Origin of the sequence: Megasphaera micronuciformis F0359, assembly GCF_000165735.1 — a bacterium.
In the GTDB taxonomy this organism is placed as follows: domain Bacteria; phylum Bacillota; class Negativicutes; order Veillonellales; family Megasphaeraceae; genus Megasphaera; species Megasphaera micronuciformis.
In genome coordinates this window covers 611191-668861 of the sequence record NZ_GL538208.1, presented here as the reverse complement: position 1 = coordinate 668861, position 57671 = coordinate 611191, and the positions used below count along the sequence as shown (strand labels likewise).

Annotated in this window: 57 protein-coding genes, 4 tRNA genes and 3 riboswitches (1 of these 64 running past the window's edge); of the genes, 58 read left to right on the top strand and 3 right to left on the bottom strand. The window is 45.2% G+C overall.

Going from position 1 to position 57671, the window contains the following annotated elements:
• Positions 1-916, top strand: partial view of an RNA polymerase sigma factor RpoD gene (gene rpoD, locus HMPREF9429_RS06905; RefSeq protein WP_006942627.1) — the 3' portion only. It extends 398 nt beyond the left edge of the window; only the last 916 of its 1314 coding nucleotides appear in the window; its start codon lies off the left edge, out of view; the stop codon is at positions 914-916.
• Positions 917-974: 58 nt separating this feature from the next.
• On the opposite strand, the gene HMPREF9429_RS06900 is transcribed toward rpoD, so the two are convergent.
• A complete protein-coding gene (locus HMPREF9429_RS06900) occupies positions 975-1628 on the bottom strand; it encodes a methionine ABC transporter permease (protein WP_006942626.1) in 654 nt (217 codons plus the stop codon).
• Complete coding sequence (locus tag HMPREF9429_RS06895) at positions 1609-2652, bottom strand: methionine ABC transporter ATP-binding protein (RefSeq protein ID WP_006942625.1); 1044 nt, start codon at positions 2650-2652, stop codon at positions 1609-1611. The genes HMPREF9429_RS06900 and HMPREF9429_RS06895 overlap by 20 nt, the downstream gene beginning before the upstream one ends.
• 82 nt (positions 2653-2734) lie before the next feature.
• A riboswitch (SAM riboswitch) is annotated at positions 2735-2830 on the bottom strand.
• Between the two features lie 170 nt (positions 2831-3000).
• Here HMPREF9429_RS06895 and hpf point away from each other — a divergent pair.
• From hpf to HMPREF9429_RS06640, 51 genes are all read left to right on the top strand, one after another.
• Entirely contained in the window at positions 3001-3525 is a 525-nt protein-coding gene (hpf, locus tag HMPREF9429_RS06890; RefSeq protein WP_040774068.1) for a ribosome hibernation-promoting factor, HPF/YfiA family, read from the top strand.
• Positions 3526-3862: 337 nt separating this feature from the next.
• The gene (locus HMPREF9429_RS06885; protein ID WP_006942623.1) at positions 3863-4753 is read left to right on the top strand and encodes a phosphate ABC transporter substrate-binding protein; all 891 of its coding nucleotides are present in this window, start codon (positions 3863-3865) and stop codon (positions 4751-4753) included.
• A 54-nt stretch (positions 4754-4807) separates the two neighbouring features.
• A complete protein-coding gene (gene pstC / locus HMPREF9429_RS06880) occupies positions 4808-5680 on the top strand; it encodes a phosphate ABC transporter permease subunit PstC (RefSeq protein ID WP_006942622.1) in 873 nt (290 codons plus the stop codon).
• The gene (locus HMPREF9429_RS06875; protein ID WP_006942621.1) at positions 5674-6489 is read left to right on the top strand and encodes an ABC transporter permease subunit; all 816 of its coding nucleotides are present in this window, start codon (positions 5674-5676) and stop codon (positions 6487-6489) included. The genes pstC and HMPREF9429_RS06875 overlap by 7 nt, the downstream gene beginning before the upstream one ends.
• Entirely contained in the window at positions 6489-7232 is a 744-nt protein-coding gene (locus HMPREF9429_RS06870) for a phosphate ABC transporter ATP-binding protein (RefSeq protein ID WP_006942620.1), read from the top strand. Before HMPREF9429_RS06875 ends, HMPREF9429_RS06870 begins: the two co-directional genes overlap by 1 nt.
• 97 nt (positions 7233-7329) lie before the next feature.
• Positions 7330-7917, top strand: coding sequence for a sulfurtransferase-like selenium metabolism protein YedF (yedF, locus tag HMPREF9429_RS06865; protein WP_006942619.1), 588 nt, complete (start codon positions 7330-7332; stop codon positions 7915-7917).
• Positions 7917-8180, top strand: a complete 264-nt coding sequence (locus tag HMPREF9429_RS06860; RefSeq protein WP_006942618.1) for a DUF3343 domain-containing protein — start codon at positions 7917-7919, stop codon at positions 8178-8180. Before yedF ends, HMPREF9429_RS06860 begins: the two co-directional genes overlap by 1 nt.
• 44 nt (positions 8181-8224) lie before the next feature.
• Positions 8225-9619, top strand: a complete 1395-nt coding sequence (selA, locus tag HMPREF9429_RS06855; protein ID WP_198005686.1) for an L-seryl-tRNA(Sec) selenium transferase — start codon at positions 8225-8227, stop codon at positions 9617-9619.
• 20 nt (positions 9620-9639) lie between these two features.
• The gene (locus HMPREF9429_RS06850) at positions 9640-10692 is read left to right on the top strand and encodes a permease (RefSeq protein WP_006942616.1); all 1053 of its coding nucleotides are present in this window, start codon (positions 9640-9642) and stop codon (positions 10690-10692) included.
• Between the two features lie 88 nt (positions 10693-10780).
• Positions 10781-12055 carry a double-cubane-cluster-containing anaerobic reductase gene (locus HMPREF9429_RS06845; RefSeq protein WP_006942615.1) on the top strand — a complete coding sequence of 425 codons (1275 nt, stop codon included), beginning with the start codon at positions 10781-10783 and terminating at the stop codon, positions 12053-12055.
• Between the two features lies 1 nt (position 12056).
• Positions 12057-12317: a DUF3343 domain-containing protein gene (locus HMPREF9429_RS06840; RefSeq protein WP_006942614.1), complete on the top strand. Its 261-nt coding sequence runs from the start codon at positions 12057-12059 to the stop codon at positions 12315-12317.
• 148 nt (positions 12318-12465) lie between these two features.
• Positions 12466-14190, top strand: a complete 1725-nt coding sequence (locus HMPREF9429_RS06835; protein WP_006942613.1) for a proline--tRNA ligase — start codon at positions 12466-12468, stop codon at positions 14188-14190.
• A gap of 494 nt (positions 14191-14684) precedes the next feature.
• Positions 14685-15950, top strand: coding sequence for a proline reductase-associated electron transfer protein PrdC (gene prdC, locus HMPREF9429_RS06830; protein WP_407080991.1), 1266 nt, complete (start codon positions 14685-14687; stop codon positions 15948-15950).
• Positions 15951-15972: 22 nt separating this feature from the next.
• The gene (prdA, locus tag HMPREF9429_RS06825; protein ID WP_006942611.1) at positions 15973-17883 is read left to right on the top strand and encodes a D-proline reductase (dithiol) proprotein PrdA; all 1911 of its coding nucleotides are present in this window, start codon (positions 15973-15975) and stop codon (positions 17881-17883) included.
• A gap of 17 nt (positions 17884-17900) precedes the next feature.
• The gene (locus HMPREF9429_RS06820; RefSeq protein WP_006942610.1) at positions 17901-18197 is read left to right on the top strand and encodes a CBO2463/CBO2479 domain-containing protein; all 297 of its coding nucleotides are present in this window, start codon (positions 17901-17903) and stop codon (positions 18195-18197) included.
• A gap of 17 nt (positions 18198-18214) precedes the next feature.
• Positions 18215-18940, top strand: a complete 726-nt coding sequence (gene prdB / locus HMPREF9429_RS09395; RefSeq protein WP_083801179.1) for a D-proline reductase (dithiol) protein PrdB — start codon at positions 18215-18217, stop codon at positions 18938-18940.
• A gap of 43 nt (positions 18941-18983) precedes the next feature.
• On the top strand, positions 18984-19721 hold the full coding sequence (gene prdD, locus HMPREF9429_RS06805; protein WP_006942608.1) for a proline reductase cluster protein PrdD: 738 nt from the start codon (positions 18984-18986) through the stop codon (positions 19719-19721).
• Between the two features lie 20 nt (positions 19722-19741).
• Positions 19742-20215, top strand: coding sequence for a glycine/sarcosine/betaine reductase component B subunit (locus HMPREF9429_RS06800; protein ID WP_006942607.1), 474 nt, complete (start codon positions 19742-19744; stop codon positions 20213-20215).
• 19 nt (positions 20216-20234) lie between these two features.
• Positions 20235-21254, top strand: coding sequence for a proline racemase family protein (locus HMPREF9429_RS06795; protein WP_040774062.1), 1020 nt, complete (start codon positions 20235-20237; stop codon positions 21252-21254).
• A 15-nt stretch (positions 21255-21269) separates the two neighbouring features.
• Complete coding sequence (locus HMPREF9429_RS06790; RefSeq protein WP_006942605.1) at positions 21270-22154, top strand: sulfite exporter TauE/SafE family protein; 885 nt, start codon at positions 21270-21272, stop codon at positions 22152-22154.
• 140 nt (positions 22155-22294) lie between these two features.
• Positions 22295-24208 carry a selenocysteine-specific translation elongation factor gene (gene selB, locus HMPREF9429_RS06785; protein ID WP_040774058.1) on the top strand — a complete coding sequence of 638 codons (1914 nt, stop codon included), beginning with the start codon at positions 22295-22297 and terminating at the stop codon, positions 24206-24208.
• Positions 24209-24438: 230 nt separating this feature from the next.
• Positions 24439-25842, top strand: a complete 1404-nt coding sequence (locus HMPREF9429_RS06780) for an APC family permease (RefSeq protein WP_006942603.1) — start codon at positions 24439-24441, stop codon at positions 25840-25842.
• Between the two features lie 45 nt (positions 25843-25887).
• Positions 25888-26967 carry a M24 family metallopeptidase gene (locus HMPREF9429_RS06775; protein ID WP_006942602.1) on the top strand — a complete coding sequence of 360 codons (1080 nt, stop codon included), beginning with the start codon at positions 25888-25890 and terminating at the stop codon, positions 26965-26967.
• Positions 26968-27201: 234 nt separating this feature from the next.
• Positions 27202-28605 (top strand): APC family permease, encoded by a 1404-nt coding sequence (locus HMPREF9429_RS06770; protein ID WP_040774056.1) that lies wholly within the window; start codon positions 27202-27204, stop codon positions 28603-28605.
• An 81-nt stretch (positions 28606-28686) separates the two neighbouring features.
• A complete protein-coding gene (locus HMPREF9429_RS06765) occupies positions 28687-29766 on the top strand; it encodes a M24 family metallopeptidase (RefSeq protein ID WP_006942600.1) in 1080 nt (359 codons plus the stop codon).
• A gap of 58 nt (positions 29767-29824) precedes the next feature.
• Positions 29825-30802 carry an ornithine cyclodeaminase gene (locus HMPREF9429_RS06760; protein WP_006942599.1) on the top strand — a complete coding sequence of 326 codons (978 nt, stop codon included), beginning with the start codon at positions 29825-29827 and terminating at the stop codon, positions 30800-30802.
• 60 nt (positions 30803-30862) lie between these two features.
• A tRNA-Sec gene (locus HMPREF9429_RS09190) sits at positions 30863-30959 on the top strand.
• Between the two features lie 152 nt (positions 30960-31111).
• The gene (gene mfd / locus HMPREF9429_RS06755; RefSeq protein WP_006942598.1) at positions 31112-34390 is read left to right on the top strand and encodes a transcription-repair coupling factor; all 3279 of its coding nucleotides are present in this window, start codon (positions 31112-31114) and stop codon (positions 34388-34390) included.
• Positions 34383-35942: a putative polysaccharide biosynthesis protein gene (locus HMPREF9429_RS06750; protein WP_006942597.1), complete on the top strand. Its 1560-nt coding sequence runs from the start codon at positions 34383-34385 to the stop codon at positions 35940-35942. Before mfd ends, HMPREF9429_RS06750 begins: the two co-directional genes overlap by 8 nt.
• 15 nt (positions 35943-35957) lie before the next feature.
• Positions 35958-37451 carry a bifunctional methyltransferase/pyrophosphohydrolase YabN gene (gene yabN, locus HMPREF9429_RS09390; protein WP_040774054.1) on the top strand — a complete coding sequence of 498 codons (1494 nt, stop codon included), beginning with the start codon at positions 35958-35960 and terminating at the stop codon, positions 37449-37451.
• A gap of 35 nt (positions 37452-37486) precedes the next feature.
• Positions 37487-37765, top strand: coding sequence for an HU family DNA-binding protein (locus tag HMPREF9429_RS06740; protein WP_006942595.1), 279 nt, complete (start codon positions 37487-37489; stop codon positions 37763-37765).
• A gap of 126 nt (positions 37766-37891) precedes the next feature.
• On the top strand, positions 37892-39046 hold the full coding sequence (locus HMPREF9429_RS06735) for an MGDG synthase family glycosyltransferase (RefSeq protein WP_006942594.1): 1155 nt from the start codon (positions 37892-37894) through the stop codon (positions 39044-39046).
• A 51-nt stretch (positions 39047-39097) separates the two neighbouring features.
• The gene (locus HMPREF9429_RS06730) at positions 39098-40375 is read left to right on the top strand and encodes a divergent polysaccharide deacetylase family protein (RefSeq protein ID WP_006942593.1); all 1278 of its coding nucleotides are present in this window, start codon (positions 39098-39100) and stop codon (positions 40373-40375) included.
• A 14-nt stretch (positions 40376-40389) separates the two neighbouring features.
• Positions 40390-41133 carry an SDR family NAD(P)-dependent oxidoreductase gene (locus tag HMPREF9429_RS06725; RefSeq protein ID WP_006942588.1) on the top strand — a complete coding sequence of 248 codons (744 nt, stop codon included), beginning with the start codon at positions 40390-40392 and terminating at the stop codon, positions 41131-41133.
• Between the two features lie 59 nt (positions 41134-41192).
• Positions 41193-42077, top strand: coding sequence for a hypothetical protein (locus HMPREF9429_RS06720; RefSeq protein WP_006942586.1), 885 nt, complete (start codon positions 41193-41195; stop codon positions 42075-42077).
• A 10-nt stretch (positions 42078-42087) separates the two neighbouring features.
• The gene (locus tag HMPREF9429_RS06715) at positions 42088-42429 is read left to right on the top strand and encodes a YkvA family protein (RefSeq protein ID WP_006942584.1); all 342 of its coding nucleotides are present in this window, start codon (positions 42088-42090) and stop codon (positions 42427-42429) included.
• Positions 42430-42557: 128 nt separating this feature from the next.
• Positions 42558-43001: an acyl-CoA thioesterase gene (locus HMPREF9429_RS06710; RefSeq protein ID WP_006942582.1), complete on the top strand. Its 444-nt coding sequence runs from the start codon at positions 42558-42560 to the stop codon at positions 42999-43001.
• Positions 42985-43797 (top strand): glutamate racemase, encoded by an 813-nt coding sequence (gene murI, locus HMPREF9429_RS06705; protein ID WP_006942579.1) that lies wholly within the window; start codon positions 42985-42987, stop codon positions 43795-43797. The genes HMPREF9429_RS06710 and murI overlap by 17 nt, the downstream gene beginning before the upstream one ends.
• A gap of 32 nt (positions 43798-43829) precedes the next feature.
• A complete protein-coding gene (locus tag HMPREF9429_RS06700) occupies positions 43830-44372 on the top strand; it encodes a hypothetical protein (RefSeq protein WP_040774051.1) in 543 nt (180 codons plus the stop codon).
• Positions 44373-44384: 12 nt separating this feature from the next.
• Positions 44385-45056, top strand: coding sequence for a coenzyme F420-0:L-glutamate ligase (locus HMPREF9429_RS06695; RefSeq protein ID WP_006942575.1), 672 nt, complete (start codon positions 44385-44387; stop codon positions 45054-45056).
• A gap of 3 nt (positions 45057-45059) precedes the next feature.
• Entirely contained in the window at positions 45060-45662 is a 603-nt protein-coding gene (locus tag HMPREF9429_RS06690; protein ID WP_006942573.1) for an XTP/dITP diphosphatase, read from the top strand.
• A complete protein-coding gene (locus tag HMPREF9429_RS06685; RefSeq protein WP_006942571.1) occupies positions 45659-46141 on the top strand; it encodes a metallophosphoesterase in 483 nt (160 codons plus the stop codon). Before HMPREF9429_RS06690 ends, HMPREF9429_RS06685 begins: the two co-directional genes overlap by 4 nt.
• A 51-nt stretch (positions 46142-46192) precedes the next feature.
• A complete protein-coding gene (speD, locus tag HMPREF9429_RS06680) occupies positions 46193-46966 on the top strand; it encodes an adenosylmethionine decarboxylase (protein ID WP_006942569.1) in 774 nt (257 codons plus the stop codon).
• 43 nt (positions 46967-47009) lie between these two features.
• Positions 47010-47086 (top strand) — tRNA-Pro (locus HMPREF9429_RS06675).
• Positions 47087-47096: 10 nt separating this feature from the next.
• Positions 47097-47170, top strand: a tRNA-Gly gene (locus HMPREF9429_RS06670).
• Positions 47171-47300: 130 nt separating this feature from the next.
• Entirely contained in the window at positions 47301-47564 is a 264-nt protein-coding gene (locus HMPREF9429_RS06665; protein WP_040774048.1) for a SemiSWEET family transporter, read from the top strand.
• Between the two features lie 152 nt (positions 47565-47716).
• Positions 47717-48355, top strand: a complete 639-nt coding sequence (locus HMPREF9429_RS06660; RefSeq protein ID WP_006942563.1) for a PepSY domain-containing protein — start codon at positions 47717-47719, stop codon at positions 48353-48355.
• Positions 48356-48445: 90 nt separating this feature from the next.
• Positions 48446-48522, top strand: a tRNA-Arg gene (locus HMPREF9429_RS06655).
• Positions 48523-48601: 79 nt separating this feature from the next.
• A riboswitch (TPP riboswitch) is annotated at positions 48602-48708 on the top strand.
• Between the two features lie 74 nt (positions 48709-48782).
• Positions 48783-50087, top strand: coding sequence for a phosphomethylpyrimidine synthase ThiC (thiC, locus tag HMPREF9429_RS06650; RefSeq protein WP_040774046.1), 1305 nt, complete (start codon positions 48783-48785; stop codon positions 50085-50087).
• A gap of 223 nt (positions 50088-50310) precedes the next feature.
• Positions 50311-50604, top strand: a complete 294-nt coding sequence (locus HMPREF9429_RS06645; RefSeq protein WP_040774044.1) for a DUF2325 domain-containing protein — start codon at positions 50311-50313, stop codon at positions 50602-50604.
• Between the two features lie 94 nt (positions 50605-50698).
• A complete protein-coding gene (locus tag HMPREF9429_RS06640) occupies positions 50699-50977 on the top strand; it encodes a GNAT family N-acetyltransferase (RefSeq protein ID WP_006942559.1) in 279 nt (92 codons plus the stop codon).
• Positions 50978-51013: 36 nt separating this feature from the next.
• Here HMPREF9429_RS06640 and HMPREF9429_RS06635 read toward each other — a convergent pair whose 3' ends face one another.
• Positions 51014-52738: an Rqc2 family fibronectin-binding protein gene (locus HMPREF9429_RS06635; protein ID WP_006942558.1), complete on the bottom strand. Its 1725-nt coding sequence runs from the start codon at positions 52736-52738 to the stop codon at positions 51014-51016.
• A gap of 162 nt (positions 52739-52900) precedes the next feature.
• Between HMPREF9429_RS06635 and HMPREF9429_RS06630 the strand changes: the two genes are divergently transcribed.
• From HMPREF9429_RS06630 to metK, 6 genes are all read left to right on the top strand, one after another.
• Positions 52901-53785 carry a YicC/YloC family endoribonuclease gene (locus tag HMPREF9429_RS06630; protein WP_040774042.1) on the top strand — a complete coding sequence of 295 codons (885 nt, stop codon included), beginning with the start codon at positions 52901-52903 and terminating at the stop codon, positions 53783-53785.
• 11 nt (positions 53786-53796) lie between these two features.
• Positions 53797-54096: a DUF370 domain-containing protein gene (locus HMPREF9429_RS06625; protein ID WP_040774041.1), complete on the top strand. Its 300-nt coding sequence runs from the start codon at positions 53797-53799 to the stop codon at positions 54094-54096.
• Positions 54086-54706, top strand: a complete 621-nt coding sequence (gene gmk / locus HMPREF9429_RS06620; RefSeq protein WP_006942555.1) for a guanylate kinase — start codon at positions 54086-54088, stop codon at positions 54704-54706. The genes HMPREF9429_RS06625 and gmk overlap by 11 nt, the downstream gene beginning before the upstream one ends.
• Before the next feature lie 12 nt (positions 54707-54718).
• Positions 54719-54928: a DNA-directed RNA polymerase subunit omega gene (rpoZ, locus tag HMPREF9429_RS06615; protein WP_006942554.1), complete on the top strand. Its 210-nt coding sequence runs from the start codon at positions 54719-54721 to the stop codon at positions 54926-54928.
• Positions 54929-54945: 17 nt separating this feature from the next.
• Positions 54946-56154 (top strand): bifunctional phosphopantothenoylcysteine decarboxylase/phosphopantothenate--cysteine ligase CoaBC, encoded by a 1209-nt coding sequence (gene coaBC, locus HMPREF9429_RS06610; protein WP_006942553.1) that lies wholly within the window; start codon positions 54946-54948, stop codon positions 56152-56154.
• Between the two features lie 128 nt (positions 56155-56282).
• A riboswitch (SAM riboswitch) is annotated at positions 56283-56385 on the top strand.
• A gap of 57 nt (positions 56386-56442) precedes the next feature.
• Positions 56443-57642: a methionine adenosyltransferase gene (metK, locus tag HMPREF9429_RS06605; RefSeq protein WP_006942552.1), complete on the top strand. Its 1200-nt coding sequence runs from the start codon at positions 56443-56445 to the stop codon at positions 57640-57642.
• Positions 57643-57671 lie beyond the last annotated feature (29 nt).

The window sequence follows — 57671 nt, the reverse complement described above, 5'->3', positions numbered from 1 at the left end:
TGATGATTCGGAAAACGAAACGGTAAATGTAAATTTGTCCGTACCTGAAGGCGTCAATATCGATGATCCCGTACGCATGTATTTGAAGGAAATCGGCCGAGTTCCCCTGCTGTCGGCAGAAGAAGAAATTACGTTGGCCAAGAGAATTGAGGCCGGCAGTGCCGAAGGGGCCACCCCTGAAGAAGTAAGTGCCGGAAATATTGCCAAGAAGAAGCTGACAGACGCCAACCTGCGCCTTGTTGTCAGCATTGCCAAAAGATATGTAGGCCGCGGTATGCTGTTTTTGGATTTAATTCAAGAAGGTAACCTGGGACTGTTAAAAGCCGTTGAAAAATTCGATTATAGTAAGGGCTACAAGTTCAGCACTTATGCTACGTGGTGGATTCGCCAGGCCATTACGCGTGCCATTGCCGACCAAGCACGTACCATCCGCATTCCCGTACATATGGTGGAAACGATTAATAAACTTATACGCATTTCGCGCCAGTTGTTACAGGATAAGGGCAGAGAACCGTTGCCGGAAGAAATTGCGGAAAAAATGGGCGTACCGGTTGAACGTGTCAGAGAAATCATGAAAATCGCTCAAGAACCGGTATCGTTGGAAACACCTATCGGTGAAGAAGAAGACTCGCATTTGGGCGACTTCATTGAAGACCAGGAAGCCATAGCTCCTGATGATGCGGCTTCCTTTATTTTACTGAAAGAACAGATAGAAGATGTATTCTCGTGCCTTACTGATAGAGAACGAAAGGTTCTTTACTTACGTTTCGGCTTGAAAGACGGCAGACCGAGAACCCTTGAAGAAGTAGGACAACATTTTAACGTTACGCGTGAACGTATTCGCCAAATTGAGGGCAAGGCGCTCAGTAAATTGCGTAACTGGGGCAAGCGCGAAAAAATTAAAGACTTTTTATAAGATATAAAAATAAGAGGCCGTGTAGACACGAGCCTCTTATTTGTGTTTATATCAAAACTTAGCGTTTATTTGTTTTACGGGAAAGGAAATCGCCGAAGGCCTGAATAGCGTTGACTCCTATGATTAAGATGACAATAGTTGCCAGCATGACGTCCGTACGGAATCGCTGGTAGCCGTAACGAATGGCAATGTCCCCCAAACCGCCGCCGCCGACGGCACCGGCCATGGCGGAAGAACCGATAAGGCTGACGATAAGAACTGTAATGTTGTTGATAATAGTGGGCAAAGCTTCGGGTAACAAGACTTTGCGAATAATTTGAAAGGGAGTAGCGCCCATGGATTGAGCCGCCTCAATGAGACCGTAGTCGATGTCGCGTACGGATGTTTCGACCAAACGGCTGAGGAAGGGAATGGCGACAATTGTTAAGGGAACGCAAGCCGCCAAGGTGCCGATGGAGGTGCCTGCTACCAGCTTGGTAAAGGGAATGATGGCAACCATGAGAATGATAAAGGGCACGGAGCGAATGATGTTGACGATTGTGCCGAAGACGCGGTTAATCGGTGCATTCTCAAGAATATGTCCCTTGTCAGTCGTAACCAAAAGGATACCCAAGGGGATACCGATGACAGTAGCAATGATTCCTGAGACGGCAACCATGAATATTGTTTCTTCTACGCCTTGTAATAAGAGTTTAACGATTTCCGGGGACATAGCCGAGGACCTCACTTTCTACGGGTAAGCTTTTAATATAATCAAGGGCCTTCACTTGACTTTCCAAGGAGCCGATAATAGTAAAAATCAGGTAACCGAAGGGAATGTTTTGAATATAATCGATATTTCCGTATAAGATACTGATATCCGCATCGGAATGACGAATTACATTGGCAATGAGGGGATCGTTAGTAACTTGCCCCTTAAAGCGAACACGAATGAGCATATTGCGCCCTTCTTCGGGTTGATTCGTTACGCCCAGGCGTGTAATGCCTTGGGGGACTTCCGTGTTAATAACGGACTTAACGAATTCCTGCATTGTTTCCGATTGGGGATCCGTGAAAATATCGACGACAGAACCGCACTCTTTAATATATCCGCCTTCAATAACGGCAACACGGTCACAAATATCTTTAACAACCGCCATTTCATGAGTGATGAGGATAATCGTGATTTTTAAGCGTTTGTTAATATCTTTTAAAAGCTCTAAAATAGAGGTCGTCGTTTGCGGATCCAAGGCGGAAGTGGCTTCGTCACATAAGAGAATTTTAGGATCGCTGGCCAAAGCCCTGGCGATACCCACTCGTTGTTTTTGTCCGCCCGAAAGCTGGGAAGGATAGTTGAACTTTCTGTCACTTAAACCGACGAGTTCTAAAAGTCCCTCCACCTTATTAGCGATAATGTCCTTCGGGGTGCCTGTCAATTCCAGGGGGAAGGCGATATTGTCGAAAACGGTACGTGACGAAAGAAGATTAAAGTGTTGGAAAATCATACCGATAGACTTTCTTTCCTGGCGCAACTGGCTGTCGGAAAGGGACGTCATATCGCGGTCATCAATAATAATATGGCCGCTTGTCGGTCTTTCAAGCATGTTAATGCAACGCACGAGGGTCGATTTACCGGCACCGCTTTTGCCGATAATACCGAAGATTTCTCCGGCCTTAATATTCAGGTCGATGCCTCTTAAAGCATTAACCTTCGTTTTAGTACCGTATACTTTGGTAACATTTTTTAAGGTTATCATGAAGGTCGCTCCTTTACGGGGATATAGCTAAATAAAGATAATAAAAAAGCCGTCAACAGGTGACGGCGGTACATACATACGGCACTCATCTGTCGGGAATCCGCTGGACTTGGCACCTTCCCTTGCGGGGGTTGCCGCAGCATCATAGGGCCAGTCCCTCTGCTGCTCTGGATGAACGGCTATTTAATTACGGATTTGATAGTAGCATGAATTCTGCAACGTTGTCAACGAAAGATTGACAAAAATAAAATATTAACATTAAGGAAAAAGAAGGATTTCGGAAACTTATGTCGAATATATAATATAAGAAGACAAAGAAACGGGTCTTCAGAAAGGATGGGATGTATTATGGCAACAAGTGTACGCGGTAAGAACCTTGAAATAACGGCGGCATTAAAGGATTATGTGCTGAAACACGAAAAGAAAATTATGAAATATTTCGATACTGATGTGGCCTTACAGGCCATGCTTTCCGTCGAAAAAGAAAGAAAGATTGCGGAACTTACCTTGAGGGTAGACGGAGTCGTTCTTCGTGTTGTAGAAACGGGTGAAGATATGTATGCAGCCATTGATATCGTATTTGATAAGATGGTGCGTCAGATTCACAAATATAAGACAAAGCTTGCCAGACGTATTAAGGACGGGTCCTTTAAACCGACTCTTGTCACGGAATCTCCCGAATCGGATGAAGCTTTTGAAATTGTAAGAACGAAAACCTTTACTCCCCAGCCTATGGATGTGGAAGAAGCTATTTTACAGATGAACTTGGTAGGACACGATTTCTTCGTGTTTTTAAATGCCGATACGGATAAAATAAGCGTTGTTTACAAGAGAAAACACGGGAAGTACGGATTAATCGAGCCGGAAGCTTAAAGATATGCTTAGAAAAGTGTAAAGTAATATCAAATCCCCCTTGTCAAAGTCAGTATGACAAGGGGGATTTTTAATAAAAAAGCCTATAAAATCACGGTTATTTATAAAATATACTAATTAATAGTTTGGCATATTTTTATCTTATTAATACTCAATTGACCGGCATATATGCATGCAGTAAGATAATATCTGTTAAGTATAATACGCATATAGTTGTTTAGAAATTTCTTTGTTTTGCAATACGGGAAAAACTTATAGAAGTTGTCCGGAAGACCTGTTATAAAGAAGGGATACTGTTTCCATGCGTATTCTACAATAATTACAAAGGAGTTGTCATATGTTTACACGTAGATTTTTAGCAGTATTAGCCCTGGGGGCAAGTCTTGTTTTTACGGCAGCCTGCGGTAACGGCGGCAATACGGCGAAGGAAAAGACGGATATCACCTTTTTCGGATCGTCAACCTTGGCGCCGGTTGTCACTAAAGCGGGTACGGCTTTTACGGAACAGTACGGTAAATGGAACAAAGTGAACTCGTCTTTGCCTGACGCGGATATTGTAATTAACGTTACGTCCGGCGGTTCCGGTGCAGGCATTAAAGCGTTGCTTGACGGTACGGCCGACTTTGGCTTAGTGGCCAGAGAAGTAAAGAGTAGCGAAAAGGAAAAAATTAAAAACTATCAGGAATACAAGGTGGGTATCGATGCATTGACTATTGCCGTCAACCCGAATAACCCTATTGCTAAAATTAAGGATAATTTGACGAGTGATCAAATTAAAAAGATTTTCTCCGGTGAATATAAGACTTGGAATGAAGTGGACCCGTCCCTGCCGGCAACGGAAATTGTTGTTGTAACGAGAGATTTGGGCGGCGGTGCTCATGAAGTATTCCAGGAAAAAATCATGGGGGATACGAAGGTTACGGATAAGGCCATCCAGGCACCGTCCATGGGGGCTCTCGTAGCTAAGATTATTGAAAATGAAAATGCCGTAGGCTACGCTTCTTACGGGGTAGCTAAGCAAAATGAAGGAAAAATTTTTGCTTTAAAAGTTGACGGCGTCGCAGCTACACCGGAAACGATTGTTGACGGCTCGTACAAGATTCAGCGTCCTTTACTTATCGTCGGTAGCGGTGAACTTACAAAGGTTCAAAAAGCCTTTATGGACTACTTGCGTTCCGATGCGGGACAAAAGCTGATTGAAGCTATGGGATTTATTCCCGTAAAATAGGTTGAAAAAGATAACGGACGACTTTCGTCCGTTATCTCTCTTACGGGGGAGTGTATGAAAAAGAGTGAAAGATTCATTCAATACGGTGTGACGGCAGGGGCCTGGTTCGTTATCGGACTGTTTGTCTTTTTATTCTTCTTTATATGTCATGAAGGATTGCCTGTAGGCGAAGAAACCGATTGGTTAACCTTCCTGTTCTCACAAAACTGGAATCCCTTGGGAAATCCGCCTGAGTTGGGGATTTTTCCCATGATCTGCGGCAGCCTGTACGTATCCTTATTGGCCGTTTTGTTGGCAGTCCCCGTAGGCACGGGATGTGCCCTGTTTCTTTCTTTTTTTGTATCTGCCCGTATACGAGACATACTCTTGGCTTTTATTGATATGTTGGCGGGAGTTCCTTCCGTTATTTTCGGCTTTATCGGCTTAACCGTTGTGGTGAATCGAATCGGCAGGATTTTTGAGTTGGCATCCGGTGAGTCTATACTGGCTGCCGCCCTTGTCCTGTCGGTTATGTTGTTACCTTTTGTCGTATCTACTTGTGTCGAGTCCATCGGTGAGGTACGACGCGTATACGAAGGTACATCACTGGCATTGGGAGCCGATATGATGTATTTTATACGCCGGATTGTCTTACCTTATATGCGAAATGCCGTTATCGGTGCCTGGATATTATCCTTTGCACGAGCGGCGGGAGAAACGATGGCCGTCATGATGGTTATGGGAAATGCGGTTATCATGCCTGAATTTTTGGGTAAGGGCGAATCCGTACCGTCACTGATTGCCTTGGAAATGGGCAGTGCCGAGTACGGAAGTCTGCATTACAGTGCCTTATATGCCGCCGGCGCCGTACTCTTGTTTTTACTTCTTCTGTCCGGTCTTTTATTAAGAGTTGTACGACATAAGAAGAGGAGTTCTTGGGGATGTTAAAAAAGTTACTTTCCTTCTATATTTGGATATGCGGATTACTGACCGTAGGAGTGACCTTTTTCGTCTTTTTCTACATCTTGGTTAAGGGCGAAGCGTACTTAAGTCCGTCCTTTATTCTTGATTTTCCTTCAGGCACACCGTTAGGAACGGCAGGCGGTATTTTTCCGGCTATTGTGGGCTCCCTGTTGTCCGGTGCGGTAGCGGCCGTTTGTGCATCCTTAGGTGCGACACTCTTGACCGTGTGGGCCGTATTCATTTGCAAGAATAGACGATTATATGAGATTTTTCGCTTTTGTACCGAGTGTGCTTCCGGTATACCGTCCGTCTTGTTAGGTCTTTTCGGGTACAGTATTTTTCTTATTCATTTAGATATACATAAGAGCGTATTGACGGCGGGTATGACGTTGGGAATCATGATTATTCCTTTTATTACCGTACGTTTGGAAAAAATGTTCCGTGAATATCCTGTGGACCGTATCGCGGCTGCCAGAGCTTTGGGTATAGGGGATATGCATATTGTGGCTACCTTGGTTATAGGCACGAGAAAACAGGAGTTCTTTTCAGCCGTAGCCTTGGCTACGGCCTATGCCATGGGAGCGGCGGCACCGGTCATGTTTACGGGAGCCGTCTTGTTTACAAGAAGGCTCCCGGGACTTACGGATCCCTTTATGTCCCTGCCTTATCATTTGTATTTATTGGTAAGTGAGGGATACTCCGTGTCCTTGGCATACGGAACGGCATTCGTTCTTATAGTAATGCTTTTGATTGTTAATTGTATTTGCAGATTTGCATTAAAGCGGGGAAAATAATGAAGGCTCATATTCGTATAGAAGGCTTACGGGTAGGGACAAAGCATAAGGATATTTTAAAAGATATCGACTTAATCGTACCCGAGCGGGCCGTAACGGCTATTATCGGTATGTCCGGATGCGGAAAATCCACGTTGTTGCATAGCCTGAATCAAACCTTGGGTGACGGCGTACAGATTCATGGCGGCAAGATTTTTTTAGACGACAGGGATATATCCGGCATGGATGTGGGTGAGCTTCGGAAAAAAGTAGGGCTCATAGGGCAGCAGCCGACAGTCTTTCCTTTTTCTCTTATGAATAATATGCTTTATGCATTGAATTATCATCGTAAGGGGACAACGTTACAGCGGCGGGAAACAGCCGTTGAAGCTTTAAAAGCGGCGGGGCTGTATGATGAAGTCAAAGATATGTTGGACTCACCGGCCGGGTCTTTGTCGGGAGGCCAGCAGCAACGTTTATGCATAGCTCGTGCCTTGGCTTTGGATCCTCAGGCTTTATTACTTGATGAACCTTGCTCGGCTTTGGATATCAAAAGTACCTTGCGTATTGAAGAGACACTGAAAAAACTGAAAGACCGCTGTGCCGTTTTAATAGTGACGCACAATCTGTCACAGGCGAAGCGATTGGCCGACTATGTTGTCTATATGGAAAAGGGGCAAATCATAGAGCGACGTACCACTGAGGATTTGTTTTCTCATCCCGAACGAGAAGAAACAAAAACCTATTTGAGTTATATTCAATAGAAGTGTGCGAAGGGGAGCGTACCTTTTCGCACCGTTATTTAAAGGAAACCGACACAATGCAAAAGGTGTTCCTTGTTTATGTAAAGGGGGATTTAAAATGGTAAAAGTAAATGCAGTCGGAATGGCATGCCCGTTACCCGTGATTGAAACACGTAAGGCTTTAAGAACGGAAGATGTAGTAGAAACGACGGTAGATAACAAAATCGCTACGGAAAACTTGCGCAAAATGGCGGCGGAACTCGGCTATGCTTATGAATTAAAAGAAGAAAGTGCCGATCGTTTTGTCGTAACCGTTACCAAGACTGAAGGCGAACAAGCGGTTCAAGTACCTGCAGCGGATAAGGATACGGATGAATATATTGTCGTCATCGATTCGCCTACTATGGGTAAGGGCGATGAACAGTTGGGTAAGAATCTGATGAAAGGATTCATTTATTCTTTGACGGAACAAGATGTGCTGCCGCGCCGCATTATTTTCTATAACGGCGGGGTACCTCTTATTACTAAAGACTCGGAAGTATTGGAAGATTTGCAAAAGATGGCGGCTGCCGGAACGGAAATCTTCGGCTGCGGTGCCTGCCTCAACTTCTACGGCCTGACCGAGAAGGTCGCCGTAGGAGAAGTTACGAATATGTATGCCATTGTTGAGATGATGCGTAAGGCTTATCGCATCATTAAACCGTAATGACTACGGAACGTTATGGCGTAGCCCTGCTGAAAAACACGCGCGATGCCATGGTCATAGAAGAAAGGGCTAAAAAAGAGGGCTTGGCAGTACGCATTATACCGACACCTTCTAAAATATATGCCAGTTGCGGCTTTTCATTAAAGTATGAATTGAATGAAGAAGGAGCTTTAAAAACGCTTTTGGAAGAAGAACAGCTTTCCTGTGACGGTTTTTACCATGCTGAAAAAGAAGGCTTGTCCGTTACATACTGTGAAGTATAAAATAAAACGGTACACTCTATTATAGTAGAAAGTTGGTGCCCATAGTGAAAGAAAAACGGAATGTATTGGCCTCTCTTCCGAAGGTAGACGTATTTTTGAGCCGCTCCGACATGTCGGCTTTAGCCGATTCGTATTCACCGCTTCTTGTAAAAGACGCTTTGCAAAAGGTGTTGGCCACAATAAGAGAGGATGTTTTAAATAAAAAGATAACGGATGTGCCTGCCGATGAAGAAGTAGCCGCTCTCGTATCGAAGCAGATCAAAGATCGAGAGGCCTTTCGCCTGCGCCGCGTCATCAACGCGACAGGTACGGTGTTGCATACGAATTTGGGACGTTCCGTTTTGAGTGAATCCGTATGCCTGCATGTGGCGGCCGTAGCCGGATACTATTCAAACTTGGAGTATGATATTGCTCAAGGCCAAAGAGGTTCCCGCTATGCCCATTTGACGGATATGCTCAGAGAACTTACGGGTGCGGAAGACGTTCTTGTCGTTAATAATAACGCGGCAGCCGTTATGTTGGCCTTAAATACGCTGATACAGGGAAAAGAAGTGGTTATTTCCCGTGGAGAGTTGGTCGAAATCGGCGGTAAGTTCCGTATTCCTCAGGTTATTGAGCATAGCGGCGGTCATATTTGTGAGGTCGGGACGACCAATAAGACCCACTTGTCCGATTATGCCGGGGCTATCGGAGAGGAAACGGGAGCTCTCATGAAGGTGCACACCAGTAATTACCATATAGTGGGATTTACGGAAAGCGTGCCTATGGAAGATATGTCCAAGTTGGCACATGATCACGGGTTACCGTTAATTAACGACTTGGGTAGCGGCCTTTTAATCGACATGACTCGTTTCGGCTTGCCTTATGAGCCTACCGTAAAGGAAGCGATTGCCAAGGGGTGTGATATTGTAACCTTCAGCGGTGATAAGCTCTTGGGCGGTCCTCAGGCGGGAATTATTGTAGGTAAAAAAGAATATATTGAAGCGATGAAAAAGAATCAACTTTTACGTGCTTTGCGCGTCGATAAGATGACTATTGCCGCTTTGGAAGCGACTTTTCGTTCTTACTTGGATGAAGAACGTGCCATTCGGGATATTCCCGTCTTGCAAATGTTGGCTCTGACCAAGGACGAAGCACAGGAAAAGTGCGGTCGTTTTATTCGTGTTCTTGAAGAAGAAAATCTTCCCGTTCGATGGAAGGTAGAAGAAGTGACGGACATGGTCGGTGGCGGTTCTTATCCCGAGTACAATATGCCCGGTTATGCCGTAGCCTTGGACATCGACGGGATAACGGCGGCAGGGGCGGAAAAACGTCTGCGTGAAGCGGATATTCCCGTTATTGTGCGAGTCCAGCATGATAGGATTTTAATCAGCGTACGAACCGTTCAGGAAGATGAATTTATTATTATTTGTCGTACCTTGGCAAGTGCTTGCAAGTAGGACGATGGGGGGATTTTTACATGGAAGACAATGTGAGTAAGAGACATAAAGTTTTATTTCCTTTAATTTTTGCTATTGTGGCCGTAGTCGGGCTCTTTTATGTCAAATGGGATCCGTACTATGCCAAGGCTTTCGTAGCGGCAGCCAAGGGAAGTATCGGCTCATCCATTATTACGGGAACGTCGGCACAGGCACCGGAGCCGTCTGTACAAGCGGCTCTCGATTATGCGTCGGCTTATTTTACAGCCGTTTGGAAGGCTGTTGTCTTGGGCCTTCTTGTCGGTTCGTTAGTGCAAGTGCTTATACCGCGTAAGTGGGTAACCCGGTTTATGGGAGCCAATGATTTTGCATCGAGCCTGCGTAGCGGTGCGGCCGCACTTCCGGGGATGATGTGCACCTGCTGTGCCGCTCCCGTTACGGAAGGTCTGCGTGCTCGTTCGGCATCGGTTCGTTCCGCCGTTACTTTCTTTTTGGCCAACCCGGTTCTCAATCCGGCGACTATTGTGTTCATGGGCTTTGTCCTTTCGTGGGAATATGCGGCTTTTAGAATTGTAGCCGGAATTATTACCGTTTTCTGTGTTTCCTGGTTGGCCGGTAAGGCAGCCGGTGAAGAGGCGGTAGTGTCGGAAAAAGACCTGGCTTTAAAAGATAAAGAAGATGCAATGGAAAGCTTCATGCTCCGTTGGATGAAAAGCTTGTGGAAATTGATTCTTCACACCATACCGGCTTATTTAATTGTCGTCTTAGCCTTGGGTTTTGCTCGTGCATGGTTGTTCCCTACAGTAGGCAGTGAATGGGGCAATGATATTTTCGTAATTATAGGCTTGGCCCTGGCCGGTACTTTGTTCGTCATCCCTACGGCAGCGGAAATTCCGGTTGTACAAACCTTACTGGCAGCCGGTTTATCGACCGGTCCGGCCGTAACCTTAATGATGACATTGCCGGCTGTAAGCCTGCCGTCTCTACTTATCGTCAAGAAAGCATTTCCTACAAAGGCTTTGTTTACGATTTTCTTCGGTGTCGTCATTATCGGCATCATTTGCGGTCTTATAGCACCGTATGTTTTAGGATAAGATCATAAGGAATTTACAGTCTGTCGAGGCGCACGCCTCGACATGGCTGTTTATTTTTGCATAAAATCATAAGAAGCGGAGGTATTTAATGATGGCAGACAGACATGAAATGTGGAAAGAGTTGGGAATGGACCTGGAGGCTCACGATACACTGTGTTCCGTATTACCTCAGGCATTCGGGGATATTTACTTGTCCCAAAAGAACAGACCGGAAGGCATGGCTTTCTGGGATATGGTTGTTTCGGATATTCACGGTATTCGTCCGGCCGAATTGATTGAAGCGCAAAAACAGGGTCGTAAGGTTTTCGGCACCTTCTGCCTTTATGTACCTGACGAAATTATCGTAGCGGCTGACGGCATTGTTACAGGTCTTTGCGGCGGATCGCAGTTCTGGGTTCCTGCGGGGGAACAGGTTTTACCGAAGAGTATGTGTTCTTTGATCAAGGCTTCTGTAGGGGCTAGAATCGGACGCACCTGTCCGTTCTTCCGCATTGCCGATATGTACGTAGGCGAAACGACTTGTGACGGTAAAAAGAAAGCGTACGAAATCCTCGGTCGCGACGTACCCATGCATGTTATGGATATGCCGCAAATGAAACGACCCAAAGATATTGAAAAATGGGCCGGAGAAATTAAGGATTTCAAGGCTGTTGTAGAAGAATTTACGGGTAATGAGGTAACACCTGAGAAACTACATGCTGCGACGGTTCTTCTCAATAAGAGACGCAAGGCTTTGGAAAGAGTCTTTGCCTGTCGTAAGGCTGACCCGGCCCCCATTAGCGGTAAAGATGCCTTGCTGATGATGCAAATTGCCTTCTTCGACGATCCGCAGCGGTGTGCGGATATGGCCAATGCTTTGGCCGATGAACTGGAAAAACGCATTGCCGACGGCGTAGGCGTAGCCCCTGCAGGTACAAAGCGTATCCTTCTGGCCGGTACACCTATGGCTATTCCGAATTGGAAGATGCATCACTTGGTAGAAACGTCGGGTGCCGTCGTTGTTTGTGAAGAATGTTGTACCGGTACGAGGTACTTTGAACATCAAGTGGATGAAACACCGACGGATACGGACGGTCAAATCATGGCCTTGGCACAACGATACATGAAAAATAACTGTGCCTGCTTTACACCCAATACGGGTCGTATTGACGACTTATTGCGTTTGTGCAAAGAGTATAAGGTTGACGGCGTAATTGATGTAAACTTGAAATTCTGTACTCTCTATGATACGGAAAGCCGAGATGTACAAGCGGCTTTAAAGGATGTCGGTATTCCGTCTTTGCATATTGAAACGGATTACGATGATCACGATGCGGAACAATTGCGTACGCGTATCGGTGCTTTTATTGAAATGTTGGGATAAAATGAAACAATATGATTGGTATATTCTCTTTAAAAATCATACAGAAGCCATGACTTTATACAGAGGGCTGAAAGAGGCGAAAATAGCGGTACGAATTTCACCGACACCCAGACAAGCTTCCGTATGTTGCGGTGTATCTCTGCTCATTTCCGATGAAGATATGGCATCGGTACGACAGTATTTAGAAAAAACGGGAGCTTTGCATGAAGAGATCGTCTGCCTTCCTTGTCAAATTGAAGAGAAACGCGATCGGTTTTGCTAGGCACCTCGGTATAAATATGACAAATATCAAGATAAACACTTGTTTGCCTAAACATTCATATGCTATACTTAAATACAAATCGTGATATTATTCACGAATCAAATAAACAGGTCGGTCGGGAAGGCCGAGTTATACGGGAGGTATACATATGTTGGCATCCAAGTTATATGCGCCTACGTTGCGGGATGACCCTGCCGAAGCGGACGTAGCCAGTCACAAGTTAATGTTGAAAGCCGGTATGTTGCGTAAAAATGCAGCCGGACTGTATTCGTTCCTACCGTTGGGCCGTAAGGTTTGCCTTAAGGTTGAAAACATTATTCGTAAGGAAATGAATCGCTCCGGGGCTCAGGAAGTCATGATGCCCATTGTACAGCCGGCGGAAATTTGGCGTGAAACGGGCCGTTGGGATGTATACGGGCCGGAAATGTTTAAATTAAAGGATCGCCACGATAATGAGTATTGCCTCGGACCTACGCATGAAGAGTTGATTACGACCCTTGTCCGGAATGAATTACGGTCGTATAAACAGCTTCCTGTTAACCTTTGGCAGATGCAAAATAAGTACAGAGATGAAATCAGACCCCGTTTCGGCTTAATGCGCAGTCGTGAATTCGTCATGAAGGATGCATACTCTTTTGACGTTGATCGTGAAGGCATGATTAAGAGTTATGAATCGATGTATGACGCATACAGTCGTATCTTTACGGAATGCGGTATTGAATATCGTCCCGTTCTGGCTGATTCGGGTCAAATCGGCGGAAATTACAGTCATGAGTTCATGGCCCTTGCCAAGGCGGGCGAAGCGGATGTAGTCATTTGTACGAAATGCGGCTTTGCGGCAAATGTGGAAAAGGCCGTTCCCAATACGCTTATTTCCGAGGATGAAGAGCTGCACGAAGCGGAACTTTTCGAAACGCCCGAATGTGCAACCATTCAGGACCTTGTCGAACAGGTAAAGGTACCTATTGAAAAGACGATTAAGGCCGTTGCCTTCGATATTGACGGAAAACTCGTTCTTACTATGGTTCGCGGAGACCACGAAGTAAATGACGTGGCTGTACAGAACTTGGTAGGCGGCAATGATGTTCAGACAGCGTCCCCCGAATTACTCAGAGCTCACGGGTTGGAACCGGGATATATGAGTCCCCTGAACGCCGGACCTCAGGATGATGATTTCGTCATTTTGGTAGATGAAACGGCTATGCAGATTAAAAACGGTGTAACCGGTGCCAATAAACACGGCTATCACTATCGTTACGTAACGCCGGCTCGCGATTTTAAAGACGTGAAGACGGCAACGATTCGCCTTATTACGGAACAGGATGTATGCCCCGAATGCGGCGGCGAAGTCAAACTGACTCAAGGCATCGAAGTAGGACAAGTATTCGGCTTGGGTACGAAGTATTCCGAAAGTCTGAATGCGACCTTCCTTGATAAAGACGGCAAGGCTAAACCTTTCGTCATGGGATGTTACGGCATCGGAGTTACGAGAACCGTAGCGGCTACGATTGAACAGCTGCATGATGACAAAGGGATTATTTGGCCTGTTGCCACGGCTCCTTTTGAAGCCGTCGTCCTCCCGGTTAATATGAAAGATGAAGCCATCGTTTCCGTGGCTAAGAAACTGTATGATGAACTGCTCGATCTTGATGTAGATGTCTTGCTCGACGATCGGGATGAACGGGCTGGCGTTAAATTCAATGACGCCGACCTTATCGGTTATCCCGTACGTCTTACTGTAGGCAGCAAGGCTGCTGACGGGAAGGTGGAAGTTAAGATTCGTCGTACCGATGAGGAAGAAGAAGTTACGATTGAAGGAGCCGCTGAGCATGTGGCCCGCCTTCTCCGTGACTTGCGTAAAAAACATTTGTAAAAAAGAGAACATACTTATCTTTAAAAGCGTGTATTATTATGTGAAAGAGCGTTACTTTCTTCGGAAAGTAACGCTCTTTTTGTAACTACATAGAATTACTCAGAGTTAAGTAAAGGTTATAAATTTTAAATATTCAAAAACCTGTAAATTCAGTACAGACCTATATATTTATGTTTGCAAGGAAAAATTCGTTGACGTATTAAAGAAACGAATAAAATAATTAAAAAATATATAAGTCCCAAAAGGGAAAATATGGGGTAGAAATGAGTAGGGGAGTGGTTTTTGTTAAATAATGTTAATTTTATCACTAAGTAATTGTAAAAAAACTTGTGAAAGTTTATGGCTTATGCTATTATTACAGAGGCAGATAGTAGGAATAAGAATTGGTTAAAAATCTTTAGCCTTTTCAACGTTATTCATGCAATTTATTCTGTAAAATTAATCTGGGAATGGGGGTGAACAAATAAGTGTCAGAAATCAAAATACCTCTCAAAATGCATGTAGGAGGTCCTTGTAGTCCGATTGTCAAAGTAGGCGATCGAGTATTACGCGGTCAATTAATCGCGGAACCTTCCGGTTTGGGCGCTAATATCCATGCTAGTTATACGGGCGAAGTTACGGCTGTAACGGAAACGGACATCGTAATTAAAGCGGATGACAAGCAGAATTTTGACGAATACGTTAAAATTCCGGATACGAAGACGAACCTCGAAGCCATTGCTGCTGCCGGCGTTGTCGGGGCAGGCGGGGCAGGTTTCCCGACGGCTGTAAAGCTGAAGACGGAAATTCCCCAAGGCTGTTTCATTGCAAACTGTGCCGAATGTGAACCTCTCTTGGCTCACAATATTCATCAGATTGAAACGGATGCGGCTCAGTTAGTTCGCGGCGTCAAGTATGCCATGGAAATTACGAAAGCTCCCAAGGGCTATATCGCCATTAAACCGAAGCACAAAAAAGCGGTTATTGAACTGATTAAGGCTTGCCGTAACGAAGACAACATCGATGTCTTCCGCCTGCCCGATATGTATCCGGCCGGTGACGAACGTGTTATCGTTCGTGAAGTTATGGGCATTGAATTAGAGCCCGGTCAGTTGCCCGGTACAGTAGGCGCTTGTATCGACAATGCGGAAACGTTAAAGAATATTGCTTTGGCAATTGAAGAACGTAAGCCCGTTATCGATAAAGATATTACTGTATCCGGCCGTGTAGCACACAAGGAATCCGTCTTCGTTGACGTTCCTATCGGAACGCCTATGGGCGACTTGATTGAACGTGCCGGCGGTTTTATCAACCCGCACGGTGAAATCGTCGTCGGCGGACCTCAAACGGGCAGAACGGGATCGGAAGAAACTCCGGTTACCAAAACAAGCGGCGGTTGCCTAGTTGCAATGCCGTTCCCGCAGGAAAAACGTAAGGCAGGTATCCTCATTTGCGAATGCGGCGGTTCGGAAGAACGCCTGACTCAGGTTGCCGAAGCAATGGGTGCCGAAGTTGTTTCCAAAGAACGATGCAAGAGAATGGTAGAAGTTAACGGACGATACAGATGCGGCTTGCCGGGTAAGTGCCCGGGGCAGGCGGAAAAGGTCATGGCCTTGAAACGAGGCGGTGCTGAAGTGTTAGTAGTCGGAACTTGCTCCGATTGAACGAACACCGTTATGGGTGTAGCTCCTAGGTTAGGAGTTCCGGTTTATCATCATACAGACCATGTTCTGCGTGCCGACGGCCACAAATTATATCGTAAGTTACCGCCTACCGAATAGTTTTAATAAGGAGGACTAACGAATGTCTATTACAGCTGAAACGGCTCAAGAACATGCGAAAGACCCTGCAGTATTATGCTGCCGTGCCGAAGCGGGCACCGTATTATCCGCTTCCAATTTAGAGGACCCCAACATTTTCCCGGATTTGGTTGATTCCGGCTTGTTGACTATCCCCGACAATGTAACTCATATCGGCGAAGTTATCGGCGCTACTTTGAAAGTAACGGCCGATTCTCTCGTTGCTTTGACTCCGGACATGCTCGACGGCATGACGGCTATGGCTGAAGAAGCTCCCGCTGCTGAAGAAGCTCCCGCTGAAGCAGCTCCGGTTGCTGAAGCAGCTCCGGTTGCAGCTCCCGTTGCAGGCGCTACGGTTGCTACTGTCGGCGGTTCCGTTCGCATTCACATCGGTGAAGGCAAAAATATCGACCTCGAGTTTCCCCTCGGCGTAGGCGGTGCAGGAGTTGCGGCTCCCGTAGCAGGTGCTTCCGTAGCAGCAGCAGGTGCTACGACGGCGGCAACGGGTGAAGCAGTAGCTGCCGTTGCTGAATCGGCAGCTCAGGAAGAAGTTAAAGTTCGCGAACTTCGTCACGACCACTTGAAAATCGAAAAGGTAGAATTCGGCGAAGAAACAAAAATCGAAGGTACGACCCTGTATGTCCGTAAAGACGGCATTTGCCAGGAAGCTATGGATACTCAGGAACTCGTAAAAGACTTGACCTTCGATATCATTACTCCCGATCGTTACGGTGAAGTTTCCAACACGATCATGGACGTACAGCCTTTGGCAACGAAGATGGAAGGCGACCTCGGCGAAGGCATCACTCGTGTCTTGGACGGCGTTGTATTCATCGTATCCGGTACGGATGAAGACGGTGTTCAGATTGGCGAATTCGGTTCTTCCGAAGGCGAAATGGATCAGAACATCATGTGGGGTCGTCCGGGTTCTCCCGATAAGGGTGAAATCTTCATTAAGACGAACGTTACCATCAGAGCTAAATCCAACATGGAACGTCCGGGCCCCTTGGCTGCACACCGTGCTTCCGACTACATTGCTCAGGAAATTCGTGAAGCCATTAAGAAGGCTGACGATTCCCTCGTAGTAGAAAAAGAAGAAATCGTACAATATCGTCGTCCGGGCAAACCCCGTGTCGTCGTTATTAAAGAAATCATGGGTCAGGGCGCAATGCATGATAACCTGATTCTCCCGGTTGAACCGGTCGGCACGTTGGGTGCAAAACCGAACGTTGATCTCGGTAACCTTCCGGTAATGCTCAATCCTCTCGAACTCGTTGACGGCGCAATTCATGCTTTGACTTGCATCGGGCCCGCTTCGAAGGAAATGTCCCGTCATTATTGGAGAGAACCGCTTGTACACGCAGCTATGCGCGATGAAGAAATCGACCTCGTCGGTGTTATTCTCGTCGGCTCGCCTCAGGCTAACTCCGATAAATTCTATGTTTCTCGTCGTCTCGGTCAGACCGTTGAATCCATGGGTGTCGACGGTGCTATCGTTACCACGGAAGGTTTCGGCAACAACCACGTTGACTTCGCTTCCCATATCGAACAGATCGGTAAACGCGGCATAAAGGTTGTAGGTGCTTCCTACTGCGCAGTTCAGGGCGCATTGGTTGTCGGCAACAAGTACATGGGTGCTATGTGCGATAACAACAAGTCCAAACTGGGTATTGAAAACGAAGTTCTTGCAAACAACACGCTTTGCTATGAAGACGCTGTTCGTCAGTTGGCTATGCTTAAGACGTTGCTCGGCGGCGGCGAAATCAAGGCTGCTGAACGTAAGTGGAATCCGAACGTTAAGTTGAACAACATCGAAATCATCGAAAAGACGACAGGCAAGAAGATTGACCTCGTTGATAACGAACAAGTCTTGCCCATGTCCAAAAAACGTGCGGAAAAATACGAAGGACAATAATCCTTCCGGAGACAGATATGGCTGAACGCGAACTTAAGTATATGTCCAGTGAATGCATGTACGAAGGAGTAATTGTCGAACTTCATGACGGTAGCGTCGGCATTGATTTGAAGGGCCGTTTGGGCCATTTAAAAGTGCCGAAGCGTATGGTTATTTCCGAATACGATTTGAAACTAGGGCAGGAAGTGGGATTTCTCATGTCCTACCCGGAAGTATTCAATGAAGAGCCGGCAGATCATTACGTAAAAGCTATTGAATATAGAGATAAGCTTCTTAAGGAAGCGGCTGACAAAAAGAGCTCCGAAAGTAAATAGAGAGGAGAAACATTGTTATGAGTTTAACAGTATTTGAAGGCTTGCAGTCCGAGATTTATGTGCCTATTACACCTAAATCCATCTTCACGCCTGTAACAAAACCCTTAAGCGAAATGGTTATCGCATTGGCTTCGGCTTGCGGTGCTCATCTCAAAACCGACAAACGTTTTAATCTTGCAGGGGACACGACATATCGTGAAATCCCGGACAACACTCCGACGGACGATTTGATGATCTCCCACGGCGGTTACGATAACAGTGATGCCAATCGTGACATCAACTGCATGTTCCCGCTCGATCGTCTCCATGAATTGGCTAAAGCCGGTTTCATTAAAGGTACGGCTCCGACCCACTTCGGTTTCATGGGCGGTGGCGGTGACCAGACCGCTTTCCATGATAAGACGGGTCCGGAAATTGCTCAAAAGCTTAAAGACGAAAACGTTGACGGCGTTATCTTGACAGCCGGGTGAGGCACTTGCCATAGAACTGCCGTGATCGTGCAGAGAGCAATTGAAGAAATCGGTATTCCGACTATTATCATCGCAGCACTTCCGCCTGTCGTTCGCCAGAACGGTACGCCTCGTGCTACGGCTCCTATCGTTCCGATGGGTGCTAATGCCGGTGAACCTCACAACATCGAAATGCAAACAGGTATCGTCAAGGATACGCTTCAAGCCTTGGAAGACATTGAAACTCCGGGTAAGATCGTTCCCTTGCCGTACGAATATGTAGCTCAGATCTAATATCGGTTGAAGCGACATTACTTCGAAAAAGCAGGTGACAAACATGCATGGAGAACCGTTGAAGATAAAAGTGTTTCATATGAAAGAAGTCCTTATGGGCGATACTTTCAAATTGGAGCCGGATCGTCTTACGATTCCTAAAACCTTTGACCACGCATGCGAATTGATTGATCAGCTGAAGATTCAAGTGTTACCGCCGCGTCAACATGATGTAGAAACCAACACCATCATGGATGTGATTCCCATATCCACGAAGGTGTTGGGCCCCTTAGGGGCCGGTATTACGCATACCTTGACGGGCGCATACGTTGTCGTATGCGGCGCCATCATAGACGGGGAACAGCTTCATGAGTTCGGCTCGTCTGAAGGGATTTTGCGTGACAACATGAAGTTGAATAAACCCGGTACACCGGGAGATGATGATTATATAATCCTTATAGATGCTTATGTGAAAAAAGGCACACCTTTTGACAGACAAACGTGCATGAAAGTCTTTGAACTGGTTGATAATTTCATTCAGGAAATTCGTAATCAGTTGAAGGTTTTAGACGGAAGAAGTGCCGTAGAATCACATACGTATGAGGAAAACTATCATCCCGGAAAGCCTAAGGTCGCCATTATTAAAGAAGTGGCCGGCCAAGGTGCTATGTATGATACTCTTGTATTTCCTCTTGAACCGAGCGGATTTAAGGGCGGCATTTCCATTATTGATATGGAAAATATGCCCGTTCTTTTGTCGCCTAACGAATATCGTGACGGCGCTATTCGCGCAATGGATTAAGGAAAAGGAGCTGAGAGTATATGGGTATCGGACCGTCAACAAAAGAAACGTCCAAACACTACTTTAAAGATCCTTTGATAGATGTATTTGCCAGCGACCCGGAAATTGACTTTCGCGGCGTCGTTATTGTCGGTACACCGCAAGACAATCGCATGAAACATTTAGTCGGACAGCGTGCGGCCGTATGGCTTAAAGCCATGGGATGCGACGGTGCGGTTATCTCCGCCGACGGTTGGGGAAACTCGGATGTCGACTTTGCCAATACGATGGAGCAGGTCGGCGATCGGGGAATTACCATTGTCGGCGTGAAATTTATCGGCAAGCAGGCAAAGTTTGTAGTTGAAAATAAGTACACCGACCAGGTGCTTGATATGAATAAATCCGTTGAAGGTATTGAAACGGAAGTAGTGGGGGAAAACGCGGTAGATCGGATTGACGCAATAAAGGCCTTAGCTGCAATCAAATTAGTGATGCGTAAGGAAAATAAATTTTAATTAAGGGAGGTTGAGCAATTTGAAGTATTCAAGAATGCTTACGGCCATCGACTCTCATACGGCGGGCGAAGCAGCTCGCTTGATTATCGGCGGGATTACGAAATTCCCCGGTAAGACAATGGCAGAAAAGAAAATTTACTTGGAAGAACACGAAGATAACCTTCGTAAAGCAGTAATGCTTGAAGCAAGAGGTCATCAGGATATGTTCGGCGCATTCATTTGCGAACCTGTTCATGAAGAAGCCGATTACGGTATTATTTTTATAGATTCCGGCGGATACTTGAACATGTGCGGTCATAACACGATTGCTGCTATGACGGCTGCAGTAGAATGCGGTTGGGTACATGTAAAACCGGGTGATCGCGAAGTTCCCGTTGTTCAGGATGCTCCGGCAGGCATTGTTCGCGGCCACGTTCATTTGAAGGATGACTATGTTGTCGATTCCGTTTCCTTTGACAACGTTGAATCTTTCTTGTACAAAGAAAATGTGGAAGTAGACGTTCCCGAATTGGGTAAAAAGATTCATTGCGATATTTCCTTCGGCGGCAGCTTCTTTGCTATCTTGCCGGCTACGGAAGTGGATCTCGATATTTGCCCTGAAAATGCAAGTAAATTCTCTAAAATCGGCTTAATTATTCGTGATGCTATTAACAAACAAGTGGAAGTACAGCATCCGACTCTCGACCACATTAAGACGGTAGACCTCGTAGAATTCTACGGTCCGGCTAAGAGCCCCGATGCAACGTATCAGAACGTTGTCGTATTCGGCGAAGGTTCCGTAGACCGTTCTCCCTGCGGCACGGGCACCAGTGCTAAAGTAGCTACGCTCCACGCAAAAGGGGAACTTAAAGTGGGCGAACACATTATTTATGAAAGCATCTTGGGCACGAAGTTCAAAGGTGAAGTTTTGGAAGAAACGACGATTGCCGGCCGTAAAGCGATTATCCCCAGAATTACGGGTTCCGCTTATATTAACGGCTTCAACACATTCCTCGTTGATCCGGATGACCCCTTGAAACACGGCTTCATTCTCGGATAATAGGGAGGAATTATTATGGTAGTCAACGCATTACTCGGCTTGTTGGGTATCCTGTTCATTTATTACATTATTTACTATATTCGTGATTTGGCAGCCAACAAGGGTAATTGGGGCGAAGGCAATGTGCCTATCAATCTTTTTATCGGCTTCATTACGAACTTCCTCGATACGTTGGGTATCGGTTCTTATGCAACAACGACAATGTTACTCGGTGTTACGAAACAGTTGAAGAGCGATAAGCTTCTTCCCGGTACGTTGAATGTTGCCGATACGATCCCCGTTTTGATCGAAGCCTTCCTCTTTATTTCGGTTGTAGAAGTAGAACCGGTTACGTTGTTCTCCTTGATCATTGCGGCTATTGTCGGTGCTGTAATCGGCGGTAAAATCGTTCCGAACCTTTCGGAAAAGAAGGTACAGACCTATTTGGGTATTGCCCTCTTGATTACGGCTCTGCTCATGCTCGGTAAACAGCTCGGCCTCATGGCGTTCCTCGGTACGGGCAACACGGCTATGGGCTTGGAAGGCGTAAAGCTTATCGTGGCTATTGTTTTGAACCTCATCTTCGGCGCTCTTATGACAATCGGTTGCGGTTTGTATGCACCTTGCATGGCAATGGTTTACCTGCTCGGCTTGAATCCTATCGTAGCGTTCCCTGTAATGATGGGTTCTTGCGCAGCTTTGATGCCCGTTGCTTCTAAGGAATTTATCGTTGCCGGCTCGTATGCTCGTAAGGTCAGCGTTCTCATCGCAGTCAGCGGTGTCGTCGGCGTTATCATTGCGGCTAAATTGGTTCAGAGCATGGACCTCAACTTGCTTACATGGCTCGTTATTATCGTCGTTATTTACACGGCCTTCATGTATATTCGTAAAGGTCTCAAAAATACGAGCGAAGCAGCCTAAGTCTGTAAGTAAACCGTATTGTGTGAATATGCCTTACGGGATGACGTACAATACGTAAATTTAAGATGATAAAAAACCCGATTTCCTTTATAATAGGAATCGGGTTTTTCATTTATCTGACAGACGCAAAGGAGTTACTTATGGCAAATATTGTTATCGGTACGGCCGGCCATGTTGACCACGGAAAAACGACATTGATTAAGGCCTTGACGGGCATTGAAACGGATACGACGAAGGAAGAAAAAAAACGGGGCATGTCTATTAATTTGGGGTTTGCCTATCTTGATTTGCCGCACGGTCATCGTGTAGGCATTGTAGATGTACCGGGGCATGAAAAATTTATAAAAAATATGGTGGCCGGGCTGCCCGGAATCAACCTGGTTCTTTTGGTTATTGATGCCGGCGAAGGTGTTATGCCGCAAACGCGGGAGCATATTGATATCTTAACTCTCTTAGGCGTGCGAAATTTTCTGATTGTTCTGACAAAGGTAGATACGGTTGATGAAGAGTTGTTGGAACTGGCTGTTGAAGATATTCGCGAACAGTTGGCAGGTACTCCTCTTGAACATGCGGATATTGTGAAAACGGATGCCGTGAGCGGCAAGGGAATTCCGGAACTTCTTAAGAAAATTGAAGAGTGTGCCGATAAGGCCCAAGATGAACGAGAAGACGGCAGTGCTCGTTTGAATGTAGACCGTGTGTTTTCCGTAAAAGGATTCGGCACGGTTGTTACCGGTACCTTATTGGACGGAACCTTAAGTGCCGGTGACGAATTGACCGTTTATCCGAGTCTTAAAAAGACTCGCGTTCGTAATATTCAGGTTCATGAACAGGATGTAAAAAAGGTCACGTCACATCACCGTACGGCTTTGAACCTGGCAGGGCTTACGACAGATGAGATTGAAAGAGGCGATGTCTTGTCCGCATCGAATCAATTAAAGCCTACGTGGATGCTCGATGTGAAAGTCACCTGCTTAAAGCATGCCGTAGCGCCCATTACCCTTTGGGACCGGGTACGTCTTCTCATAGGGACGCGTGAAGTAATGGCTAGGGCCGTTCCTATCGGTACAGATTCCATTCAGCCCGGTGAAGACGGCTTTTTGCAGCTGCGCTTGGAAACGGAGCAGGTAGTCGTTAAAGAACGGGATCGCTTCATTATCAGAACCTATTCGCCCATGCATACCATTGCAGGCGGGGAAGTCCTGGATGCGGCTCCTAAAAAACACAGACGCTTTCGTGCTGAAGTTTTGGAAAGTTTAAAGACTAAGGAAGAGGGAAATATTGCCGACATTATTGAAGATTTTCTAAGACATAAGCGGCAGTACTTTACAACGGCCAGAGAAATCGCCGAATACACGGGCCTGTCACAGGAACAGGCACAAGGGGAAGTAGACGGGTTAGTTCAGGTCGGAGAAATCATGAAAACCGCTTCTGCCTATATTCATGCAGACGTATACAAGCAAATTAAGGGACAGGCCGTTCAAATCTTACTGGCCTATCATCAAAAGTTCCCCTTGCGCATCGGTATGTCCGCCGAAGAATTCCGGTCACGCCTGCATCAGAAAAGTAACGGCGAAGTAACGGAAAAAGATATATCCGCCTTAGTTAAGTTACTCATTGCCGACGGGGCGTGCAAGGAAAAGGGAAATCTTATCAGTGCGGCCAATTTTGAAGTAAAGTTTACGGATAAGCAGGCGGCGCTAAGAGATAAAATCGAGTCTATCGTTGAAAAGAGCGGATACACGCCTATGAAAAAAGACGAGTTTTATGCTCTTGATAAAGAGGCTGAAAGCGTTGTCGAAGCCATGTGCGGTACAAGTGTCGTTCAATTAACGCCTGAGTACGTTATTTATAAGAAAATATATGAAAAAGCCGTAAAGGTTATTTACGATTATATTACGGAACACGGCCAAATGACGTTGGGGGACTTTCGGGATATGACCGATTCGAGTCGGAAGTCGTCCATGCTTATTTTAGAATATACCGATAGTCTTGAAATTACGAAGAGAGTAGAAAACTATAGGGTTCTCGGCTCCTATTGGCAAAAGAACTAAGTATGAACTTTAAATTAAAATGGGCAAGAGATTTGTCATATAAAAAAGTTTTTTGAAATATAACTTTTTGAATGTGAAATACTGTACATAATCTAATAAATATAGTATGATTAATCAAAGTCATTTATCAGTGTGCGTGTTGTAGTATAACTATTGATAAGTGATTTATACTATGTACATATATGAACAAATATGTGTATGCTAATTGAAAGGGAAGAAGGTATAGTATTATGTCCATTAAAAAAATCGGTTTATGGGATTTGGTATTCATGAACGTATCGGCTCTGTTCGGTATTCGTTGGATTGCCAAATCGACGGCCTCAAGCTTCGGTCTCGGGTTGGGCGCCATTCCCGCATGGGTAGTTTTTGCATTCATCTTCTTCGTACCCTGTGCTTTGGTATGTGCCGAACTGGCATCTACTTATCCTCGTGACGGAGGTATGTATGAATGGGTAAAAGAAGCGTACGGTGAAAAGTACGGGTTTATGGTATCTTGGTTGAACTGGACTGCTAAAATTCTTTGGTATACGTCCTTCTTAACCTTCCTTACCGTCAATGTGGCATTTGCCGTAAATATGCCGGAACTTTCGGAAAACAAGCCGTTTGTACTCATCGTATCTTTGGCTGTATTCTGGGTTCTCTCCTTTATTTGTACGAAGGGCATGTCGTTCGGTAAAATTTTTACCAATGTCGGAGCTCTGGGGTCTACCGTACCGGCCATCCTTTTGATTGTCATGGCTTTCGGAGCGCTTATTTTCGGCGGTCGTGAATCGGTATCGCAGTATACGATTGAAACGCTTACTCCCGTTCTTAATTGGGATACATTAGGTGCTATTTCGACAGTTATGTTTGCGTATGAAGGAGCGGAAGTAACGGCTAACTTCGTAACGGAAATGGAAAATCCGAAACGTGATTTTCCGCGAGCTATCGTTATTGCCGCCGCTATCGTGGCCGGCCTGTACGTTCTCGGTTCCGTGGCTATTACTACGATTTTACCGACCGACCAGATTACGGCATCTCAGGGTATTCTCGTCAGCTTGGCAACCATTTCCGCATACTTCGGATTAGGGCCTTGGTTTATGCAGTTGGTAGCCTTGGGTATTTCTATCTCCGTATTCGGTGCCATTATCCTGTATATCGGTTCGCCTATTAAGATGTTGTTCGGCAGCGTTCGCAAGGGCATTTTCCCCGAATCGTTGACGCAGACGAACAGCCATAACATTCCTGAAAAAGCCGTTTATTTACAGGCTGTCATTGTTACGGTTATCATCTTGGGTACGCAGTTTATCCCGACAGTAGACGCTATTTATAATGTATTGGTCACCATGACGGCCTTAACGGCACTTTTCCCGTATGTGCTCTTATTCATGGCATACATTAAATTGCGTAAAACTCGTCCCGACGAAGAACGTCCGTATGAAGTTTCTAAAAACGTCAACACGGCCGTGTCCGTTGCAGGACTTTTGATGGGATTGACTATCTTGGGCGTTATTTTATCCGCATCGCCTGTCATGAAGACCTTTGAAGACAATGTCATTTATGAAGCGGAAATGATTTTGGGCGCTATTTTTATCATTGTCGTCGGTTTGGGAATTTGGAATCGTTTCGTTAAACGGACAGGTTTTAAAGAATAAAATCTAAATACTATTTGTTAAGTCCAGTTAAGGAGGGGGTTTATAATGCATCAGGAACGCGTAAATAAGGTGCTTGATTTAATGGCACAAAAAAATTTAACACAAATGATTATATCCGATCCGTCGGCCATATTCTATTTAACCGGTACATGGATTCAACCGGGTGAACGGTTGTTAGCCCTGTATTTGACTCAAACGGGAAAGCATAAATTATTTGTTAATGAATTGTTCCCCTTTGCCGACGCTATTCAGTGCGATAAGGTATGGCTTAATGATAATATGGACGGAATCGGGGTTTTGGCCGAGTACGTGGAAAAAGATAAGCCCGTAGCTATTGATAAAAATTGGCCGGCCCGTTTCCTTATCGGTTTGATTGACAAGAAGGCGGGCAGTGCCTTTGTCAATGGATCGGAAATCGTCGATCGTGTACGTATGGTCAAGGACGCTGAAGAAATTAAACTCATGCGTGAAGCCTCCAGATTAAATGACTTGGCTATCGGTAGAGTAATCGAATTGATGAAAGAAGACTATGACGAAGTGGAAGTGGAACGTAAGCTTTCGGAAATTTGGGAAGAACTCGGCGCTGACGGTCATTCATTTGAACCTATTATCGGTTACGGTGCCAATGCGGCCGATCCGCATCATTCCATTACCAAAGGGGCGCACAAGAAGCCGGGTGACAGCATTGTCATCGATATGGGGTGCCTGTATAAATCGTATTGTTCCGACATGACACGTACAGTCTTCTATAAGTCCGTATCCGATGAAGGACGTAAAGTTTATGAAATTACGCGTGATGCGAACTTAAAAGCCATTGATAAGGTAAAACCGGGTGTAACCTTTGCCGAATTGGACGCAGCTGCCAGAGATTATATTACGGACCACGGCTACGGAAAATATTTCACACACCGTCTCGGACATTCCATCGGTATTGATATTCATGAACCGGGAGATGTATCGGCCGCCAATACGGAACAGGTAGTTCCCGGTCGTATTTTCTCCATTGAACCGGGCATCTATTTACCGGGAAATTTAGGGGTTCGCGTTGAAGATTTGGTGCTTGTTACGGAAGACGGTTGCGAAGTGCTGAACCATTTCACGAAGGACTTGATTGTTGTAGAGTAGTAAAGTATCACATGATGAAAGCATACCGTGTGTTTATACGGTATGCTTTTTCTGTTCTAAATGAGTATACATTTAAATGAATAAAAAGGTTCTTAAAACTTGTAATAGGTTATACAGATATTGTATTATGTTTAAGGGCCATTCATAGTATTATTATAACTTTTTTTGATACATGAACTTATTTTTGAATGTATAAATAGGGAAGGCCTGACTTTTACGAAAGAAGGGTTACATATGGCAAGTAAGAAAATCGGTTTATGGGATCTGGTATTTATGAATATCTCTGCACTTTTCGGTATTCGTTGGATCGCCAAATCGACAGCTTCCAGTTTCGGGCTGGGGTTAGGAGCTATTCCTTCATGGGTAGTATTTGCATTTATCTTTTTCGTCCCCTGCGCATTGATTTGTGCCGAATTGGCATCTACCTATCCTCGTGACGGCGGCCTTTTTGAATGGGTAAAGGAAGCATACGGAGAAAAATTCGGGTTTATGGTATCTTGGTTGAATTGGACATCAAAAATATTTTGGTATACGTCCTTTTTAACGTTCTTGACCATTAACGTATCTTTTGCTATTAATATGCCTGAACTTGCGGAAAACAAGACCTTTGTTTTGATCTTGTCCATTGTCGGTTTCTGGGCCTTGTCCCTGGCCAGTACGCGCGGCATGAGTTTCGGCAAGATTTTTACGAATCTGGGAGCCTTGGGTTCGACGGTTCCGGCTATTCTTTTGATTCTCATGGCATTCGGAGCCGCTTTGTTCGTCGGCAGACCGTCTGCATCCGTTTACACGGTTGAAACGATGACTCCCGTTATGAACTGGGATTCGTTGAGCGCCATTTCCAGTATCATGTTTGCTTTTGCCGGTTCGGAACTTACGGCCAACTTCGTAACGGAAATGGAAAATCCGAAACGTGATTTCCCTCGGGCTATCTTTATTGCCGCCGCTGTCGTGGCAGGCATTTACATGCTGGGCTCTATTGCTATTACCATGATTTTGCCGTCAGATCAGATTACGGCATCTCAAGGGATTCTTGTCAGCTTGGCTACTATTTCCGCATACTTCGGCATGGGCACCTGGTTTATTCAGGTTGTTGCTTTGGGAATTACATTTTCCATGCTCGGTGCGATTATCCTGTACATTGCATCACCTATTAAGATGCTTTTCGGTAGCGTTAAAGCCGGGATTTTCCCCGAATCGTTAACACGCACCAATAGCCATAACATTCCGGAACGGGCTGTGTATTTACAAGCCGTTTTAGTTACCGTTATTATTTTGGCACTTCAGTTCATTCCGTCTGTAGATGCTATTTACAATGTTTTGGTAACCATGACGGCCTTGACGGCTCTTTTCCCGTATGTTCTTCTGTTCATGTCGTACATTCGTCTTCGCAAGACTCGTCCGAACGAAGATCGTCCCTTTGAAATGTCGAATAATAACGGGACAGCCGTAACGGTAGCTTCGATGGTATTGGGCGTTACGATTCTCGGTATTATCTGCTCGGCGGCTCCTGTCATGCCGACATTTGAGGATAATCTGATTTATGAAGCTGAAATGATTTTCGGCGCAGTTGTAGTTATCGGTGTAGGCCTCGGTCTTTGGAACCGTTTCGTAAAACGTACGGGCTTCAAAGAGTAAGACATATACAGGTTATCCGTTCAGGTAACCGTAAAAGAAGATTCCTATGAGAACTTCTAATTATGAAGGAGGGGTTTTACTATGCATCAAAATCGAGTTAACAAGGTACTTCAATTAATGGCGGAACAAAATTTAACGCAAATGCTCGTTTCCGATCCTTGCGCTATCTTTTATTTAACCGGCACCTGGATTCATCCGGGCGAACGGTTGTTAGCCTTGTATTTAACGCAGTCCGGAAAACATAAGCTGTTTGTTAATGAGTTGTTCCCCTTTGCCGACGCCGTTCAGTGCGACAAGGTTTGGCTTAACGATAATATGGACGGAATCGGAGTCTTGGCCGATTATATTGAAAAGGATAAGCCCGTAGCCGTTGATAAAAACTGGCCGTCTCGCTTCCTCATCGGCCTTATGGATCGTCATGCAGGCAGTGCTTTTGTAAACGGTTCGGAAATTATCGACCGCGTACGTATGGTCAAAGATGCGGAAGAGCTGGAAATTATGCGTGAAGCATCTAAGCTCTGCGATATCGGTTGCCAAAAGATGATTGACTTGGTTAAAGAAGACTATGACGAAGAAACGATGGGTAAAAAACTCGGAGAAATCTGGGAAAGCCTCGGAGCTTCGGGCCATTCCTTCGATCCTATCGTCGCTTACGGTCCTAATGGTGCCGATCCTCATCATACAACGGAAAGAGGCGTTCATAAGAAGCCGGGTGACAGTGTTGTTATCGACATCGGTTGCGTCTATAATTCCTATTGCTCCGATATGACGAGAACCGTATTCTACAAATCCGCTTCAGCGGAACAAAAGAAAGTTTATGAAATTGTTCGTGATGCTAACTTAAAGGCTATCGATAAGGTAAAACCGGGCGTAACCTTTGCTGAATTGGATGCAGCGGCACGCGATTACATTACGGAAAAAGGCTACGGGAAATACTTTACTCATCGACTTGGCCACTCCATCGGCTTGGAAGACCATGAAGTCGGTGACGTTTCGGCTGTAAATACTGACGTAGTAGTACCGGGCCGAGTATTTTCCATTGAACCGGGCGTTTATCTGCCGGGGAATTTCGGTGTACGCGTAGAAGATCTGGTTATTGCAACGGAAGACGGTTGCGAAGTATTGAATCACGTAAGCAAAGATTTGACTATTGTTGAATAGTATATAATAGAAGATGCCGCGCTGAAGTGCGGCATCTTTTATAAGAAGGAGAAGACAGATGCTGCTGTTACAAAGAGAAGATATAGAACGCGTTTTTTCTATGAAAGATGCCATTGAGGCTGATAAAGAGGCCTTTTCCCTGGCTTCGGCCCGAAAGGCGGTCATGCCGTTACGAACGACTTTGTCCGCAACGGACGGTACCTTTTTATTCATGCCTTCTTATGCAGAAGAATTAAAGTACGGGGCCTTAAAAACAGTAAACGTATTTCCCGGAAATGCTGAAAAAGATATTCCCGTTACGCAGGGACTGATTACCTTAATGGATGGAGAAACAGGGTCTTTTGCGGCTGTATTGGACGGCACATATGTGACGGCCCTGAGAACGGGGGCTTCGGCCGGGGCGGCTTTTGATTTATTTGCGCGTAAAGATGCTTCCGTAGGAGCGCTTATCGGTACAGGAGGGCAAGCTCAGGCACAATTGGAAGCCATGATTTGCAGCCGTAATTTAAAGGAAGTACGTGTCTTCAGCAGAAGAGAAGAAAAGAGAATCGCTTTTGCCAAGCGTATGAATGATTTGTACGGAAGTGATTCTCTGTGCATCATTCCGGTCCCCTCGGCTGATGAAGCCGTTACGGGTGCAGATGTAATCGCTGCGGCTACTACGTCGACGACGCCCGTTATTAAGGGAGATTGCGTAAAAGCCGGGGCCGTCGTATGTGGAGTAGGTTCGTACACGCCGCATATGGTTGAGCTCGACGTGACCTTATTAAAAAAGGCGGCAAGCATCTATGTAGATTCAAAAGAAGCCGTTTGGGCTGAGGCCGGGGATTTCCTGATTCCCGAGAAAACGGGGGAATTTTCTCGCTCTGACATTACCGGCGAAGTAGGCGATGTCATTAACGGTATTGTCAAAGGAAGGGAGCATGAAGACGACATTATTGTTTTTAAAAGTGTCGGTATCGGGGTACAGGATTTGGTGACGGCAGCTCGTATTTATGAAAAAGCCAAGGCCGCACAAGTAGGTACACAATGGTAATAATTCATACCCTACTGTTGTCAAAGTAGAGTCAATATGATATTATGTAATGAGTTGTTTGGGGGGGGATGGGTTCTGGTGTGCCCTCCGGTCTTCAAAACCGGCATGAGGAGTTAGGAGCTTCTTAGGTGGGTTCGATTCCCACACCTTCCCGCCAAATAAATAGCAAGGCCGAGCTTAGGCTCGGCCTTTTTAATTGTCCCTTTGTTGTTAGGCATTCGGGGCTGTGCTATAATTAACCTTATTTATATGACGTTCTGTCGGGGACTTTAGACACTCTAAGGTCCCCGACCGTATGAGGGTTTGAAGATGGAACGGTTATTTCAATGGTTGGAACAGGATGAGGCTTTAAAAGAAGCCTCGTCCTCATATGAAAACGGTAAAATATACGGCGTTTACGGTTTGGGCGGATCGGCAAAGTCGGCTTATGCGGCTCATGTACTGGCTAAGACGGATAAAAACGCCGTTATTGTCGTGCCTACGACGGAGCAGGTAAACGGTTGGCTGACAGATCTTCAGTATTTTTCTCCTCAGCTTCGGGTCTACACATATCCTTTAGTACAACATACGGTTTTTACCACGACGACTAAAAGCCTTGAATTGGCGGCAAAACAAATGGAAGCATTGACTGCATTGCGCGGTTCAAGGCAAGCTGTAGTCGTGGCTACAGCTGAAGAGGCGGCACAATTTGTGACGGCACCGCAAAAAATAGATGATGCCGTATTATCATTTAAAGTCGGTGAGGACTATGAACGGGAAACTATTTTATCAGGCCTTGTAAGCGGCGGTTATGAGCGGTCGGATCTGGTTGACCGCCGCGGCCTTTTTTCCGTGCGCGGCGATATTATCGACATTTACCCGCTTAATGAAAAAGAGCCTATTCGTTTGGAGTTTTTCGGAGATACGCTGGAAAATATTCGCTATTTTAACGAACAGACCCAAAAGTCGTCGATAAAAACAGATTCAGTTCGCATATTACCCTTTGCATTGGCTTATGATAAAGACGATGAAAAGACAACCTTATTAGATTACGGAAACAACGGTATTATTATTTGGGATGAAGGAAACCGTATTAAAGAAGAATTAAAGAAGAGTTTTTCCGAATCGATAGAGCGCAAGAATGAAGCTGCAAAATGGCGTTTATTAGCCGGTGAAAAACGTACGGCCGTACAGCTTGTTTTGTCTTTGTTGGCACAGTCGGTAAGCGAGTTGAAAACGGATGAAACGGTCAGTATTACGTCTAAGACGGTGGCCGGCTTCAGAAAAGAATTTACGCTCTTGAAGGATGAGCTGGGACATTGGCGAGAACGGGATTATCGGATTATTTTCGTCATATCCGGAGAAAAGAGAGCGGCATCTCTTAACGGGTGGCTGAAGCAGAATGAGTTTTATGCTTTGTCCTTAACGGAAAACGGCAAGGATACGGGGATTTTTATCAGCTCCGGTGAAATTCGTAACGGTTTTGAATTTCCTTATGCCAAGACGGTTGTTATTGCGGAAAAAGATATTTACGGCACACAGAAGAAAAGACTGCGGCGCCATACGGAAAACGGTCAGGAAATCAACGCTTTTACGGATTTACATGCCGGCGATTATGTCGTTCATGATACACACGGTATCGGTAAGTATGTCGGTATCAAGACCATTGAAACGGACGGCGTTCATAAGGATTATTTGGAAATTCATTATTCGGGACATGATGTCTTATATGTACCGACGGATCAGATTCAATTCCTGCAACGTTATATCGGCAATGAGGGAGAGGCTCCTCGTCTGAGTCGTATGGGCGGAGCCGACTGGAAAAAGGCGAGAGCCAAGGCTCAAAAATCTATCGATAATTTGGCGGAAAAATTAGTGGCTTTGTATGCTAAACGTGAAATTACGGACGGCTATGCTTTTCCGCCGGATACGCCTTTTCAACAAGAGTTTGAAGAAGCCTTTCCGTACGAAGAAACGCAGGATCAGTTAAAGGCTGTAGCTGCTATTAAAGAGAGTATGGAAAAGCCCGTACCCATGGATTGCCTGGTGTGCGGAGATGTAGGCTTCGGAAAGACGGAAGTGGCCGTGCGGGCGGCTTTTAAGGCGGTTATGGGAGGTAAACAGGTAGCGGTTCTCGTGCCGACGACCGTCTTAGCTCAGCAACACTATCAGACCTTTTCGGAACGATTTCGCTCTTTCGGTGTCGTTTGTGATGTTCTCAATCGATTCCGTTCCATAAAAGAGAGAAAAGAAATTCTGCAAAAGGTGGAAGCAGGACAAATTGACGTACTCATCGGTACGCACAGTATTTTAAATAAAAACGTAAAGTTTAAAGATGCAGGATTGCTGATTGTCGATGAAGAACAACGTTTCGGTGTGGCACAGAAAGAAAAATGGAAGACTTGGGCCACGGGGATTGACGTCCTGACCTTATCGGCAACGCCTATTCCCAGAACCTTGCATATGTCTCTCGTTCATTTACGACAAATGTGTCTGATTGAAACGCCGCCTACAGAGCGGCTTCCGGTTCAGACTTATGTGACGGAATACGACGGAGCCATTGTAAGAGATGCTATTATGCGCGAAAAGCGTAGAGGCGGTCAGGTGTTTTTCGTCTATAACCGCGTAGCGACAATGGAGCGCATGAAGGTTGAATTGGAGGCCCTCGTTCCCGAGGTGACTATCGGTATGGCGCACGGACAGATGACGGGATCCGTCCTGGAAGCCAATATGTTCGATTTTTATGAAGGCGAATACGACGTTCTATTGTGCTCCAGTTTAGTTGAAAACGGTTTGGATATTGCCAATGCCAATACTATTATTGTTTACGACGCCGATCGTTTCGGCTTGTCACAGTTATATCAAATGCGCGGTCGGGTGGGACGCAGTCATCGTACGGCTTATGCCTATTTTTTGTACAGACGTAATAAAATCCTGAATGAAGTTGCCGAAAAGCGGTTGCAAGCCGTTAAAGAGTTTACCGAATTGGGTTCAGGCTTTAAAATAGCTATGCGTGATTTGGAAATTCGAGGAGCCGGCAACCTGCTTGGCCGAGAACAGCACGGTAATATCGCCGGCGTGGGTTTTGTCATGTATGTACAGATGTTGGAAGAAGCCGTAAATCGATTACGCAATGAAGGCTATACTAAGACTGTCGATGTGCGTACGACATTGGAAGTCAGAGTCGACGCCTTCATTGACGACACGTATATTGAACATGGCGGGCAAAAAATCGAAATGTATCAACGTTTGGCATTGGTACGTACGGAAGAAGCGCTGGAGGAATTGAAGAATGAATTGACAGACCGCTTCGGGAAACCGACCCGGGCTGTTCAAAACTTATTAAAAGCTACGCATTTACGAATTCGTGCACAAAAGGACTCGGTTCTGTCCGTCAGTCAAAAAGGCATAGGTCTCGAATTTCGTTGGAAAGATGAAGTTTCGGCACCCAGAACGGAACTATTTGAACCCGTGTTGCGAAAACGTTGCAAAAAGCTTCCCGGTCTTACTGCGACTTTCAGGTTTGATATGACCGGTATAGATGATGTGTTGGCATATATCGAATATATATTGAAGGCCTATGAAAAACAGGAGAGAATGAATGGTTAAGAATGTCTTTCTCCGCGGTGCGGCGGCATTAACCGTAGCCGGCATTGCCGTAAAAATCTTGGGCGGTGTCAATCGAATCCTCTTATCCCGAATATTAGGAGGCGAAGGGATCGGCTTATATCAAATTGCTTATCCCGTGTATATGCTCGGGTTGAGTATTGCCGGAGCCGGCGTGCCCATTGCTTTGTCCGTCATGGTGGCGGAGAAGGCGGCACAGGGTGATTATGCCGGTGCCGAACGGATTTTCAAGGTTATTTTTGCCTTTACGGCTTTTATGGCTTGTTTATTCGGCTTGTTGCTATTTGTCGGGGCGGGAGGTCTGATTTCCGCCGGATTGGTTCGTGATGTACGTGCTTATTCGGCATTAATTGTCTTGGCACCGGCTTTGACCGTGTCCGTTCTTACCTGTGCCTTTCGCGGCTATTTCCAAGGGTTACAGCTTATGGTGCCGACAGCCGCGTCACAGATTTGTGATCAGTTTGTACGCGTGTGCGTCATGTTGGTCGCCGCAGTAGTATTATTGCCGTACGGATTGGAAACCGCTGTAGCCGGGGCGGCATTCGGAGCGGTTCCGGGAGCCTTGGCGGGCTTTTCCGTCATTGCCTTCCTGTATTATCGTCATAAAAGGGCGAACAAGATAAGCGAAACGGTGACAAAACAAGAAGAAACGGCAGGGGCTTTGATTAAACGTTTCGTGATCCTTGCCGTTCCCGTGGCGGCAGCCAACATGTTACTGCCCGCTGTAGCCGGTATCGACATGCTCATAGTGCCTATGCGACTGGAGGTAGCGGGATATTCCGTGCAAGAGTCTACTGCGTTATACGGATACTTGACCGGTATGGCTAACGGCTTAATTCAGGTGCCTACCCTTTTAACCGTGTCCTTAGCGACCAGTCTGGTTCCGGCCGTTTCAGCAGCTTTTACGGCCGGCAACTTAAGTGAAGTGGAAAGCCGAACTAATACGGCTATGCGTATTGCCAATATCATTACCGTTCCGGCTTGCTTGGGGTTGGCTGTTTTAGCGGCCCCTATTTCAGAACTTTTGTATAATACGGCTGCTGCCGGACCGGCTATTCGCGTCTTGGCGTTAGCAACGTTCCTTATCGGCTTGCAGCAGATTACGAACGGCCTTCTGCAAGGTATGGGGCATACGGGAATTCCCTTGTTAAACATGGGGATTTCCGCCCTTGTTAAAATTGTTTTAAGCTGGTATTTAACGGCTATTCCCTGGTTAGGAGAAGTCGGCGCAGCTTGGGCTACCAATGCGGATATTGCCTTGGCAACGGCACTTAATATTTATTTTGCCGGTAAATATGCTGCATATCGACCTGAATGGTTTTACATCGGTCGTGTTTTTATTGCCGCGGCAGCCATGGCCGGTACGGCTGTCCTTGCTTATTATTCTTTAGTTACGACCTTCGGCAATTCGGCGGCGACACTCATATCTATCAGTATTGCCGGTGTCGTATATGCCGTCGGATTATTTGTTGTCCGTGCCGTGCGTCTTCGTTCTTTGCGAAGACTTCCGGTTGTGGGTAAATATATTCCTTAGTTGAAGGAGAATATTATGCATAGTCTTAAAATTGTCGGCTTGGGACCGGGAGATGCGGGATTGATTACCATGGCCTCCATAGTCGTTATGAAAAGAGCGACATGCCTGCTTTTGCGAACAGCCGTACACCCGACCGTTTCGTATTTAAAGGAAAAGGGCATTGTCTTTGAAGCTCTGGATCGTTTTTATGAAGACGGACGTTCTTTTGAAGAAGTATATGATACTATGACGGACTATGTCATGGAGCGGCTGAAAGAAGATGATGTTGTTTTTGCCGTACCGGGAAGTCCCGCAGTCGCGGAACATACGGTAACGGAATTGGTTGAAAAGTGCAAAGCGGCAGGAGTACCTTATGAGGTTCTGCCGGGCATGAGTTTTTTGGAAAGCTTGTATACAAAGGCCGGCTTGGACCCCGTAAACGGCATGCTCGTTCTCGACAGCTTTGATTTATCTCGGATAAGTGTTTTGCCTGCCGTGACCGTTGTAATAACTCAGGTCTACAATGATCGAGTTGCTTCAGATGTAAAGCTTGCTCTTACCGAGCAATACGGGGACGAGTATGAAGCCCTGGTTGTTCATCATATCAGTCTACCTGATGAACGGATAGAGAAAATACGACTTTTTGAGTTAGATCGTCTCCACTATGTAGATCACTTGACGAGCCTTGTATTACCGCCCCGAAAGGAAGAAGATAAGGCGGATAAGCTTCCCTTCGACATAGGGCCTCTTGTCGATGTCGTAGCTAGACTACGAGGTGAAGGCGGTTGTTCCTGGGATAAATCACAGACCCATAAAAGCTTGAGACGATATTTGATCGAAGAGGTATATGAAGCACTGGATGCCATCGACGCAAACGATACGGACGGTATTTGTGAGGAATTCGGTGATATTTTATATCAAGTAGTTATCCATGCCAAGATTGCGGAAGAAGAAGGGCTTTTTTCCGCACAAGATGTGGTCGACCATGTGACGAGTAAGATGATTAAGCGACATCCTCACGTTTTTTCTAAAAAAAGCCTTGAAAAATCTGACAGTAGTGTGATAAACTGGGATAGACTTAAGCAGGATGAGGGTCGTCAACAGCATAAACACTTGCTGGACGGCGTTGCGAAGGGGATGCCTTCTCTCTTACAATCTTTTAAGTTACAAGATAAGGCCGGAAGAAAAGGATTCGAATGGCCGACGGTTGACGGAGTCTGGAAAAAGCTTGAAGAAGAGCTTCAAGAATTTAAGGAAGCCGTTGTCGAAGGGCAGTTCGATCACATGGAAGAAGAAGCCGGCGACGTTCTTTTTGTAGCGGTCAATTTGTTGAGATATTACAATATTGAACCGGAGTGTGCGTTACATCGTGCCAACACCAAGTTTCGTCGGAGATTTGCTCATGTAGAAGACAGGGTTAAGGACTCGGGTCGTCAATGGAGTGATTTCTCCCTTGACGAGTTGGATGCGTTCTGGAACGAGGCCAAAGCGGATGAAACCTCGTCCAATCAGGACCACGGAGGCCGGTAATTTATAGATGTAACTATTTAAAGGAGGACTTATTGATGAATAAGACAGAATTAATTGCCAGTGTTGCACAGAAATCCGATTTGACGAAAAAAGACGCTGAAAAAGCGGTAAAAGCCGTTTTTGAAGCTGTTAGCGAAACGTTGAAGAAGGGTGACAAAGTTCAGATTATCGGTTTCGGTACGTTCGAAGTTCGCGCTCGTAAAGCTCGCGAAGGCCGTAATCCCCGCAACAACGAAGTTATCAAGATTCCCGCATCTAAAACACCGGCTTTCAAAGCAGGTAAGCAGCTCAAAGACTTGGTAAATAAAAAATAAGAGATATATTCTCGAAAGAGCCGTATTACATTACGGCTCTTTATTTTTTTGAATAAATAGCGTAATATATATGTGATAACCGGGATTGTGTTTTCAAAAATCGTTGCAGGTCGATGAGGTACGACGATGACAAAAAAAATCCTGATCATGTCCGCATCTATCGGGACTGGTCATACACAGGCCGCCAGGGCAATAGAAGAATATATGGGCAAGAATTGCATCGATTATGATGTAGAACACGTGGACTTTATTTCCAACGACGTGCTGTCAATCGATAACTTGGTCAAGGAGACATATATTAAAATCCTGGACCTTTTTCCCCTTGTGTATGATTTAATGTATTATTCGTCACAAGGTTATAAAAAAGGTATGATTGTAAAGACCTTGTTTGCTTGGGGCTTAAAACGTCGCATGTCACGTATTTTGGAAGAAAAAAGACCGGACATTATCGTATGTACTCATCCGTTTCCTGCCGGTGCGGCATCCTTATTGAAACGACAAAAAAAGACGACCGTTCCCGTTGTTGGGGTTATTACGGACTTTGCTATACATTCGCTTTGGATATATCCGCAAATTGATAAGTATTTCGTCGCAGCCCCTCATTTAAAAGATTTATTGGTGGATCAAGGGGTGGCGGACCATAAGGTTTTTGTATCGGGGATTCCCGTGCGTACGGCTTTTACGGAAGAGCATTGGTCCGTGAAGGCTGCCGAAGCGGGTCATCGTAATGTATTACTCATGGGCGGCGGCTTGGGAATGGGGTCTATAAAAGACTCTCTCCTTTTATTGGATAGGCTCGACTGCATTGATTCTTTTTCCGTTGTGACGGGACATAACGCGGATTTATTTGATGATTTGTCACAACTGCAAAAAGATTTAAAACATGATGTAAAAATTTTCGGATATACTAATCAGGTAGCGGCTCTCATGGCACAGGCCTCTTTATTGGTAACAAAACCGGGCGCGTTGACGTGTACGGAAGCGGCTGCGGTCGGAGTGCCTTCCGTTTTTTACAGTCCCATACCCGGTCAGGAAGAGGCGAATGCTTCTTATATGCAAGAAAAAGGCTGTGCTCGTTGGGTAAAATCTCAAAATCGACTGGTAGAAGCCGTAGCGGATCTGTTGCAACATACGGAGCGGTTAGGTCATATGTCTCAGGCTTGTCGCTTCTGTCGTCGTGACGGGGCGGAAGTTGTCAGTCGCGGGGTCTTACAAATGCTTGAAGAGCGTAAGCAAAAAATATATTATCCTTCCGGTATGACACCGGAATCGATTTCATAATAAGAGCCGGCGTAATTTTCAGTGTTACGCCGGCTTTTTTTCGGAGGAATTATGGCGACCAGAAAAGGAAGAAGACGTAGTGCTTCGGGAAAGTCGAATAAGGCTTACTTTCTCTTAGGACTTCTCATTGCCTTGTGTGCAATGGGGTATGCTTATTTTCATCACAACACGTCAGCCGACGCCGACTTGTCATCCCTTTCGGAAGTGACCGATGACGGAAAAAATCTGGATTGTACACAGGCGGCTACAAAGCTTCAAGACGGTATTATCAAGTGGGTTAAAGATGAAGGGTGCAGTGTTGAAATCGTTTCTACCGATAAACGTGAAGAACGCCGCGAAAAGACGGGCGGCGTCATAAAATGGACGGTACAGACTGCTGTTGTTGACGGATTAATCGATAAAGAGAAGTTGACAAAAGAACTGGAAAAATCGGACGGTAAGGCTGTTTTATACAGGACGGAAGACGTAAAAAAGAACGGGGATACTGTGACGGAGTATGACATTGCTTTATGCGAATCCGTTGACGGCGATACGGTCAGCATGGTGGCTTTGAAGCTATATGTACCGCCCAAGGGGAAAGCTGCAGCCTTGGCTAAGGAGCTGAAAGTTGATAAGAATTCACCTTCTGACGGTGAGTCGGGGGAAGACGGCCGCATACGTCATCCTTCACAAATAAAGGCAAGACTGGCCGTAGTTATCGACGATTGCGGCAGTAATATGGAAGTTTTGGAAGGGTATAACGCCTTGCCCATACACTTGACCTATGCGGTTATGCCCTTTAAGTCCCATACGATTGACAGTGCTGAAAGCGGTCATAATGCGGGTAACAAAATCATAGTTCACCTGCCTATGGAACCGTTGAATACGGTTTCATCTGAAGAGATTTTTATTTCTTCCGATATGGGGGATAAGAAGGTTATTGCTACGACGAACGAATTAATCGATCAGGTCCCTTATGCCGTAGGCATTAATAATCATCAAGGCTCAAAGTCGACAGCGGATACACGCCTAATGAAAGATGTTATGTCCGTTTTAAAAAGTCGGGGACTCGTCTTTTTGGACAGTCGTACGACGGCCGCATCCGTGGCGGAGCAAACGGCCGCATCCATGGGAGTCGGAACGACGAGAAACAACTTATTTATTGACAATGACCCGTCTGTTTCGGCCATAAAAGAACGTATTCGACAAGCCGGCAGACTGGCTTTGAAAAACGGTACGGCCGTCACTATCGGCCATTGTCGACCGGCGACGTTACAGGCCTTAAAAGAAACATATAAAGAGTTGTTGGATGAGGGCATCGATTTTGTTTTTGTTACCCAAGTCATGTAAAAAGGGGACGGGTCATGGAAAAGAAAACTGTACTTATCAGCGGAGGCACCTCGGGAATCGGCCTGGCTTCCGCTCGCTTGTGCGCCCGGGCGGGTATGAATGTCGTCATTAACGGCCGTAATGAAGAACGCGGATTGCAAGCGTTGCATGAGGTTGAACCGTTCGGAAATGTCATGTATGTAAAAGGTGATGTAACTGCAGAAGATGATTGTCAACGCATGGTGGAAGCGGCCGTGTCTACTTTCGGTAACCTGACAGGGTTGGTCACATCGGCGGGATACTACCGCCAAGAATTACTGGAAAACGAAAAGTCTGAAGAAATTCGCCGTATTTTTGAGGTGAATGTATTCGGTACCGTTCTTTTATGCCGAGCTGCTTACGGGGCTTTAAAAAAGCATGGCGGTTCTATTGTCATTATAAGCAGCGATGCAGGGTTACAGGGGAATACGGCATGTAGTATTTACGGGGCGACCAAGGGGGCCGTTACGGCTTTTGCCAAATCTCTGGCTCTGGAAGGTGCTACTCATAAAATTCGTGTGAATGCCCTTTGTCCCGGTGATGTTATGACTCCCCTTGTTGAAAAACAGCTGGCAGAAGACACGTCGCTATCTTTGGGGGATATGGCATCCGTTTATCCTTTGGGGCGAATTGCTACGGCCGATGAAGTCGGTAAAGTCGTTGCTTTTCTTTTAAGCGACGATGCGTCTTTTATTACGGGAACGGCACTTCCTGTAGACGGTGGATTGACAAGCTGTTAAAAACATGGGAAAATATGACGATAAATTAGATTTTTAATTTGAAATTCGAGGTGTTTTGGATGACCAACGAAGAAATGGAACAATTAAAAAACTTACAAGAACAGATTGCCGACTTAAAAGCGGAAATAGCGAAGTTGAACGCACAAAACGGCAATGATGCCGATGCTAAAGCTATGACCGTGCTGGATGCTATGGACGAAACGACTGAAGATCGCGACTTAAAAGTCGAAACACTTTGCCGTTGGGCTGCAGCTCGTGCCGGTGCTATCGTTATTGCGCCTTTAGTAGGTACGGTTGCTTTAATGGCTAACGAAGTATATCTGGTCAGCCGAATTGCCCGTATTTATGATGTAAAATTGACGGAACGTGCCGTTCTGGCTTTTCTTGGTGCCATGGGCAGTCAAATGGCAGGTAACTTGTTGACGACCTTGATTCCTTTTTCCGTCATTCAGGTTCCCGTAGCTGTCGGTATTACGTACAGCTTGGGTCGAGTTACACAACGTTGGTTGCGTGACGGTATGCCCAGCGATATGACTCCGTATATCGAAATGTTCGGCGAATGGAAAGAAAAAGCCAAAGAACAAGTCGAAAAATTAAAAGATAACCCGTTGAAAAATGTACCTCTCGGCGATGAAACAAAAGATTTCTTTGCAAAATGGGGGAATGCGGCAAAAGATGCGGTTATGGATGCGAAAGATAAAGGACAGGAACTGTATCATAATGTTCGCAGCCGTAATTTAGCTGATGAAGTGGCTGAAGATGCAGCTGTTCAACAAGCTGTCGATGCTGTCAATGAAGCCGAATACAACAATGTACACGAAGAAGCCGCTAAAGCTCGAGAAGGAAATCTGGAAGATGCAGTAGATACTTTTGACGAAGCGGAAGATGAAGTGGAAGACAAGGTGCGAGCTGCCGTGGAAGAAGCGAAGAAGCCGTTGGAATAAGGAGTTGCTTATGATTAAGTGGCTGACATTTTTCGCTCGCTTCTATTCTCCGTTAAAATTTATAGCCTTCATTAAGGTAGCGGGAAAGAAAATAAAATTTTTGCCGCGGTTAATGATGATTTATTACTGCATTAAAGATCCGGACACTCCTAAATTTGTGAGGCTTGTACTGATGGGAGCCATCGGCTATACTATCATGCCTTTGGATATTATTCCCGATATGATTCCGGGAATCGGCTGGTTGGATGACGCTGCCGTAATCGGTGCGGCTCTTACCTTTGCAGGGACGTATGTGAAGCCGGAACATAAGGAGAAGGTACGTAAACTTTTTCCTATGGCCAAGTTAGGGTAAATGAAAGGTGGGACTGTTAACGCAGTCTCACCTTTTTATTGCGGTTTCTACAGCGCGTGAAAATTGACAGTAGACTTTATTGAGCGTAAAATTATGATTGTTATTCAAGTTTTGGCAGGAGTATCATAATGATTACAATTACGGAAAAAGTTCGCTTTTATGAGACGGACATGATGGGAATCGTTCATCATTCCAATCAAATTCGGTGGTTTGAGTGCGGCCGTTGTGCTTATTTCGATGAGGTCGGACTCGATTTATTTGAATTGATGGATAAGAAGATACTTTTTCCTATAAAAAATGTTTCTTGCGAATATATACAGCCGATTAACTTTAATGATGTCATTGATATTGAAACCCGCTTGATTAAACTGAGCAGAGCACAAGTCGTTTTTTCGTATGTGATTCGACGTCATGCAGACGGTACTCTTCTTTGCAAGGGGACGACACAGAATGTATTCACATCGGCAGACGACAATAAGGTTGTACGTCTAAACGACACCTATTTCAATCGCCTGAAGGCGGCGTATGAAAAAGATAAGGAAGAACTTGTAAAGGATGACGATTGTGGCTAAGGCGGAACAACCCATAGGGGTATTCGACTCGGGGGTTGGCGGATTGACGGTTGTAAACAAACTGCGACATCTGTTGCCTCATGAGGATATCATTTATGTGGGTGATACGAAGCGCAATCCTTACGGCACGCGTACTCAAAACGAGATTTTGACTTTTACGGAGCAGATTATAGCCTTTCTTGAAAGGCGGCAGGTAAAGTTAATAGTATTTGCTTGTAATACGGCAACTGCCGTCGCTTATATGAAGATGAGGGAAAAGACGAAAACTCTCTTGCTGGGTATGAGCCGCGGGATAGAAACGGCCAGGCATATAAGCACGGAAAATCGCATTGCCGTATTCGCCACTCCTCTTACTATTGCCAACCATGTACACAGAGACGAGGCGGCTCAACTGGACCCGTCTCTGACTATTGTGGAGCAGCCGTGTGCTTCCTTGGCCGCACTCATTGAAAGGGGGCAGTTAAATACGGAAGAAATGCGTCAGGCCGTTACGGCTGATACGAAACCCGTATTGGAAGCTCACGTAGATACGGCTATTTTCGGTTGTACCCATTATCCTTTTGTACAGCCTTTGTTTGAGGAGATTTGCGGCGATTCGATCGTTTTTGTCGATCCGGCACATGAAACAGCGCTTCAGGCTTCGGCCATTTTAAAAAAAGAAGGACTATTGAACGGCCAAAAAGAAAGAGGCCGATTACGTCTCTGCTTTACGGCCGAAGTGCAAAGAGGGCAGAAATTGGCAGCCCATCTATTACCGCCGCATGAATTTACGACTGAAGAAGTAGTATTGTCTTAGTTTATATATGTTAAGCAAAGGAGTCCTGTATCGTGTATTTGTATATTCTGCTGAATGTCCTCATGGGCCTAATCGGAGTTATAGCTCTCTTGTATTTAGCCTTCCGCTTTTTTGCCTGGAAACAGGGTGATGCTAAGTTTATCATTGAAGCAAGGCGTCGCAATCCGTTCGAACTGAAAGAAATGACATCCGACACGGCCGTATTTGAAACGGAAGTGCCCTTCCATAATGCCGGACGACAGTTGGGGACGATTATGGACTTTTATCCGCGTGTCTTATTGCCGCGTGAACAGTACGACCGTTGTCTTGTCAGCGCTCAGCTGGCCAACAAGGAAGCGGAACGTGATGACGGATACTGGGAATCGGTTATTTACTATCCTCGAAAAGGCGGTCGCATTCGTGTAACCGTAACCTTAGTAAGTAAAAACCGTGATATTCGCAATGATTTAAGGACTTTTCCCGACATGCCGATTGATCTTGTGTATCAAGTAGTATCGCGTAGCGAATGGTATATTCATAAGGCACGAATTACGTTGAAAGCCGCGGAAGTTCAAAAAGCATTGGAACAGGCATAGGAGGGTCGGCATATGGCTGAATTGGAATTGGTTCCCGTAAAAACCAGAATTCTTACGGAAAAGGATAATATTGTTGATGCCATTGAAGAGTATACGCAAGGGCAAATCGGGCCCGACGATTTATTGTGCGTTGCCGAAAGTGTAGTTGCTATTACGCAACGTCGCTTTACGAGACCTGAAGAATTGAAACCGTCTTGGCAAGCTCGGCTCATGCGCCGATTTGTACCCGGCGAAGGCAGTATGGCCAGTTTGTACGGCATGCAGGCAGCCATGGAGCTGGAAGGCGAATGGAAGATGCTGGTGTGTTTCATTATCGGCTTTATTGCCAAACTTTTCGGTAAAGACGGTGTGTGGTATCGTCTCTGCCGCCAAGCCTCTTTAACTGACGATGTAACGGGGACTATGCCGCCGTTTGACAAGTGTATTGTATACGGTCCGGCAGACCCTATGGGCGTAGCCGAAAAAATAAAGAAGCGTTTAGGTTGTTACGGGGCCTGTGTTGCCGATGTGAATGATTTGAAAAGATCGGCCGTATTGGGATATTCACGCGGTATTAAGCCGCAAGAAGTAGCGGCCATTTTAATCGATAATCCTTTTGGGAACGCATCACAGAAAACACCGATTGTAATTATAAAAAATTACGGGGCCCTTTTACGAGAAAAGATGGCTCGTATAGAAGGATAGGGTATGGCTGAAAATAAAAAAGAAGCCCTTTTAATCGCAACCAGAAATAAGGGAAAAATACGGGAGTTCCGCGATGTACTGGAAAAAGCGGGATTTTCCGTTTTTTCCGTGTTCGATAAAGCACCCGATCTTCCCGAACCGATAGAAGACGGGCAGACCTTTTCCGACAATGCGGCCATTAAGGCTAAGTATTATGCAGCCCGTACAGGTATGTTGTGTCTTGCCGACGATTCGGGACTCGTCGTCGATGCCCTGGACGGTGCTCCGGGGGTTCATTCGGCTCGTTATGCCGGTGAAGATCATGATGACGAGGCTAATAATGCTAAGCTGATTAAATCCTTGCAAGGCGTGGAACGAGAAAAGAGAACCGCTCGTTATGTATGTGTCCTGGCTCTGGCGGCTCCCGGGAAAGAACCGTTATTGGCTGAAGGAACATGTGAAGGTCTTATCGATTTGAAGCCGAAGGGAAATGAAGGGTTCGGCTATGATCCGTATTTTTACGTACCGTCTTTTGGCAAAACTATGGCTGAGCTCGATTTAGATGAAAAAAATTCAATCAGCCATCGCGGAGCGGCTCTGCGGCGTTTGCAGGAATTACTGTCATGATGCCCGTTTATATAGGTGTTGTCAGTGACAGCCACGGGAACAATAGCCATTGGCAAAAGCTCACGGCTGACTGTCCTCAAGTTAAGGCCTGGTTTCATTGCGGCGATTATTGTCGAGATGCCGAAGAATTGGCGTATTATACGGATGCTCCCGTGTATACGGTTAAGGGAAATAATGATTATTTCGATACGTATAAGGCCCCGGATGAAGCGATAATTACAGTTGATGACATACGCATTTATATGACTCACGGCCACGGTAGGACCTTAAAGTCTATGGCGGCTACAGCCCAAGCGAAGGGAGTGCAGCTTGTCCTTTTCGGCCACACCCATAGAACTTGTGAAGAACGTATAGGGGATGTTACACTCGTAAATCCCGGCAGTATAGCCTTGCCCAGAGATGGAAGATACGGTACGTATGCTCTTTGTTGTCTTGAAAATCGAGTTATAAAAGAAGTTCGTTTTTTTGAAATACTTTGATAAACTATGTGTAAAGAAAGTGCGAATCTATAGTAGGGGTAATGAGGGAAGATGACCATAAAAAAAGATAAATTAAAACTGTACGGCTTTAATAATCTTACAAAGACCTTGAGCTTTAACATCTACGATATTTGTTATGCCGACTCCGAAGAAGCACGTCGTCATTATATTGAATACATTGATGAAGCATATAATGCGGCACGCTTAACGGAAATTTTGGAAAATGTAGCATCTATTATCGGGGCCAATATTTTAAATGTGGCCAGTCAGGACTATGACCCCCAAGGGGCCAGTGTCACCATTTTAATTTCTGAAGAAGAGATTGCACCCGATACGGATGTAGTCTGTCATTTGGATAAAAGCCATTTGACGGTACATACTTATCCGGAAAGCCATCCTCAAAAGGGGATTACGACTTTTCGTGCCGATATTGACGTGTCCACATGCGGTCGTATTTCACCCTTAAACGCACTCAACTATCTTCTCGACTCTTTTGATTCGGATATTGTTACATTGGACTATCGTGTCCGCGGTTTTACACGCGATATAAGCGGTAAAAAACTGTTTATCGATCACCGTATCAATTCGATTCAAAACTATATTGCAAAAGAAACAAGACATCGTTATAATATGATAGATGTCAACGTTTATCAGGAGAATATTTTCCACACGAAGATGATGTTGCGTGAATTCGATTTGAATAACTATCTATTCGATATTACGGAAGATCAGTTGAAGCTGAAAGACAGAGAGTTAATCAGACGTCAACTGAAGCAGGAAATGTTGGAAATATTTAACGGTCGGAATATGCCGACTATTCGTTGATTTGACAAGAAGTACAATTATTCAGTATAATAATCTCTGGTGGCGGGGCATAGCGCAGTTTGGTAGCGCACCTGGCTTGGGACCAGGGGGTCGCAGGTTCGAATCCTGCTGCTCCGACCAGAACAGTCATGCGGGTGTAGCTCAATGGTAGAGCGCCAGCCTTCCAAGCTGGTTACGTGGGTTCGATTCCCATCACCCGCTCCATTTTTTTATCGAGATTCCTATCATTGGGGATCTTTTTTTTTACAAATTTGTAAACTAAAAGGTATTTACAAGTTTTCAAAATTGTTGTATACTCCACAAGATTTATTTTTTATTTATGAGGAGATTTATTATGGAAAAAATCATTACTAAAGTCGGTTCTGTAGCCTCCGTAATGTCGGTGTTGATGTATGTATCATATATTCCTCAGATTATGAACAACCTATCGGGACATCCGGGAGACTTTATTCAGCCGTCTGTAGCTTTTGTAAACTGTACTCTTTGGTCTTTGTACGGTTTCTTCAAACAAGGCAGAGATTGGCCGATTATTATTGCCAACTTACCCGGTATCGTTTGCGGCTTTCTGGCTGCGTTTACGGCACTCATGGCTAGATAGATTAGACTATATCCACGAATGGACAGAGATTGTTACGGCAATCTCTGTTTTTTTGTGACAAAACTGAAAACTCAAAATAGTTTACAAGTTTTCGAAACTCGGTTATACTGCAATAAGATATACCGATACGGTATTTTAAGGAGGATTATAACATGAGAAAATCAGGAATTTATACAGCAGTATTTGCCGCCTTTTTAATGACTACTACCGCTTTTGCGGCAGATGTAACACCGAGTGTAAATACACAAACCGCTGATTCGGCCATTCAAGCACCGGTACAGAAAAAGAATGGCCATAAGGCGGAGGTACAGAAGAAAAAATCAGTAAAAAAAGAGGTAACACCCGCACCGTCTCAGACACAAATCAAAGATGTGGGTTATGAAAGTGCTTTGGCTCTGTTTCGTTCCTACTACGGAGATAATGTACGTATTAAATCTATAGGTTATGAAGGTAAGCACCGCCCCTATTATGAAATAACCGGCTATACGGAAACAGCGAAGAAGGAAATGAAAGTGTTAGCCGAAACGGGAGAAATTATTGCCATCAAAACTAAGGAGATCGATGGCAATGCCGATAGCCGTACACTGGACTTAAATAAATTAATAAAGCCTGAAGTCGCCGTAGCCGGTGCCTTGAAAAAAGCGGGAGATACCTTCCAGGTAGCCGAGTGGGAAGTAGAAATTGAAAAAGACGGACATCCTTATTATGAAGTGGAAATGATTGATGACGGCGGCCGAGATATGAAAGTTACGACAGAAGCTTTGACAGGTAAGATTGTATATGCCAAATAATTAATTTATAAAAGCGGGTGATTTCAAGGTTCACCCGCTTTTATCTTGCATTGCCGCCTGTATAATGATATACTTTTACAGGTAATGCATGACTCGGTAGCTCAGCTGGATAGAGCAACAGCCTTCTAAGCTGTGGGTCTAGGGTTCGAATCCCTACCGGGTCACCACCAAGACTTCTTCATTTGAAGAAGTCTTTTTTATATTGTATGTTCGTACACAACGTGGTATGCTAGATACAAATATATAATAATGTTGCAAGGGAGTCTATATTATAGGCTGAGAAAGGACTGTAAGTCCTGACCTTTACACCTGATCGGGATCATGCCCGCGTAGGAAGCTCGTTTACGCCACACAAGGGTATCGATATGTCGATACCCTTTTTCTTTTCCCGAAGCCTATGGACTCGCTTGTAACGAAAGGAGCCATCATGTTTTTTACTCAATTACAAGCAGCCAAACAGGGAGTTATTACGGATGAAATGAAGATTGTTGCCCGAAAAGAGGGATTATCCGAGGAACAAATATGTTCTTTAGTGGCTGCCGGAAAGGTTGTCATTCCCTGCAATAAAAACCATAAGTCCATTAGTCCGGAAGGCATAGGAAAGGCTTTACGGACTAAAATTAATGCCAACTTGGGAACCTCGAAAGATTGTAAGGATTATGAAGCCGAATTGGACAAGGTCCAGACCGCCGTCAAATTGGGAGCCGACTCGATAATGGACCTGTCGACCCACGGAGATACGCGCATATTCAGACGCGTTTTAACGGAAAAATGTACGGCTATGATCGGCACGGTTCCTATTTACGACAGTGTTATTCATCACCAAAAGGACTTAGCTTTTTTGACGGCTAAAGATTTCCTGGATACGGTGCGACTTCATGCTGAAGACGGGGTAGATTTTATTACGGTCCATTGCGGGATTACACGTCAGACAGTACATCAAATTAAAACTCATAAGAGAAAGCTGAATATTGTCAGCCGCGGCGGTAGTCTTCTTTTTGCCTGGATGCATATGACGGGTCAGGAAAATCCCTTCTATGAGTATTTTGATGATATACTCGATATTTGTGTCGAGTATGATGTAACTCTTTCCTTAGGAGATGCATGCCGTCCCGGTTGCCTGGCCGATGCGACCGATGTTTGCCAAATTGAAGAATTGGTACGCTTGGGTGAATTAACTAAACGAGCTCGTCAGCGCGGTGTTCAGGTTATGATAGAAGGTCCGGGCCATATGGCATTGAATGAAATTCAGGCTAATATGGAAGTTCAGGAACGTCTTTGTGACGGTGCCCCCTTTTATGTGTTAGGCCCCTTAGTTACGGATATTGCGCCCGGATACGATCATATTACGGCAGCTATCGGCGGTGCCGTTGCCGGCATGCACGGAGCCTCTTTCTTATGCTATGTGACACCGGCGGAACACTTGGCCCTGCCTAATCTTCAGGATGTGGAAGAGGGAATTATGGCCTTTAAAATCGCAGCTCATGCTGCCGATATAGCCAGAGGGATTCGAGGGGCCAGAGATAAGGATGATGCCATGGCGGATGCGCGTAAAAAGCTTGATTGGGAAGCTCAATATGCCTTGGCTATGAATCCCGACAGAGCCCGCCGCATCCGAGAAAGCAGAGCTCCGGAGAAAGATCACGAAGATACGTGCAGTATGTGCGGCAAATTCTGCGCCGTTCGCAGTATGAACAAGGCCTTAAATGACGAATTTATCGATATTATATAGATTGAATATGGGAAGAAATCGATTTTACAAATATTTATGATATATCATATCAGTTATATGATAGGTGATTGATATTGCATGGCTTATAATCATTATAAAAGAAAATATTATTAAGAATTATCATCATCTATTGACAGCCAATCGTATACTCTATTATACTTATAACTGTAATTGAAAGACGTTATCAAAATTAAAAGCTTGTATATCCGAAGGGGAGATGGTTATGAGCGTAGTAATCGTTGGCGGTAATGACTGTATGGTATGTAGATACAAGAATATTTGCAAAAAATATTCGTATAAGGCAAAGGTATTTACTCAAGTACCGAGTGATTTTAAGTCCAAAATCGGTTCACCCGACTTGGTGGTTCTCTTTACCAGCACTGTAAGCCATAGTATGGTACGTTGTGCCGTTAAGGAAGCACAACGTAAAAATGTGGAAGTCATTCGCTCTCACACCAGCAGTGCCAACGCGCTCGTTTCCATTTTGGAAGAAAGAGCCGAGCGGTGTGTCGGTTAATTTTTATTATTCAGGTTTGTACGGGCCACGTCCTTTAACGATATAGAGTGCCGGCATTTTTTATGCTATAGTTAAGAAAAGGAGGTGGATCTTCATGGATTTTATATATGAACCTGAACGAATTATCATTAAAAATGAAGAAAATAAGATAGTAGGAGAAATCGATTTTCCGGTGCAAGCTGACGGTAACTATGTGATCACCCACACCTTCGTGGATGATTCACTTAGAGGTCAAGGTATGGCCGGTAAGTTAGTTCAGGCTGCAGTCGATTATATTGAAAATCAGGGAAAGAAGACGGGAGCTACCTGTTCTTATGCTCAAGTTTGGGCAAAACGTCACGAAAAAGAATACGGCCACGTCTTTACGGAATAAGAAAAAGTCCTTCACTGTTAAGTGAAGGACTTTTTCTTATTTACTCAACTCATCATGCTTTTTAGGCGTTACGACGTAGGTTGTCTGATGATCAAAAATAACGTATCCGGGTACGGAGTGAGGCGGCTTTTTTACATGTTTAATCATGGTACTGTCTACTTCCACTTTCGAGTCGTCTCTTCCCGTACTGTACCAAGCGGCACACTCGGCTGCAGTTTGCAGTTGGTCGTTCGTCGGCTCATCTTGACCACAAGACAAGATAACATGAGATCCGGGGCGATTTTTAACGTGAAACCAGTAATCGAAGGGCTTGGCTTTTTTTGTAGTCAGAAAATCGTTTTGTCGGTTGTTTCTTCCGATAAATATGGTCGCGCCGTCGCAATGTAAGGTCAGTATTTTTTGTGCAAATTCTTTCTTTAATTTATCTTTTCCGCTTGCCGGAAGCATACCGGCTGCACGCATTTCCGCCTTGATATCAGCCAACTCATCCTTAGTTTCTATAGTTTGCAAAGCATATTCCAAGGATTCTATATAGTTGAGCTCTGCGGCATTATCCGCTTGTAATTGGGCGGACATTTGTTTACGGTTGCGCAGTTTTGCATATTTTTTATAGTATTTATTGGCATTGTCGGTTACGGAAAGAGCCGGATTCAACGGAATAGTAACGTCTTCCATCGTTTCGGATAATAAATTTCGGACCGTTAGAGATGATTGATGAGCCGGACGGTCATAAGCGTGAATCATTAAAAGGTCGCCATACAATTTATATGTGTCCATCTTATCCGTTTCTTTCAGTTCGGAATTGATACGTCTGATTTTTCGGCGCTGCCGGTCTGCCGCCTTAGCGGCCTTTTTTTTCAATTCCTCCTGCTCACCGCTCAGGCTGGCCGCCGTATCCTGGAATTCTTTTAAATAATCTTGAATGTAGTCATAGTGACGTCTCGGTAAGTGTGCCAAACTTTTTAGCTCGGCAGGAAAAAGAATTTCTTTTTTTTGGTCCGTATAGACGAAGGCCCCCTTTAATCCCTGAATATCCTTTCCGAGCTGTATAACGGCTGAAAACCAATCATTTTTTTCTTCTGCCGTCAAAGTTGACATGAGTGTATTTATATCAATACCCGTACGGTCCGATAATTCATTTAAAACGACTGTACTCATACCGTTAAAACGCTTCAGCATCCAAGTGCGTAAGTCTTCGTCCGAATCACCGGTGTCTGCCATTTCCGTCAATTCATGAACGGAAAAGTCAAAGGGATTCATGCGCATGAAATTGGGTGGGAACTCATAGGGATGTTTCGGATATATGGTTCGCAAAGCCTGCTTATCCTTGTGAGTCTTTATGAGTGCTTCCAAAATCATACCGTCTTCCGTAAAAATAACATTACTGTACTTGCCCATAAGTTCGACATGCATCTTGCGAGTTACTAATTGTCCCGACATATTGAGTACATCAATATTTACATCGATGATACGATCGAGATGAAGCTGAGTTATAGAGGCAATGCGGCCGTTTTCATAATATTTGCGTAAAAACATAGCCAGTCCTGTCGGTACATCCGGCGTAGGCGGTTGGTTATCACTCAGAAAAAGTCGCGGTGAACCGTCGAGTGTAATAATCAGGTGATAGAGCGATTTGTCGTTGAAAACCCGAAAATACAACCCTCGACCGTTCAGTTGATAAATTTTAGTTATTTGTCCGCCTGTCAGGGCTTGTGATAATTCTTCGACAGCACTGTGCAAGGTAATTCCGTCAAGATTCATGGTGTATCTCCTTATTATCTGTCCGTCTTTCTTAGCTATTATAGGCGATGCAACAGATTTCGTACAGGCAAGTTCTCATTTTTTTCTATCTTATTGACAGTCGGGAGTGACGGGATTAGGATACATGTATACATATACGGCATTATTGAAGGAGGTTTACGTATGCGCAGTATGACAGGATTCGGGAGCGGCACGTATAGTGATGAAAAGATTAGTATTACTGTAGAAATAAAAGCCGTAAATCAACGATTTGCGGAGTTTAATATTCGCATTCCCAGAACGTATGCAGCTCTTGAAGAACGCGTGCGACGACAATTAAAGGATGTTATACATCGCGGTAAAACGGATGTTTTTGTAACTGTAACAGAATTATCTAAAGAGCCTCCCGCTATTCATATCGATTTCGCGGCTTTAGAAGCGGCGAAACAGGCGCTAACAGAGGTTAAAGGCCGCATTTTTTCGGAAGGAGAAGCGACTTTCTCAGAAACGTCGGCTCTTATGAGCGATTGGTTCGTAACGGAAGAACAACCGACCGATACGGAAGCCATATGGCCTAAAATACAAGCAGCTACTGCCAAGGCCCTGACAGCCTTAACGATTATGCGCGAACGGGAAGGGAAAAATATAGAACTTGATTTGTCGGAACGTGCCGCCAAGGCGGAAGAATACATCAATTTTATCGACAATCATCGTGCAGATCTCAGTGAAGCTTACGGGCAACGATTACACAAAAGGATTGCCAAACTATTGGAAGAAACGGGGACAAATGTCGATGAATCCCGTATTCTTCAGGAAATTGCCGTCTTTGCCGATAAATCCGACGTAACGGAAGAAGTTGTACGTTTTAAGAGCCATGTGTTACAATTAAAAAAGTTATTGACAGAAACGACCGATGTAGGTCGTTCTCTTGATTTTCTTCTTCAGGAAATGAACAGAGAAACCAATACAATCGGTTCCAAAATACAGGAATTGACGATAACCGATGCGGTTCTTCGCTTAAAAAATGAACTGGAAAAGATTCGTGAACAAATTCAAAATATTGAATGATAGGTGAACATATGAAGACGGAATTTCTGAATATCGGTTTCGGCAACATGGTCTCAGCCGGCAAAATCGTAGCTCTTATAAGCCCCGAATCGGCACCTGTGAAACGGATGATTCAGGATGCTCGGGATGAACACGTGTTGGTGGATGCTACTTGCGGTCGAAAGACACGCTCCGTTTTGGTCATGGAGCGGGGACAAATCATTTTGTCAGCGTTGCAAACTGAAACAATTGCCCATAGAATGGGGGCTTTTCGCGGCAATGAACTGTCATTACAGGAAGAAGAAAACGGGGGTGACGTCCATGAAGACTAAAGGTATGTTACTGGTCGTATCCGGACCGTCCGGAGCCGGAAAAGGCACTATTTGTGATGCCTTGAGGCGCCACTTTCCCCACATGGACTATTCCGTATCCATGACCACGCGAGCACCGCGAGAAGGAGAAAAAGACGGCGTTAATTATTTTTTTACGGATAATGACCGGTTTGAAGAACTATTGGAAAAAGACGCCTTTTTAGAATACGCCAAGGTCTATGACCATTATTACGGGACGCCTAAAGACTATGTATTTAATCGTATGGATGCAGGACACCATGTTATGTTGGAAATAGATATTCAGGGAGCCATGCAGATTAAAAAGGCCTATTCCGATGCCGTGTGTATCTATGTGGTTCCACCCAGTCTCGAGATTTTGTCGCAACGACTGCGCAATCGCCGGACAGACTCGGATGAAGTTATACGAAAGCGTCTCGATAAAGCACGTACCGAACTGGACTGGATTGATAAGTACGATTATTTAATTGTTAACGATGACCTGGAGATTGCCGTCAGCAAGGCGAAAGCCGTCATTACGGCAGAAGCGTGTCGTTCACGACGAAATAGCGGGATTATCGAAAATTTAAAAAAAATGTATACGTTACAATAGGAGAGTGTAATTATGTTAATTCAACCGACGCTGGAATCATTAATGAAAAAAGTGGACAGTAAATATACACTGGTTACCTTGGCTGCCAAAAGAGCCAGAGAGTTGACGGACGGTGATGCTCCGTTTGTAGATGTAAATACAAATAAGGTTGTTTCCGTGGCTATGGAAGAAATTAATGAAGGCAAAATTAAATATGAAACACCTCAAGCAGGTATAAAATAAAGCGAGGGTGACTTCTCATGTCTTTGCGAGACAAGCATGTCCTACTTATCATAAGCGGCGGCATAGCTGCTTATAAGACGGCTATTATTGCCAGTACGTTACGCAAGCAGGGTGCTCAGGTTAAATGCGTTATGACAAAGCATGCGACGGAATTTATTACGCCTTTAACGTTGCGTGAGATTTCGGGCAATCCCGTAGCCGTTTCTATGTTCGCCGACGTACCGGAGTTTCATGTAGAGCATATCGCCTTGGCCGAATGGGCTCACGTAGTCCTTGTAGCACCGGCGACAGCCAATATTATCGGTAAAGCGGCCAACGGTGTTGCCGACGATATGGCGACAACCGTATTAATGGCTACGACGGCACCTGTAATGGTCTGTCCCGCCATGAACACGAATATGTGGAACAACAAAATCGTTCAAAGGAATGTACAAATCCTGAAAGATTGCGGTTATACGATTATGCAGCCCGATTCGGGAGTGTTAGCGTGCGGGACTGTCGGTGCCGGCCGTTTGCCCGCTCCGGAACGTATTATAGAAGCGCTTGAATATGTAGCAGATGAACGAAAAGAGTTGTGCGGGCAAAAGGTCATCGTCACTGCCGGCGGTACGCGCGAAGCCCTGGACCCGGTGCGTTATATAGGAAATCATTCCAGCGGGCGCATGGGATTCGCCATTGCCAGGGCGGCAGCCAAATGCGGTGCCGACGTAACTTTGGTAGCGGCTCCTACAGACCTTGTGACCCCCTTTAAGGTCAATCGTGTCGATGTCATGACGACAGGAGAGATGAAAGAGGCCGTAGATCGCTTATATGATGATGCGAATATTGTTATTAAGGCTGCAGCTGTAGCCGACTACAGGCCGGCAGTGCGGGCACAGCAGAAAATTAAAAAGAACGATGACAAATTGACGCTGAATCTGGTTAAAAATGACGACATTCTTTTTTCCTTGGGACAACGTAAAGGAAATCGTATACTTGTAGGTTTTGCCGCAGAAACGACGGATGTTATCAAATACGGCAAGGGCAAGGTGGCTAAAAAGAATCTGGATATGCTCGTAGCTAACGATATTACGGCGGAAGGTGCAGGCTTTAAGGGTACTACCAATATAGGTGCCTTTATTTACCCCGACGGGACGGTAGAAGAACAGCCGCTGATGAGCAAGGATGAATTGGCTGAAAGAATCATAGATCGAGTCATTGACATATACAACAAAAAGAATCTGTAGAGAAGAAGCGGAATTTCGAGTGAAAAGCTCGAAATTCCGCCTTTTTTCAAATGTTGTAAAAATTTATATTTACCCTTGCAATTTTTTGTGACCTACTTTATAATTATTATCAGTCAAAACAACATATAGTTCCATCAAGAGTCGGCGGAGGGAATGGCCCTGTGATGCCGCAGCAACCTTCTACTTGGAAAAGGTGCTAAGTCCAACAGCCGTAAGGCCGAAAGATGGGTAGTTATCCCCTCTTTTGTAGAGGGATTTTTTTATTTATGAAACAGGAGGTTTATACGAATGGCAAAAAACCGCGAATTTTTTACATCCGAATCGGTAACGGAAGGCCATCCCGATAAAATGGCTGACCAAATTTCCGACGGTATTTTGGACGCCATCTTAGCTCAAGATACAAATGCCCGCGTGGCTTGCGAAACCTTGGTAACAACCGGGTTAGTCCATGTTGTAGGGGAAATATCGACAAGTTGTTATGTTGATATTCCTAAAATTATTCGAGAAACTGTGCGCGACATCGGTTATACTCGTGCTAAATACGGTTTCGACTGCGATACTTGCGGTGTTTTAGTATCTTTAGACGAACAATCATCCGATATTGCCATGGGTGTTGATGAAGCTAAAGAAGCCAAAGATGCAAAAGGCGGTGACAAAGACGAATTCGACGCTATCGGCGCCGGTGATCAGGGTCTCATGTTCGGGTATGCTACGAATGAAACGGAAGAATACATGCCGTTACCTATTTCCTTGGCACACAGACTGTCTCGCCAATTGACGAAGGTTCGCAAAGACGGTACACTTACGTATTTGCGTCCCGACGGCAAAACACAGGTTACGGTCGAATATGATGACGGTAAACCCGTACATGTGGATACCATTGTTATTTCCGCACAACACAGTCCGGAAGTAACCCGTGAGCAAATTGAAAAAGACTTGATTGAATTTGTCATTAAACCCGTCTTGTCTGACGGATTATTTGATGAAAATACGAAACTCTTTATCAATCCGACCGGGCGCTTCGTTATCGGCGGTCCCCAAGGGGATGCCGGTTTAACGGGACGTAAAATCATTGTCGATACATACGGCGGCATGGCACGTCACGGCGGCGGTGCTTTCTCCGGTAAGGATCCCACGAAGGTAGACCGTTCTGCTGCTTATGCGGCTCGTTACGTTGCCAAGAATATCGTCGCTGCCGGCTTGGCTGATAAATGTGAACTCCAGTTGGCTTATGCCATCGGTGTAGCACATCCCGTCTCTATTCGCGTAGAAACTTTCGGTACCGGAAAGTGCGACCACGATAAGGTAGTTGAACTGATTCGCAAGCACTTCGATTTGCGTCCTGCCGGCATTATTAAGATGCTCGATTTGCAACGTCCTATATACAAACAAACGGCTGCATACGGTCACTTCGGCCGCAACGATCTCGATTTACCGTGGGAAAAAACGGATAAAGCCGAAATCCTTCGCAAAGAAGCCGGTTTATAAGTTCTTACATTCGGGGGGGGGCGGGTTCG

Excerpts from the sequence above, each read along its gene's own strand:
- HMPREF9429_RS06900 (WP_006942626.1), bottom strand. The coding sequence starts at position 1,628 with ATGTCCCCGGAAATCGTTAAACTCTTATTACAAGGCGTAGAAGAAACA.
- HMPREF9429_RS06895 (WP_006942625.1), bottom strand. The coding sequence starts at position 2,652 with ATGATAACCTTAAAAAATGTTACCAAAGTATACGGTACTAAAACGAAG.
- hpf (WP_040774068.1), top strand. The coding sequence starts at position 3,001 with ATGGCAACAAGTGTACGCGGTAAGAACCTTGAAATAACGGCGGCATTA.
- HMPREF9429_RS06885 (WP_006942623.1), top strand. The coding sequence starts at position 3,863 with ATGTTTACACGTAGATTTTTAGCAGTATTAGCCCTGGGGGCAAGTCTT.
- pstC (WP_006942622.1), top strand. The coding sequence starts at position 4,808 with ATGAAAAAGAGTGAAAGATTCATTCAATACGGTGTGACGGCAGGGGCC.
- HMPREF9429_RS06875 (WP_006942621.1), top strand. The coding sequence starts at position 5,674 with ATGTTAAAAAAGTTACTTTCCTTCTATATTTGGATATGCGGATTACTG.
- HMPREF9429_RS06870 (WP_006942620.1), top strand. The coding sequence starts at position 6,489 with ATGAAGGCTCATATTCGTATAGAAGGCTTACGGGTAGGGACAAAGCAT.
- yedF (WP_006942619.1), top strand. The coding sequence starts at position 7,330 with ATGGTAAAAGTAAATGCAGTCGGAATGGCATGCCCGTTACCCGTGATT.
- HMPREF9429_RS06860 (WP_006942618.1), top strand. The coding sequence starts at position 7,917 with ATGACTACGGAACGTTATGGCGTAGCCCTGCTGAAAAACACGCGCGAT.
- HMPREF9429_RS06850 (WP_006942616.1), top strand. The coding sequence starts at position 9,640 with ATGGAAGACAATGTGAGTAAGAGACATAAAGTTTTATTTCCTTTAATT.
- HMPREF9429_RS06845 (WP_006942615.1), top strand. The coding sequence starts at position 10,781 with ATGATGGCAGACAGACATGAAATGTGGAAAGAGTTGGGAATGGACCTG.
- HMPREF9429_RS06840 (WP_006942614.1), top strand. The coding sequence starts at position 12,057 with ATGAAACAATATGATTGGTATATTCTCTTTAAAAATCATACAGAAGCC.
- HMPREF9429_RS06835 (WP_006942613.1), top strand. The coding sequence starts at position 12,466 with ATGTTGGCATCCAAGTTATATGCGCCTACGTTGCGGGATGACCCTGCC.
- prdA (WP_006942611.1), top strand. The coding sequence starts at position 15,973 with ATGTCTATTACAGCTGAAACGGCTCAAGAACATGCGAAAGACCCTGCA.
- HMPREF9429_RS06820 (WP_006942610.1), top strand. The coding sequence starts at position 17,901 with ATGGCTGAACGCGAACTTAAGTATATGTCCAGTGAATGCATGTACGAA.
- prdD (WP_006942608.1), top strand. The coding sequence starts at position 18,984 with ATGCATGGAGAACCGTTGAAGATAAAAGTGTTTCATATGAAAGAAGTC.
- HMPREF9429_RS06800 (WP_006942607.1), top strand. The coding sequence starts at position 19,742 with ATGGGTATCGGACCGTCAACAAAAGAAACGTCCAAACACTACTTTAAA.
- HMPREF9429_RS06790 (WP_006942605.1), top strand. The coding sequence starts at position 21,270 with ATGGTAGTCAACGCATTACTCGGCTTGTTGGGTATCCTGTTCATTTAT.
- selB (WP_040774058.1), top strand. The coding sequence starts at position 22,295 with ATGGCAAATATTGTTATCGGTACGGCCGGCCATGTTGACCACGGAAAA.
- HMPREF9429_RS06780 (WP_006942603.1), top strand. The coding sequence starts at position 24,439 with ATGTCCATTAAAAAAATCGGTTTATGGGATTTGGTATTCATGAACGTA.
- HMPREF9429_RS06775 (WP_006942602.1), top strand. The coding sequence starts at position 25,888 with ATGCATCAGGAACGCGTAAATAAGGTGCTTGATTTAATGGCACAAAAA.
- HMPREF9429_RS06770 (WP_040774056.1), top strand. The coding sequence starts at position 27,202 with ATGGCAAGTAAGAAAATCGGTTTATGGGATCTGGTATTTATGAATATC.
- HMPREF9429_RS06765 (WP_006942600.1), top strand. The coding sequence starts at position 28,687 with ATGCATCAAAATCGAGTTAACAAGGTACTTCAATTAATGGCGGAACAA.
- HMPREF9429_RS06760 (WP_006942599.1), top strand. The coding sequence starts at position 29,825 with ATGCTGCTGTTACAAAGAGAAGATATAGAACGCGTTTTTTCTATGAAA.
- mfd (WP_006942598.1), top strand. The coding sequence starts at position 31,112 with ATGGAACGGTTATTTCAATGGTTGGAACAGGATGAGGCTTTAAAAGAA.
- HMPREF9429_RS06750 (WP_006942597.1), top strand. The coding sequence starts at position 34,383 with ATGGTTAAGAATGTCTTTCTCCGCGGTGCGGCGGCATTAACCGTAGCC.
- yabN (WP_040774054.1), top strand. The coding sequence starts at position 35,958 with ATGCATAGTCTTAAAATTGTCGGCTTGGGACCGGGAGATGCGGGATTG.
- HMPREF9429_RS06740 (WP_006942595.1), top strand. The coding sequence starts at position 37,487 with ATGAATAAGACAGAATTAATTGCCAGTGTTGCACAGAAATCCGATTTG.
- HMPREF9429_RS06735 (WP_006942594.1), top strand. The coding sequence starts at position 37,892 with ATGACAAAAAAAATCCTGATCATGTCCGCATCTATCGGGACTGGTCAT.
- HMPREF9429_RS06730 (WP_006942593.1), top strand. The coding sequence starts at position 39,098 with ATGGCGACCAGAAAAGGAAGAAGACGTAGTGCTTCGGGAAAGTCGAAT.
- HMPREF9429_RS06725 (WP_006942588.1), top strand. The coding sequence starts at position 40,390 with ATGGAAAAGAAAACTGTACTTATCAGCGGAGGCACCTCGGGAATCGGC.
- HMPREF9429_RS06720 (WP_006942586.1), top strand. The coding sequence starts at position 41,193 with ATGACCAACGAAGAAATGGAACAATTAAAAAACTTACAAGAACAGATT.
- HMPREF9429_RS06715 (WP_006942584.1), top strand. The coding sequence starts at position 42,088 with ATGATTAAGTGGCTGACATTTTTCGCTCGCTTCTATTCTCCGTTAAAA.
- HMPREF9429_RS06710 (WP_006942582.1), top strand. The coding sequence starts at position 42,558 with ATGATTACAATTACGGAAAAAGTTCGCTTTTATGAGACGGACATGATG.
- murI (WP_006942579.1), top strand. The coding sequence starts at position 42,985 with ATGACGATTGTGGCTAAGGCGGAACAACCCATAGGGGTATTCGACTCG.
- HMPREF9429_RS06695 (WP_006942575.1), top strand. The coding sequence starts at position 44,385 with ATGGCTGAATTGGAATTGGTTCCCGTAAAAACCAGAATTCTTACGGAA.
- HMPREF9429_RS06690 (WP_006942573.1), top strand. The coding sequence starts at position 45,060 with ATGGCTGAAAATAAAAAAGAAGCCCTTTTAATCGCAACCAGAAATAAG.
- HMPREF9429_RS06685 (WP_006942571.1), top strand. The coding sequence starts at position 45,659 with ATGATGCCCGTTTATATAGGTGTTGTCAGTGACAGCCACGGGAACAAT.
- speD (WP_006942569.1), top strand. The coding sequence starts at position 46,193 with ATGACCATAAAAAAAGATAAATTAAAACTGTACGGCTTTAATAATCTT.
- HMPREF9429_RS06665 (WP_040774048.1), top strand. The coding sequence starts at position 47,301 with ATGGAAAAAATCATTACTAAAGTCGGTTCTGTAGCCTCCGTAATGTCG.
- HMPREF9429_RS06660 (WP_006942563.1), top strand. The coding sequence starts at position 47,717 with ATGAGAAAATCAGGAATTTATACAGCAGTATTTGCCGCCTTTTTAATG.
- thiC (WP_040774046.1), top strand. The coding sequence starts at position 48,783 with ATGTTTTTTACTCAATTACAAGCAGCCAAACAGGGAGTTATTACGGAT.
- HMPREF9429_RS06645 (WP_040774044.1), top strand. The coding sequence starts at position 50,311 with ATGAGCGTAGTAATCGTTGGCGGTAATGACTGTATGGTATGTAGATAC.
- HMPREF9429_RS06640 (WP_006942559.1), top strand. The coding sequence starts at position 50,699 with ATGGATTTTATATATGAACCTGAACGAATTATCATTAAAAATGAAGAA.
- HMPREF9429_RS06635 (WP_006942558.1), bottom strand. The coding sequence starts at position 52,738 with ATGAATCTTGACGGAATTACCTTGCACAGTGCTGTCGAAGAATTATCA.
- HMPREF9429_RS06630 (WP_040774042.1), top strand. The coding sequence starts at position 52,901 with ATGCGCAGTATGACAGGATTCGGGAGCGGCACGTATAGTGATGAAAAG.
- HMPREF9429_RS06625 (WP_040774041.1), top strand. The coding sequence starts at position 53,797 with ATGAAGACGGAATTTCTGAATATCGGTTTCGGCAACATGGTCTCAGCC.
- gmk (WP_006942555.1), top strand. The coding sequence starts at position 54,086 with ATGAAGACTAAAGGTATGTTACTGGTCGTATCCGGACCGTCCGGAGCC.
- rpoZ (WP_006942554.1), top strand. The coding sequence starts at position 54,719 with ATGTTAATTCAACCGACGCTGGAATCATTAATGAAAAAAGTGGACAGT.
- coaBC (WP_006942553.1), top strand. The coding sequence starts at position 54,946 with ATGTCTTTGCGAGACAAGCATGTCCTACTTATCATAAGCGGCGGCATA.
- metK (WP_006942552.1), top strand. The coding sequence starts at position 56,443 with ATGGCAAAAAACCGCGAATTTTTTACATCCGAATCGGTAACGGAAGGC.